We start from the raw sequence: 55774 nt of genomic DNA, 5'->3' as shown, positions 1-55774 counted from the left end.
TGGGGACCTCGAGCGATGGCGCGGCCAAAACACCGGCGCCACGCGCCGCTTCATCATCGAAGCTGTCCGCGGTCAGCGCCGCATTCGAGGCGAGAACGCAGAGTGCGAACACCAGGAACAGAAACCAAGTCAGCTTCGGCATCGTTGCCCACCCCGTCATCCAGCGCGCCCGTGCCGATATCACCGAGCTGCAGATGCTGAAAGAAAATACTGATCGCCTTTCAACCAAGTCAGAGTTCCATCGACTGCGAGCGTGCGTGTCATCGTCGTGTAAACAACCTGTCAGAGAGCAGGTGATACAAAACTACTCGCGTCGATACGACGCAGCGATCGTCATTCCCTTGTCATTCCTCGGTGAAGCGGGATCCGGGTCTGTCTATGATTGATTCCGAAGCGCGCTCACTTGGTTGGCTTGGTCGGATCAGCCGAAGTCGATCGACACGACGATGGTCGGTTGACGTGTTCGTCGTCGTGGCCTGGTTCGCAATGTTGGGGCTGGGAGCGATCAGCTTCGTGGCCTTGCTCGGAACCAGCGGATTTACTCAGCCCTCGCAACCGCAGCGCGAAGCCTGTCAGCGGCCGACATCGGGAAGCACCATACAGGAACCGCAGGACCTTCGCAGCCACGACGGGGTCCTGCAGGTCGATCTGGCGATTCACAACAGCAAGCAGCCGGACGGCTCGACCCGTTACTGTTACCTGACGCCCGATGGGGAGATGTCACCGACATTGCGGGTCAAGCCGGGCGATCTGCTGATCGTGCGCTTCAAGAATGATCTGACCGAGCTTGCACCGGCACGCCCCGCTGCGGATCAGCCGCAAGCGTTGCCGTTCCCGGCGCCGTTGTGTGTGTCGAAAAAGATCTCGGATCCGTGCGGCAGCGACGCCATGCGACCGACCTCAGCCAATCTGCACTTTCACGGGCTGACGGCACCGCCGGTATGCCATCAGGACGACGTGCTGAAGACCTCGATCCAGCCGGACGATCCGCCGTTCGAATATCGGTTGCGCATTCCCGCCGACGAGCCGCCCGGAGTCTATTGGTATCACCCGCACATTCACGGCTACAGCAAGGCGCAGGTGCTCGGCGGGGCGTCAGGCGCGCTGATCATCGAGGGCGTCGAGCGGGCTGCTCCGGAACTGGCTGACCTCCCCGAGCGGGTGTTGGTGATCCGCGACCTAGACCTCTTGAACCCCGACGCACCGCCCGCAAAATCCGAGCCGATCGTCCCGAAAAATCAGCTCGACAGTGACGGTGACACCACCAACAACGGCACCGGCTTCGGCAGGCCGGCGAAAGACCTCTCAGTCAACTTCGTGCCGGTGCCTTATCCCGATTATCCGCCGGCATCGCTAGAGATGAAGCCGGGCGAGCGACAGCTGTGGCGCGTACTCAACGCCTCGGCGATCACCTATCTGAATCTCGCGGTCGTGTTCCGGCGCGCGCCGCAACCGCTCGGCATCGTCGCCATCGATGGCGTGCCGATCCATTTCAACGGCAGCCCGGCGCCAGCGGTCGAGTGGGTCAATCGCATCGGCGTGCCGCCCGGTTCCCGCGTCGAATTCATCGTCGAAGGTCCGCCGCTCGGCGTACCGGCGCTGCTCGTGACGCGAACGGTCGATACCGGGCCGGCCGGTGAAAACGATCCCAACCGCGCGCTCCTGTCGATCACGGCCGCGGCCGATGCGCCCGAACCGCAATCGAGGCTGCCGGCAAATCCGCAGCCGCTGCCATCAGCCGTTCGCCCCTGGATCGGAGACGTTGCGCCCGCGCGCGTCAGGAAACTGTACTTCTCCGAGCAACCGACCAATCCGGACGATCCCAACAGCCCGGTGACGTTCTACATCACCGTGGATGGCGAAAAGCCAAAACCGTTCGATGCGGGTTCCGACATTGCGGACATCGTCGTCAAGCAAGGCGACGTCGAGGACTGGATCATCGAGAACCGCTCGACGGAATTGCACGACTTCCACACCCACCAGCTTCACTTCGAGCTGCGCGAATGGTCGGGCATGCAGGTCAACGAGCCGTTCGTACGCGATACAGTCAACGTCCCCTATTACAACGGCCACATGCTGCAATATCCGAGCGTGCGGCTGCGCATGGATTTTCGCGACCCGAACATCGTCGGCACCTTCGTCTACCACTGCCACCTCCTCGAGCATGAGGACAACGGCATGATGGGACGAATCCGCGTCGAGCCGGCCGGCACCACCGTTTCCACCAAGTCGTCAGGTCAACAACTTTACCAAGGGAGCGCAGAATGAGCCGAAACAAGCGTAAGTCACGTCTACTGAATAGTTGCCGCATCGGGCTGAGTGCACTGGCGATGGGGCAATTCTGCATGAGCCCGGTGCTTGCCGGCGGCGCGCCGACCTCCGCCGATCACTACACGCGGTCGCCGATCAAGCACGTCATCGTCATCATCGGCGAGAACCGCAGCTTCGACCACGTGTTCGCTACCTACGTGCCGAAGGAGCGCCGGAACAGCGTCGACAACCTGCTCTCCAGGGGCATCATCAAGCTCGACGCCAACAAGAATGCGGTTCCAGGCCCCAACTTCGAACAGGCGCATCAGCTGGCTGCAAAGGACATCGGTTCAAAGGACGCGTTTCTGCTGAGCCCGCCAAAGCAGACTTTCCCCAACGACCAGCTGCCGGCTCCGCTGGTCGGCGGGCCCCAGGTCTCCTACATCCCCAACAAGTGCGGCAGCACGCCGATCGCGCAGTGCCAGGCGAGCCTGACGCTCGCGCAGCAATCGGAATCCGGCTTGGATTCGAGCTACTATCCTTCACTGTTGACCGGCGGCACCGGCCAGACCTCGAAGACACCGGACCAGCGCATCACCGCAGTCAACAGCCTGCCGGCCGGGCCGTTTCAGCTGACCAACGGCAACACGTTCCTCTACGAGAGCTACGCCGCGAGCCCGGTGCATCGCTTCTACCAGATGTGGCAGCAATTGAATTGCGCCAAGGGCGCCGGCAGTCGGGACAATCCCTCGGGCTGCACCGGCAACCTGTTCGCCTGGGTCGAAGTGACCGTCGGTGCCGGTGCCAATGGCGCTGCGCAGCCCGAGACCTTCAGCACCCAATATGCGCCGGGCGCAGTGACCACGGGAGAAGGTTCGACCGCGCTCGGCTTCTACAATGTGCAGAAGGGTGACGCGCCCTATTTCACGAGCTTGGCGGACAGGTACGCGATGAGCGACAACTTCCACCAATCCGTCAATGGCGGCACCGGCGCCAACCACGTCATGTTCGGTCATGCCGACATGATCTGGTTCAGCAACTCCGACGGCAAGCCGGCGGCGCCGCCGAACGGGGTGCAGGTCTTCGGCGGCACCCCCGATGCCGGTATCGTCCATATGATCGAAAACCCCAATCCGGCGTCCGACACCAACAACTGGTACACCGAGGATGGTTACGGCAGCAGCTTCAACTCCGGCTATCCGCCCCCGTTCTCTGTCTCGCCCGCCTCCGGCGGCGGATCGTACAGCGACTGCTCCGATCTCAACCAGCCCGGCGTCAAGCCGATCCGGGACTATCTCCAGTCACTGCCTCGCCCGATTGATCCCCACTGCGAGCCCGGCCACTATTATCTGCTGAACAACTATAATCCGGGCTGGTTCGGCAACGGCAAGAACGCCTACATCGACCACAATCCGTCCAATACGCCCTTCACCATTCCGCCGTCGTCGACCCGCAGCATCGGCGACCTCCTCAACGACAAGAATGTTTCGTGGAAGTACTACGGCGACCAGTGGGACAATTACGTCGACGATCCGTACCAGCTCAATTGGGGTGCGGCGGGCCCGACCGCGGATGAATACTGCAACATCTGCAATCCGTTCCAGTACGACACGTCCATCATGTCGCATCCGGACCAGGTTGCCGAGCACCTGCACGACTCGACGAAACTGTACGCGGATATTTCCGCTCGCACCCTGCCTGCAGTCTCGATCGTCAAGCCGAGCGGCTTCGTCGATGGCCACCCGGCGTCCTCCAAGCTCGATCTGTTCGAAGGCTTCACCAAGAAGATCGTCGATCAGGTCCAGGCTTCGCCCTACGCGCGGGACACCGCCATCTTCATCACCTTCGACGAAGGCGGCGGCTACTACGACTCGGGCTACGTGCAGCCGCTCGACTTCTTCGGCGACGGCACCCGCATCCCGCTGATCGTGGTTTCGCCGTTAGTAAAGCCGGGCCATATCTCGCACGACTACGCGGATCACGTCTCGATCATCAAATTCATCGAGCGTAATTGGCAGCTGCCGACCATAACGCATCGCAGTCGCGACAACTTCCCGAACCCGGTCGCCGAGTTCCGCAATCCCTATGTTCCCCTGAACAGCCCGGCGATCAGCGATCTCTTCGACTTCTTCGAGTTCGCGGACCACGGAGAGCCGGGATTCCCGGGCTTCCCGGGGCATTAGTCAGCCGGCGATCCCACCGGTTATCGAATAATGATAGCGGCCGCCCTCCACGGGCGGCCGTTGTTTCTTGGGATCAACTAACCGATCGACGGCAACGGGGAGAGGGAGAGAGATCACGCCCCCGCCGCGTTCTTCGCGATCACGTTGCGATAGAAACTCGCGCTCAGCTTCGCCGTGCGCACCTGCGTGTCGAAATTGACGTGATAGAGCCCGAAGCGCTTGTTGAGGCCGAACACCCATTCAAAATTGTCCATCAGGCTCCAGAGGAAATAGCCGCGCACCGGCACGCCCTCGGCGGTGGCGCGCTGGAGCTGCGCGAGATAGTTGCGCAGATACATGATGCGGTCGGTATCATAGATCTTGCCATCGGGCGTGACCTGGTCCTCGCCCGAGGTGCCGTTCTCGCTGATGTAGATCGCATCCGTCTTCCAGATTTTTGCGGCCAGCTTCGGCACCCAATAGATCGTCTCGGGGCCGACGCGCAGCCACTCCGAATTCATGTGCGGAAAGGCTTTTGGCACCGGCAGCGGCATGAAGCCCGCGCCCTGGTCGGACGCGACGATGTAGTGCTGCGGGGCGTAGATGTTGAGGCCGAGGAAATCGACCGGCGAGGAGATGATCTTCAGCTCCGCATCGGTGTATTTCGGCGCATCGGCGCCGGCGTATTTCAGAAACGCGTCAGTGTAACGGCCCGTCATGATGACGTTGAGATAGCCGGCATTCAGCTCACGCAGCGCGATCTCGGCGGCGCGGACGTTCTCGGGCGTATCGATCGCCGGAACGCAAGCATCTATGTTCTCGGCCGGACCTACGCGTGTGCCGCGGCGGCCATGGGCACGCACCGCCTGCACGGCGAGCCCGTGCGCGAGCGCGCTGTTGTGCCTGATCTGGTTGATTTCGGCCTGCGGCAGCGTCAGGCCGGGCGCATCGATGCCGATGCCATAGCCGAAATAGACGAAGCGGCCGCTCTCGTTCAGCGTGAATACATTCTTGACGCGGTCGGTCAGATGCTCGGCGACATAGGCCGCGTAGTCGCCAAATATCTTGCAGGTCTCCGTCGAACGCCAGCCGCCAAAGCGGTCCTGGAGCGATTGCGGCAAGTCCCAATGATAGAGCGTCAGCCACGGCTCGATGCCGTTCTTGAGGAGTTCGTCGACCAGGCGATTGTAGAAGTCGAGCCCTTTCGGGTTCGGCTTGCCGTCACCATCCGGAAACACTCGCGGCCATGCGACCGAGAAGCGATAGGCCTTGCATCCGAGTTCCTTGATGAGCGCGATGTCGTCCTTGTAGCGATGATAATGCTCGTTGGCGCGGTCGCCGGTCGAGCCGTCCTCGATCTTGCCGGGGATGCGGACGAACTTGTCCCAGATCGAGGCCCCTCGCCCGTCCTCGTTGACGGCGCCTTCGACCTGATAGGACGAGGTCGCCGTGCCCCAGAGGAAGTTTTGCGGAAAGCTGCTCGCGCGGCGCGGCGCCGATGCCGGCCTTGCTTCAGCCACCGCGAGAGGCGCCGGAAGCCCGGCCGCGGACAGGGCCGCCAGCTTCGCGAACTGGCGACGCGAGACGTCGTCCGACATTATTGCTTCTCCGCTGATCTTGTTGCGCCGGCACAATGGCGGGTCGGAAACCGTTTGAGAAGCGGCGGCGTTGGAAATTGAGGATGCAGAATTGCCAGTCGCCGCAAACTGTCCATCGCCTCGGGGCAGCAAAAAAACCGCCATGCTGGCGGGCCTCAACACTTATTGGTTTTGCAGGGACGACAGATCAGAGAGCTTCTGTGCTCAAAGTGCGCGCCTTCTGAAGCCGAGGCGGCTTGCAACCTGCGGTCGAGGACGAGGTCCACGAGGTATCAAATAGCTTAGCTCAGCAGGTTCACGGCTACCGTCGCCGTGAGGCTGGCAATGCTTGGCGCAGAGCTGATCGAGGCGCCGTTGGTCCTCGGGGCTTCGAAAGTCGTCGTGTTGGTAGAAGAGGTGTTCGAATTCCAGGGTCTCGTCGGGCGTGAGACCGTGCAGCACGATCCTGTTTTGTGCGTCGGTCGAATAACGAAAGAAGTGGCGCGGCTTGTTCAAAAGATCCATTTAATCCCGCCCCAGATGACCCAAACAATCGCAGCCATCCATGCCGCCATCGCGACGCCGGCGACGCCAAAAAAGGCGATCGCGACGACAGTGTCGCCAAATTGACGCGGGGCGTCCTTAACAGATGTTGGGCGGATGGTTCTGTCGAGCATTTCAGCCTGCTTGTTGGCAGGACATACCGAGGCTCGCGAGGATCGACAAACAGCCGGTGGAATTAATCTCACTATTTAACGTTAAAGCCCGTCCCGTCAGGGCCGCCAGCAGCGCGTCCACCGGCTCGCCGAGGAAACGCTTTAGAGCAAGGTGGCCGCGCTCGAGGACTGGTTCGTCTTCGCTCCGTGCCACTGCGATCCTGAGACCGGCAAGACCGGCGCGTGGTGCATAGCCTGCCGCTGCAGGTCGGCGCGCAGCTTCTCGAAGACGCTGTTCCAGTCGCTCCGTCGCGCCTGACGGTACAGTCGCAAGGTCGGATACCATGGGCTGTCCTCACGCTCGAGGAGCCAGCGCCAATCGGGCGTGAACGGCAGCATGGTCCATACCGGGCGTCCAAGCGCGCCGGCAAGATGCACGACGGACGTGTCGACCGAAATCAGCAGATCAAGGGCGGACAGGGCCGCCGCGGTGTCTGCGAGATCGTTGAGCTGCGGCGATAGATCGGTAACGGCCTGCGACAGTTGGAGCAACGCGTCATGATCCGCTGGCCGAACATCTTTCTGGAGGCTGTAGAGCCGCACGCCGGGGACGATCAGCTCGGGCAGCAGCACGGCCGCCGCGATCGAGCGCTGGCGGTCACCCCTGTGGTCGGGATTGCCGGACCAGACCACCCCAACACGGAGGTTACCGTCAGCGTCGAGGCGCTGCCGCCACGCGGCGACCGCCGCCGGATCGGCAGCCAGATAGGGGACCGTGGCAGGGATGTTGCCGAGATCGGTCCCGAACAGCCGCGGCAGACTCATGAGCGGGATATGAAAGTCGAAGTGCGGCTGCGGCGCGTCGGGCCCGATCACTGTTACGCCAGCGAGCGATGAACGCAGCAGCCGCGCGAGCGCGGCGGGTGCACGCAGGATCACGTGGGCACCGGCACGCGCCAGCAGCGGCAGATAGCGGACGAATTGCAGCACGTCGCCGAGCCCCTGCTCGGAACGCACCAGCAGGGTGCGGCCGGCGAGATCCTCGCCCTGCCAGAGCGGTTGCGGCAGGTCCGGCGCCTTGAGATTGCGAACGCCGCCTCGCCAGCGCCACTCGTATTCCTCCCAGCCTTGGGCAAGCTCTCCGCGCCGCAGCAGGCTGACCGCCAAGTTGAAGCGGATCTTGCCGGAGTTCGGCGCGAGCGCCGCGGCCTGCCGCTGGATGCCGAGCGCAACGTCGCCAAGACCTTGTTGCTCGATGGCGACACCGAGATTGGACAATGCCTTGGCACTCTTCGGATCCAGCACCAGTGCCTGGCGGTAGCACGCGATCGCAGCATCAAGCTGATCCTGCCCCTGGAGGGCAACGCCGAGATTGATATGGGCATCGACATGCGTGGGATCGAGCGCCAGCGCTTGGCGACACGCCATGACCGCGTCATCAGGGCGCCCGACCTCCTCAAGCACAGCACCGAGATTGATGTGGGCTTCGACATTCGCGGGATCGAATGTCTGGGCCTGACGGTAGCATGCGATCGCTTCGTCACGGCGGTCGAGTTCCTCGAGCGCGATGCCGAGATTGGCGTAGGCGCCGGAACTGTCGGGACGCAGTTCGATGGCTCGCCGATAGGCATGGACAGCAGCATCCGACCGGCCGGCATCCCTCAGCGCGACGCCTAGGTTGAAGTGAAGCGCGGCCGAGTTCGGATCACGAGCGATCGCCTGCTGCAAGGCCTCGATCGCCTCGGCGTGCCGGCCACTGTCATTGAAGGCGATGCCAAGCTTCGAATGGAGCCTGGCAAGCGTCGGCGCCAATCCGATGGCACGCTGATAACAAGCAATGGCATCGTCGCAGCGGCCGTCGACCGAAAACGCGTCGCCCAGGATCTCAAGAGCTTGGGCGTCGTCCCCGTGGATCGCCAGGGCACGCTCCAGCAAGTCGATCGCCTCGGCGCGTGCTTCCGGCGCGCCGTCGAGGCACAGCACCACGGCCAGCAGCACCATGGCATCGCGAAAACGATGGTCTTTCGTCAGGATAACACGGCACAGCGCGCCCGCCTCGGCAAGACGGCCGCACGCATGATCGCGGACGGCGGTCTCGAAGGCTGCCTTGACATCACCACCATCAGCCTCACCAACGTCAGCCTTGCCGGTGCTCGTCATTGGCTCCGCGTCCTGCCCTCCATTTTCAACGGGCGGCACACGGATTTCGGGCGCGATAATTTTCGCCGCGCGCTCGGCGAGCTCAACTCAGAACGTCACCCGCGCGCCCGCGTAGAACGCGCGCGGCCTTGCCGGGCTGAGCGAGCGCGCATCGGTGAAGTTGTTTCCGCCGTTGGCGAAGTTCGGCAGCGCAGTGGTGTCGAAGAAGGTGCCGTAGGTCGAGTAGCGGTTGTCGAAGACGTTGTCGACCTTGCCATAGAACTGGAGGTTCTTGGTGACCTGGTAGGACGTGTGCAGGTTGAACACCGCGTAGCCCGGCAGCTTGGGCGCCTGATTGGACTCGTCGCCGACATAATACTGGCTCGAGACCCAGAGCGCATCGCCGCCGACCTTCCAGGCGTCGGTGACGGCATATTCGATGCCGGCCTTGATGCGGTGGCGCGGGACGTTCGGAATCTGGTTGCCCGGTGAGATCTGGATGTTGCCGTCGCCGTCGGCGAACGGGCTATTCGAGCCGACCTGAAGCGCATCGAGGAAGCGGGCATCCACAAAGGCGTAGCTGGCGTGGAATTGCACCACATTCGACTTGAGACTCACCTCGGCTTCAATGCCCTGCCGGCGCGTCGAGCCGACGTTCTGGAAATAGCCAAAGCCCTGGAGACCCGGAATCGGGATCGCCAGGATGTCGTCATAATTGGTGGCACGGAAGCCACCAATCTTCCAGCCGAGCTGGCCGATGTTCAAGTCCTTGGTGCCGCGCAAACCGGCCTCGACGGTCTTCGATACGACCTGCTTCAACGACGGGTCGGAGACGAGGAAGGCAGCGATCAGGCAGGGGTTGTTCGGATCGGCGCAACCGAGCTCGAGCGGCGTCGGAACCCGGTTGGCTTCCGAATAACCGGCATAGGCGGTCAGTTCGGGCGTGATCTTGTAGGTGCCGCCGATCACCGGATTAAAGCGATCGAAGGTGTGATCGCCATTCAGCGCGGTGCCGAGCTGATCCTCCAGGGTGACGCGGGCCGTATTGTACCGGCCACCACCCGTGATGGCGAAGGCTTCCGTCACATTGAAAGTATCGAGCGCGTAGAGCCCGCGATATTGGTTGACGGTTCGAAGCGATACCGGGCCAATCGAGGTGGGATCGCCCGATTGGCCGAGGAAAATCCCATTGCCCGTCACGACGTAATTTTCGCCCAAAGTCCCGAGCTCGGAGCTCGCGTCGAAATGGGTGACGCTGGCATCGTAGGTTGCGCCGAGCACGAGTCGGTTCTCATGCCCGAACAACTGGTCGCTGTTGGTCGCCTGGCCGGAGATGCCGAACGTGGTCGAGCGCGTCGTGGTGCGATCGATCTCGCCGAGCACCGCGCCTGGAGCGAAGGGGTTGGCAAGCTGGGCGCCGTTCAGGCCGAAAGCCGGCGTGCTGTCGTCCCCGAAGCACAACAGTGTCGGATCGGCGCAAGGCTGGGCGTCGGTCGGATTGCCATCCTGGGTCTTCTGGCTGAAACCACGCACATGCGCCGTGCCTTCGAACGTCCAGGTCGGCGTGGCCTCGACCTTGCCGGTCAGATTGATATAGCCAATCTGGTTGGCATTGGTCTGCGGCGTGGTGTAGGAGGCGCCCCAATATTGCTGGAGCAGCTCGACCGGAACAGTGCTCGGTCCGGCCAGATGATTGTCGGCAACGCCCATGTTGATATGGAATTCATTACCCTCGAAGCGATAGCCGACGTCGCCGTAGAAGCGGCGGATGTCCGAGGAGGAAAAATTGCGGAAGCCGTTGTCATGCGCGCCCTCAAGCGCGCCATAGACTGCCCAGTTGTTGTCGACCTTCTTGCCCCATTGCGCCGAACCCTGGATGCGGCCAAACGAGCCGCCCATGACGTCGATCTCGGCACCCTGATAGGTGAAGCCGTCCTTCATCAGGAGATTGACGGCGCCGCCGAGCGCGTTGAGGCCGAAGGCGGGATTGTTGGTCACGATCGTGGCGGAACGGATTGCCGCGGTCGGGATCGCGTCCCAATTGACGGCGTCGGAAAAGGCTTCGTTGATGCGCACACCGTTCTGGTAGACGGCAAGCCCCTGCGGCGTGCCGACCAAAGGCGAAGCGACGTAGCCGCGAAACTCGATGTTCGGCTGGAACGGATTGCCGGTGACTTCGGTGAGATTGACGCCGGGGACATATTGCTGAAGCGCGTCGCCGATGTTCAACGAACCGGTACGCTTGATCTGGTTCGGATCGACCGCATTGACGCTCGCCGGAATCTTGTCGACATCGATGCTGCCGGAGGCGCCGGGCGAGGTCGGGTAGACGTAGAGCCTGGCCGTGGGCTTCGCGGAACTTGTCGTTCTGGCCGGCGCCGCCCGCGTTGGCGCGCGCCGCGTGGTCGGCTGCGGGGCCACCACCTCGATCGCCGGGAGGTTTTGAACGTTGGTCTCCTCGTCCTGCGCGGCGCGCGCGTCAGTTCCGAGAAAGAGTCCCGACAGCAGCCCCGTCGATACCGAGGCAATCAGTAGATTTCGCTTGTTTCTCGGCTTAGTTCTCGGCTTGCCCATTCCTGTCGCCCCATCCGTAACCTCCGGCTGTTTTGTTTTCGCCGTTTGGTTGGAGAGGAGTGTAGTCGGCGGCGGTGAGCGCGCCAGCTACAAAAGGTCGGGCAGCATCCGCGCCCGTTTTCCCGACGAAATCGGGAATTTTTCCCGAATGCCTTCTGCGCGATCAGGCCGCGACCGTCGGAACCAGCGCTTCCACGGTCACGCCACCCTCGCCTGATGCGACATTGAGCGTGCCGCCCAGCGCCAGAATGCGCTCGCGCATGCCGACGAGGCCGAAGCCGAGCTTCTGGCCCGGCTCCATGCCATGGCCGTTGTCGCTGACCCGCACCCTGGCGCAGCCGCGACCGTCGCTGCCCGACGGCTCCGCAGGCTCGATCACGACATCGATCGAAGTTGCGCCGGCGTGGCGGAACGCGTTGGTGAGCGCCTCCTGCACGACGCGGTAGATGGTGAGATCGGCGGTTTCACCGACCGGCCCGAGCGCGGGCGAGATCGTGGTCTTTATCGCGACGTCGGGACGCGATTCCCGCCACAATCGCGACAGTGATTCGAGCGCCTGGCCCAGGCCAAGCTCGGCGAGGCCCACAGGCCGGAGCCGCTCCAGCACGCGACGGGTGAATTGCTGGAGCGCGTTGATCTGCTCCAGCAAGGCGCTGCCGTGTTTTCGCACGGCGTCCGCGCTCAGGGCGCGCCCTTCCGCCAGCTTTGCGAGCGCGCTCGCATGCGCGCGCAGCGAGAATAGATATGGTCCGAACTCGTCGTGCAGCTCGCGCGCAATCTCCTTGCGCTCGACGTCCTGGAGCGACACCGCGCGCTCGGCAAGACGCCGCTTGTCCTCGACCGCCTCTCCCAATGTCGCGGCGAGATGATTGAGCTTGGTGCAGATCGCGGCGAGCTCGGGCGCGCCGCCCGGCGTCGCGCGCGAATCGTAGCGGCCGTCTTCCAGCTCGCCCATCGTTTGCGCCAAGGATTGGAGCGGCGCGAGCGCGCGGCCGACCACATTCATCATCACCAGGAACAGCGCGAGCGCGATGGCCGAGCCGACCTCGAGCTGCGTGACGATCGCGTCCCAGATCTCGGCGATCTCGTCATTTGGATGCGAGGTGATCACCAGCGAGCCGGGCTTGCCGTGGACCGAGACCGGCACGCTGACCGCGGTCTGCTCGGGATGAACCAGGCTGACAAACCAGGCCGGCGGTCCGGGCGTGTCGTCATCAGCATCGGGCCGCGGCGGGGTCAGCGGGTTCCCGCTTGAATCCTTGAGCGCGATGCTGACATGGCGCAGACGGTTCAGATCGCGCGCGATCTGGTTCAGCCTGGCATCGGGATCGGGCGCCTCGTTGAGATCGGCAACGATCATCTCGATAAACTCGCGCGCCAGCCGGATCACGCTCTGGTCCTCTGCCTGCACGCGCGGCCCCGCCTCCGCGGCCTGGCGGGCGATATTGACCGCAAGCCCCAGCGCCAGCAGCAACGCCAGCAGCAGGTTGATGCGCGCGCGCAAGGATAGATTTTGCCACATTGGTTACGCTCGTGCCCCCGAAGGATCGCTCGTGCCCGTCCGATGACGTTGACAGACCCGAAGCACCCGATATCTAATCGGAAGCGTACAGCAATCCCGGCCGGGTTGCATGACCCGACATGAGACGCGCGCGGCTCCCTTGTTCGGCATCATGCAGCGAAACAGGCAAGTTCTATCACGGGGAACGTGCTGTCGCGAGGAACGCCTATGCGCATTCTGATCGTCGACGATCATCCCATCGTCGCCTCCGGCTGCCGTGCCGTGCTGGCTGATGACGGCGAGATCGACATTCTGGAGGCCGCCGACGCCGAAAGCGGCGAGTGCGTCTTCATCGTCGAGCGCCCCGACCTCTGCATCATCGACATCAACCTGCCGACCGTCTCCGGCTTCGAGCTCGCGCGCCGCATCCTGGAGCGCGCGGCAGATGCGCGCATCATCATGTTCAGCATGAACGACGATCCCGCCTTCGCCGCGCGCGCGATCGAGTGCGGCGCCAAAGGCTACGTCTCCAAGACCGGCGACCCCGATGATCTCGTCGAGGCGATCCGCACCGTCGGTGCGGGCGGCACCTATCTGCCAAGCGCGATCGCGCGCAGCATCGCTTTCGCCGGGCCTACGCTGGCGCAAAACCCGCTATCGAAGCTGAACGCGCGCGAGATGGAGATCCTGCGGCTGCTCAGCGCCGGAAAAAGCCTGTCCGAGATCGCCTGGCTGGTGCAATCGTCCTACAAGACGGTCGCCAACACTTCCTCGATCATGCGCCAGAAGCTGGGCGTCAAGACCTCGGTCGAGCTGGTGCGGCTGGCGATCGACAGCGGCGTGGCCTGACTGGCGCCAGACTTGTCTTACGTAAGGCTTGGCGCGCCGCACAAATTCGGTCACACAAGCGTTGCAACGTAGATGTGGTGAGATGCCGCGGAGCACACAGGCATGACGATCCAGACTGTCTCGACCAATACATCCTATGGCGGCGTGCAGGGCGTGTACCGCCATGCGAGCGCTTCGACCGGAACCGACATGGTGTTCTCGGTCTATGTTCCGCCTCATCCGGCCGGGGCGAAGCTTCCCGTGGTCTGGTATCTCTCGGGGCTCACCTGCACGCATGCCAACGTCACCGAGAAGGGCGAATTCCGCCGCGCCTGCGCCGAGCTCGGCCTGATCTTCGTTGCGCCCGACACCAGCCCGCGCGGGCCCGACGTGCCCGGCGATGCCAACAATTCCTATGATTTCGGCCTGGGGGCCGGCTTCTACGTCGATGCCACGCAAGAACCGTTTTCGCGCAACTATCGCATGTGGAGCTATGTCACCGACGAGCTGCCAAAACTGGTCGCCGAGAATTTTCCGGTCGATGCCAAGCGGCAATCGGTGATGGGCCATTCGATGGGCGGCCACGGCGCGCTGACGGTCGCGCTGCGCAACCCGCATCGCTATCGTGCGGCCAGCGCGTTTGCCCCGATCGTGGCGCCGTCGCAGGTGCCCTGGGGCATCAAGGCGCTGACCGGCTATCTCGGGCCGAACAAGGACGCCTGGCGCAGCCATGACACGGTGGCGCTGATCGAGGACGGCGCGAAATTTTCGGGCTTCCTCGTCGATGTCGGTGAGGCCGACAACTTTCTGAAGGAGCAGCTGAAGCCGGAGCTGCTGCAAGCGGCCTGCACCAAGGCCAACATCCCGCTGACGCTACGGCGCCAGGCGGGGTATGACCACAGCTACTACTTCATCTCGACGTTCATGGGCGATCATTTGCATTGGCATGCGGAGAGATTGAAGGGGTGAGTTCCTTTCTTCCTTCTCCCCTTGTGGGAGAAGGTGGCGCGAAGCGCCGGATGAGGGGTATCTCACCGCGACTTCAGATGAGAGTTAGACTCGCGGAGAGAGACCGCTCACCCGTCTCGCCGCTGCGCGGCGAGCCACCCTCTCCCACAGGGGAAGAGGGAAAAACCTACTCCGGCTTCCCGTAGTTCGGCGCCAGCAACCGATTGCGGATCAGGTAGCTCATCGTGCGCGACCAGGATTCATCCGTATTGCCGCGCATGTCGGCACTCGCGGCCGTGATCATGTTGCCGGTCTTCACGTCGCGTAAGTAAATGTTCAAGTTGATGATCAGGTTTGAGACCTTCTGCACCATGCCGGTGATCTCGAGGTCGGCGCCCAACTGGCCCGCGAGCTTGAGGTCACAGCCGCCGCAGACCTGCAAATTGCTGTGACGGGCGGCATCCCTCACGGGCGCGACGTCGAGCATCTGGAACCTGCCTGAATCCGCCAGCGCCTTACGCAACTGCTCGCCGATGAGCTCGAGCCGCGCCTCCTCCGGCTTCGAGCCATAGAACTCGCCGGGCAGGCTGGTGTCGATCAGCTCGAAATCAAACACCACAAGCTTTGGTGAATCGGCGAGCGCAACTGATGCCGTCAACAGCAAAGCGGCGAAACATATCAGCGCTCGCATGATCGTGATTCCCGGCGTGCCCACGTGAGGACGAAATGCGGGGTTGCATGCCCTGCCAAATCGGTCATGCTTTAGCAGAGACAATTCTCCACCGGCGGTCAAGCCGGGGAGACGTACGGAGGAAGCATGATCCGATGGTTGCCCGGCCTGATCGGCCTGTGTCTGGTCGGTTTGAGTCTTGCCGCGACGCAAGCGCTCGCGGCCGACCCGGTCACGATCGGCGTCGGCTATCTCGGCATCGCCGGCACCAGATCGACACTGTCGCTGGTCGAGCAGCCCGCGGAGAATGACGGCGTCGCCGGCGCGCGCCTTGCGATCGAGGACAACAACACCACCGGAAAATTCCTCAACCAGCGCTTTGCGCTGGAAGAGCGCCGCATCAAGGAGGGCGAGGACGTGGTGCAAGCCGCGACCGACCTCGCCGCGCGCAACGGCTTTATCATCGCCGACCTGCCGGCCGACGCGCTCCTGAAAGTTGCCGACGCCTTGCGCGATCGCGGTACGCTGCTGTTCAATACCGGCGCGATCGACGAGCGGCTGCGCGAGGCCGATTGCCGCGCCAATGTCATCCACACCGCGCCGACGCGGTCGATGCTGGCGGATGCGCTCGGCCAGTATCTGGTGTGGAAGCAGTGGAAGCGGTGGCTGCTCGTGGTCGGCTCGCACGACGAGGACAAGCTGTTCGCCGATGCGCTCCGGCGCACCGCGACGCGCTTCGGCGCCAAGATCGTGCAGGAGCGCAGCTTCGAGGACACCGGCGGCGCGCGCAGGACCGACTCGGGCGTGACGCTGATCCAACGCCAGATGCCGGTGTTCACGCAGCAGGCGCCCGCCTATGACGTGCTCGTCGCCGCCGACGAGAGCGAAGTGTTCGGCGCCTATCTGCCCTATCGCACCTGGGATCCGCGGCCCGTCGCCGGCTCGGCCGGCCTGGTGCCGCGCAGCTGGGACGCGGCGCAGGACCAGTGGGGTGCAACCCAGATGCAAAACCGCTTCATGAAGCTGAACTCGCGCCGCATGACCGCGCTCGACATGCAGACCTGGACGGCAGTGCGCATGATCGGCGAAGCCACCTCGCGCACCAATTCAGGCGACGTCAAGAAGGTCACCGATTTCATCAAGGGGCCGGACTTTTCCGTGGCCGCCTTCAAGGGCACGAAGCTGACCTTGCGCGACTGGAACCTCCAGCTGCGCCAGCCGATCCTGCTGGTCGACGGCCGCATGGTGGTGTCGGTGTCGCCACAGGAGGGATTTCTGCACCAAGTCTCGGAGCTCGATACGCTCGGCTATGATCGCCCGGAGAGCAAATGCAAGCTGAAGTGAGAACGCGGATGTTGCGCTGTTGGCGTGTGGGGTTGCTGTCCGGACTGGCGCTCGCCGCGGCGCCGGCGCATGCGTTCGTTGCCTATGTCTCGAACGAGAAAAGCAACACGGTGTCGGTGATCGACACCGAGAGCTGGACGGTGACCAAGACCATCAAGGTCGGCCAGCGCCCGCGCGGCATCGAGTTCACACGTGACGGCAAGTTCGTGATGGTCGCGGTCGGTGACGACGACACCATCCAGGTGATCGACGCCAAGACGCAAGGTATCGTCGACACCCTGCCCTCCGGACCCGACCCCGAGCTGTTCACCCAGGATGCCGCCGGTAAGACCCTTTATGTCGCCAACGAGAACGACAACACGGTGACCGTGATCGACCTCGAAAAGCGCGCCCGTCTCGGCGACATCCAGGTCGGCGTCGAGCCCGAGGGCATGACCATCAGCCCCGACGGCAGGATTCTGATCAACACGTCGGAAACGACCAACATGGCGCATTTCATCGATACGACCTCGCGCCAGATCGTCGCCAACGTGCTGGTTGACGCGCGGCCGCGCTTTGCTGAATTCAAGCACGACGCTTCCGAATTATGGGTGTCGTCCGAGATCGGCGGCACGGTGTCGATCATCGATCCCGGCAAGCACGAGGTGATCGGCAAGATCAATTTCGATATCCCGGGCCTGCGCCGCGAGGCGATCCAGCCGGTCGGCATCGGCATGACCAAAGACGACAAGACCGCCTTCGTCGCGCTCGGCCCCGCCAACCGCGTCGCCGTGGTCGACACCGCCACGCGCAAGGTGACGAAATATCTGCTGGTCGGACAGCGGGTCTGGCACATGGCGTTCACGCCGGACGAAAAGTACCTGCTGGTGACCAATGGCGTGTCCAACGACGTCTCGGTGATTGACGTCGCGGCGCAAAAGGTGATCAAGACGATTCAAGTGGGCGAGCTACCCTGGGGCATCACGATCGCGCCATGACCAGCCCTGCTCCCATCACCGAAACACGCGAGGCCGCGCCAAAGGCAGATACGGCGGCTGTGCCGGCGTTGTCGATTGATGGCATCAGCCATGCCTATGGACCGCGGCGGGCGCTGATCGATGTCTCCTTCAACGTGCAGCCTGCGAGCTTTACCGCGCTGCTCGGCCTCAACGGCGCGGGCAAGAGCACGCTGTTCTCACTCATCACGCGCCTGTTCGGCATCCAGACCGGCCGCGTCGGCATCTTCGGCCATGACATCAGCAAGAACCCCGGCGAGGCGCTGCGGCTACTCGGCGTCGTGTTCCAGCCGCGCACGCTCGATCTCGATTTGTCGCTGACGCAGAATCTGCTCTATCACGCCGCGCTTCATGGCATCAGCCGCCGCGAGGCCGCCACGCGCAGCGCCGAACTGCTCGGCCGCATCGGGCTTTCCGACCGCACCGGCAGCAAGGTGCGCGATCTCTCCGGCGGGCAGATGCGGCGGCTGGAGATTGCGCGCGCGCTGCTGCACCGGCCGCGGTTGCTGCTGCTGGACGAGCCGACCGTCGGCCTCGACGTCAAGGCGCGCGCCGACATCATCAGCCATGTGCGCCAGTTGGTGACGGAACAGGGCATCGGCGTGCTCTGGGCCACGCATCTGTTCGACGAGATCAACGCAAGCGACGACCTCGTGGTGCTGCATCAGGGCAAGGTGCTGGCCAAGGGCCCTGTCGGCCGCGTGGTTGCGGAGGCCGGCGCGCAGGACGTCAACACCGCCTTCATGCGTCTGACCGGCGCGCAAACCATGCCGGGAAGCGGCGCATGAGCAGCATCACCGCCCACGATGCGCCTCGCGGGTTCTCGTTCTCGGAGTACATGACCTGCCTCACCGGCATCGTCTGGCGTGAGGGCCTGCGCTTCCTGCATCAGCGCGAGCGCTTCGTCTCGGCGCTGGTGCGGCCGCTGGTGTGGCTGTTCATCTTCGCCGCCGGCTTCCGCCAGGTGCTCGGCATCTCCATCATCCCGCCCTACGAGACCTACATTCTCTACGAGGTCTTCATCGCGCCCGGACTGATGGCGATGATCCAGCTCTTCAACGGCATGCAGTCCTCGCTCTCGATGGTCTACGACCGCGAGATGGGCAACATGCGCACGCTGCTGGTGAGCCCGTTGCCGCGCGGGTTCCTGCTGTTCTGCAAGCTGCTCGCGGGAACCGCAGTGTCGCTGCTCCAGGTTTATGCGTTCCTTCTGATCGCCTGGTTCTGGGACATCACGCCTCCCCCGATCGGCTATCTTACCGTGCTGCCGGCGCTGATCCTGTCCGGCTTGATGCTGGGCTCGCTCGGCATGCTGATCTCCTCGGGCATCAAGCAGCTTGAAAGCTTCGCCGGCGTGATGAACTTCGTGATCTTCCCGATGTTCTTTGCTTCCTCGGCGCTCTACCCGCTGTGGCGGGTGCAGGAGGGCAGCCCTTATCTCTATTATGTTTGCCAGGCCAATCCGTTCACCCATGCGGTGGAGCTGATCCGTTTCGCGCTGTACGGACAGGTCAACTGGATCTCGCTCGCGGTGGTCGCGAGCTGCACAACCGTCTTCATGACCGGGGCGATTTTCGCCTATGATCCCTCGCGCGGGCTGGCCCGGCGCGGGCCTGCGGGAGGCGAAGGATGATGGTTCGGATCGTGACGATGGCCGCTCTGGCGCTCGCATTGACGGGCACAGCCACGCGCGCGGCCGATCCGCGCTACCCCGACTGGCCGTGCACGCAGGCCAAGGTCCCGGACATCTCGCTCGCCGCCGTCTGGGCCGGCCCGGCGCTCGACGACGCCGAGACCAAGTGGAAGGACGACGCAAAAGTCAGCGCGCTGGTCTCGAAGCTCGCGGCACGCAAGACGCCGCTGGACGACGCTGAAAAGTCGGTGAAGGAATTTCTGGTGGGCTCCGCCGCCGACAAGACCGCGAATGCAAAGCTGCTGTTCGCCGGCCTGTTCGACACGCTCAACGCCCAGCGCTCCCAGGTCATGGGCGGGCTCGAACGGGTCAGCCGCAAGCAGCGCGAGGCCGCCGACAAGATCCGCGACGAGACGATTCAGCTCCAGACGCTCCAGGGGGCGACGCCGCGCGACGACACCAAGGTCGAGGCACTGAGCAACCAGCTGATCTGGGAGACCCGCATCTTCGAAGACCGCCGCAAGGTGGTGCGATTCGTCTGCGAGGTTCCGACCGCGATCGACCAGCGCCTGTTTGCGCTGGGACGCGTAATCCAGCAGGAAATGGAATAGCGTCAGCCTCACTGACAGCTCCGCAAAAGTTCCCGCGATCTCAACGCGATCGTTAACCATCGCCGCGCTATCTGCCGGAACCAAATCGATCTAGGATGTCTTGTCGATGTGGATCTCGAACGCCGGGAGGCCTCGATGGGAACCAGACAATTCATCTTCGCGGGCGCTGCAGCCATCAGTATGCTCGCATCCAGCGCTTTTGCCGCTGACGATATGACCGGAATGGTCACCAGGATCGATCGGCTCAACAACACGATCTCGATCCAGCAGACGCAGAAGGGCACGGTCGGCGGCAGCGCCGGCGGCGCTGGCGCGCTCCAGGAGTACAAGGCCAAGGACGCCGCGATGCTGGACGCCGTCCATGCCGGTGACCGGGTAAGCTACACCGCGACCGAGGCGGATGGCACAGGCACGCTGACGAAGTTGCAGAAGCAGTAGCTCCTACTGATCAGGGCGCGGCTCCGGCTGCGCCTCGTCGGTCGGGAGTTTCGCGCGTTCCCAGCCATCGGTCCCATCGGGATACCAGGCGATGTTGGCGTAACCGTCAGCCAACGCGCGCTTGGCGGCGTTCCACGACATCCAGCAATCGGCCAGGCAATAGATCACCAGCAGCGCGGCCTTGTCGCCGCGCGATGCACGCGCGAGGCCGCGCCGGAAATAGTCATCCATGGCGGGCGGCAGCGTGCCGTAGCCGGTATCCGGCAGCCAGATGCTGCCCGGAATGTTTTTCCGCGGCGCATCGCGCCACACCGTGCCTTCGGGAAGGTTCTTCGGCTTCGGCGGTCGCGGCAATACATCGATGAACGCGCCGCTCTTTGCCCGCCAGATCGCCTCGGCCTCCGCGGTCGTGAGCACGCGTGCGCCTTCCAGCGTCGCCGGCACCGGCCCGCGGTAATTGTCGGTGCGATAACCCTCGGGCTCGAACGGCTCCTGCTGCTGCGCGAATGCCGGCGCCGCCAGCATGGCGGCGACGATCGCAGCGGCAAGACGCCGTCTCATGGCGCCTTCTTGGCCGTCTCCGCGACGAGCGGCCGGTCGCTCTCGTCCAGCAGCGGCACACCGAAGTCGGTCAAGATCTTGTTGATCTCGCCCTGGTTCTCCTGGATCAGCTTGTTGAGCTGCCGCTTCCAGTTCTGGTCGGCCGGACGCACGCCCATGCCGATGCGATAGACCAGCTTTGGCCCAGTGGTCTCCTTCACCAGCGGCGTGACATGAAGCGAACCGGCCTTCTTGGCGTAGAAGCCCGCCATCGGGCCCCACAGCACGCCGGCGTCGATCTTGCCGTTGGTGAGATCGTCGATCATGGCCTGCGCCGAATTGTCATAGCGGGTGTCGATCATCAGCGGATACGGCTTGGCGTCGCCCATCAGGCCGGCGATCGCCATATTGGTGGCCGGCGGCGTGCCTGCGACGATGCCGACATGCTTGCCCTTGAGCCGCGCGTCTTCGAGCGTATCGACGTCCTCGAGCCCGCTGCCCGCTTTCGCGACCAGCGCGTAGGACGTGCGGTAATAAGGGTTGGTGCCCTGCACGAGGTCGTCGCCTTGCGGAAAGCCCATGATGACGTCGCAGCGATGCGCACCCAGCGTCATCCGCACGAAGCCGGTCGCCTGCGGAAAGAAAACATAGTCGAGCTTCTTCTGGAGCTTGTCCGCGAGCAGCTCCGCGAGCTTGTTCTCAAGCCCCTCGCCCTTCTCGTTGGAGAACGGCAGGTTGCGCGGATCGGCACAGACACGCAGCACCTTTGGATCGACCAGCTCGAATGAGAGGTCGCCAGTCTCGCTCGTCTGCGCCATGGCGACATCGCCGACTGCGCAGGATGCGACCATGGCACACAGCAAAATCAACCAGCGACGATGTCGCCCGGCCTCCGTCATCGCGCTTCCTCCATCTTTTGTCTGGATGCTATCCATGCAACGCAGGACGCACCATGTTTTGCCAAACTTTGTGTTGGCTTGTTGTGCTGCAGTGCAATGCCGCAAACCCCTGAACTGAGGCGGAAAAGTGTCTCATCTCGCTTCAACGATCGCAGCCTTGACCCTGCTGGGCTTCGCGACGCTAGCACGCGCGGGGACAGCCGAATTGCCTGTGAGCGAAGTCGCGCCGGGAATCTTCGTACACTCCGGGACCATCGCCCTGATGACCCGCGAGAATGAGGGCGACATTGCCAATGTCGGCTTCATCGTCGGCGAGGATGCGGTGGCCGTGATCGATACCGGCGGCAGCGTCCGCGAGGGCGAGGCGCTGCTCGCGGCCGTGCGGGCCCACACCAGCAAGCCGATCCGCTACGTCATCAACACCCACGGCCATCCCGACCATGTCTTCGGCAATGCCGCTTTTGTGGCGGAAGGAACCAGCTTTGTCGGCCACAGCAAGCTGCCGCAGGCGCTGGCGACGCGCGGGCCGTATTATCTCGACAATTTTAGACGCATCATGGGAGACGAATTGATCTCGCCGGTGAAGATCGTGCCGCCCACCCTGCTCGTGCAGGACACGCTGATGCTCGATCTCGGATCGCGCCGCTTGTCCTTGCGGGCATGGCCGGCCGCGCACAGCGACAATGACCTGACCGTGTTCGATGAGTCGACGAAGACGCTGTTCGCTGGCGATCTCGTCTTTCTCCGCCACATTCCGGTGATGGACGGCAGCATTCGCGGCTGGCTCGCCCTGCTTGGGGAACTTGAGACGATTCCAGCGACCCGCGTCGTTCCCGGTCACGGCGCCGTGAGCGACTGGCCGGCCGCACTTTCCGATGAACGGCGTTATCTGTCGACGCTGCTGTCCGACGTGCGTGCGCTCAACAAGAAGGGCGAATCGATCCGGGCCGCGGCGGACAAGGCGGCCTCGTCCGAGCGTTCCCATTGGGACCTCTTCGACGACTACAACGCCCGCAACGCAACCGCAGCATTTTCGGAAATTGAATGGGAGTAGCGGACGCGCTACGGTTACCTCCACAACTGCTTCGTCCGCGCGGGACCATGACCATGCTGGGACTTAAGCTTCGCCTAACCTTGATCACTGCGCTCGCCGGCATCGTCCTCGCAATGCCTGCGCGCGCCGAGGAGGCCTATGATCCCTGGCCCGGCCTGGTGCAGGACATTTTCAGCAACCGCCCGATGAACGACGGCGCCGACGTGATCGGCATCGAGATGCCTTATCGCGCCGAGGATGCGGCGATCGTGCCGGTGACCCTGCGCAGCAAGCTGTCGCCGGGCGATGCCCGCCGCATCCGGTCGATCACGCTGGTGATCGACCGCAACCCGGCGCCGATGGCGGCGAAGTTCGAGCTCGGGCCGGATGCCAATGTCAGCGAAATCTCCACGCGCGTGCGCGTCAACAACTACACCGACGTGCATGCGGTGGCCGAGCTCAACGACGGTACGCTCTACGTCTCCAAGACCTATGTGAAGGCCTCCGGCGGCTGCTCGGCGCCGGCGGGGAAGAACGCGGAGGAAGCCCAGAATCGTCTCGGCCAGATGCGCTACCGCCAATTCGCGCGCGAGGAGGCGCCGGCCAGCCGCATCCGCGAGGCGCAGATCATGATCGGCCATCCCAACAATTCCGGCCTCCAGATGGATCAGGTCACGCAGCTCTATATTCCGGCCTTCTTCGTGAACCAGTTGAAGTTGACGCAGGACGACAGCCCCGTACTGTCGATGGAGGGCGGCATCTCGATCTCGGAAGATCCCAATCTGCGCTTCACCTACGTCTCCAACGGCGCCAAGCGTTTTCGCGCGGAGGCGAAGGACACGGATGGGCATGTGTTCCGCAATGAATGGGATGTCGACAAGCCGGGGACGTGAGGCTCCGCTTACCCTCTCTCCTTCGGGAGAAGGGAATGCAGCGGCGCAAGCGTCAGAAACACCTCACTTCGGCTTCCGCCTGCGCACGCCGTAAATCATTCACCGCCGAGTTCGCCTGCTCTGACGTGCGAAACTGGACGCCCAGATTGCCCTGGACCTGGGACATGCTGAGCGCGGTCTCTGCGGTGACGTAGCGCTCGTAGGTGACGATCGAAGCCACCACGTCGATCGAACACGAGCACTGCTCGATCGCCTGACGCGTTTCGCCATTGGCCTTCATGCAGCCATAGACATATTCGGCCCGCGCGGAGGTCGGATAATCATTGGCCTCCTCGGCCCGCGCTACGTACACACCCGCGGCCAGCACGGCCAATGCGGCGACAATCGGTCGTACCCGTCCCGCCAAACTCATGAGTGTCCTCCCGCTGGTTGCGATGGAAGCTATGCTATGCGTATTGTCCTGAAAAGCACTCCCTTCGAGGAAACGGCTCACAAGGTGATGAAAGCTCTCGGTCGAACATTGGCGCTCGCGATGACACTGGCGCTGACGCAAGTCGCGACGGGCCACGCCGCGGATGCCATCCGCCTTGCGGTCCAGAAGACCGGAACATTCTCCTGGGAACTGGCAACGATCCGCGCAAGCGGTCTCGACAAGGAAGCCGACCTGTCGCTCGAGGTGACCGAGCTCGCAAGCCCCGAGGCCGGCAAGATCGCGCTCCGCGCCGGCAATGCCGACATCATGCTGTCGGATTGGCTGTGGGTGTCGCGTGAGCGCGCGCTCGGCACCAAGCTTGCCTTCTATCCCTATTCCAGCGCGCTCGGCGCGGTGATGGTGCCGGCGTCCTCGCCGATCAAGACGCTCGCCGACCTCAAGGGGCGCAAGCTCGGTGTCGGCGGCGGCCCGATCGACAAGAGCTGGCTGCTGCTGCAGGCGCGGATGAAGCAGGACGGCATCGACCTGAAGTCCGAGGCAACCATCGCCTATGGCGCGCCGCCTCTGATTGCCGCGAAGACACTCGACGGCGAGATGGATGCGAGCCTCAATTTCTGGAATTTCTGCGCCCAGCTCGAAGCCAAGGGCTTTCGCCGCCTCGCCGGCATCGAGGACATCTTGCCGAAACTCGGCGCGAAGGGAGCAGTCTCGGCCGTCGGCTATGTCTTCGACGAGGACTGGGCGGCGAGCCATCGTGATGCGGTGGCGCGCTTCATCGCGATGACCCGCAAGGCCAAGCAGTTGCTGGTGACCTCAGACGCGGCCTGGGACAAGATCGCGCCGCTCACCGGCGCCACCGATCCAGCCATGCTCAAGGTCTACCGCGACCGCTATCGCGACGGCATTCCACGCCGGAGCATCGCCGACGAGGAGGCGGATGCGCGCGTGCTCTACCGCGTGTTGGCCGAGATCGGCGGCCGCGATCTGGTCGGACCGGCGGCCGAGCTCGATCCCGGCACCTTTTATCACGCCGTGCCCGGAGACTGAGGTGCTGCGCCTTCTGTCGATGGCCCTGCTGCTTGCGATCTGGTGGACAGCCGCGCTGTTCGTCGGCGGCGCAAAACTGCCCTCCCCGCCTGCGGTGCTCAACGTCATCATCGCGGAAGCCTCGAGCGGCGCGCTGTTCCTGCATCTCGGTGCCACGCTAGCCCGCGTCGCGCTGTCCTTCGTGCTGGCGATGTCGCTCGGCAGCGCCATCGGCTATCTGATGGGGCGGGTGAAGCTTGCCGACCGGCTCGGCGATCCCTGGCTGATCCTGCTCCTGAACCTGCCGGCACTGGTGGTGATCGTGCTGGCCTATATCTGGGCCGGGCTTACCGAGGCCGCCGCAATCGCGGCGATCGCCATCAACAAGCTGCCGACCGCGGTCGTCACCCTGCGCGAGGGCACCCGCGCGCTCGACCGCTCACTCGACGAGATGGCGACCGTGTTCGCGATGCCGCGCTGGCGCGCATTCCGCCATGTGGTGCTGCCGCAGCTTGCGCCCTATATCGCGGCCTCCGCGCGCTCGGGCTTGTCGCTGGTGTGGAAGATCGTGCTGGTCGCCGAATTGCTGGGGCGGCCGAACGGCGTCGGCTTCGAGATCGGCGTCGCCTTCCAGCTGTTCGACACGCCGCGGCTGCTCGCCTATTCGCTGACATTCGCCGCGGTCGTGCTCGTGATCGAGACCGCGCTGGTGCAGCCGTTCGAGGCCCGCGCAACACGGTGGCGACCCCGTGCGGCTTGAAGTCGATATCACAGGCAAGACATTCGAGAGTGCCGCGGGCGGAACGCACGAGGTGCTGGCGCCGATCAAATTCGCGCTGCAATCCGGTGAGGTCGGCGTGCTGATCGGCCCGTCCGGCTGCGGCAAGAGTACGATGCTGCGCATCATCCTCGGGCTCGACCGCGATTTTGAGGGACACATCGCGCGTCCGCCGGAGGCGCGGATCGGCATGGTGTTCCAGGAGCCGCGGCTGCTGCCGTGGCGCTCGGTCGAACAGAACGTGCGGCTTGCGGCGCCCGGCATCGGCGACGCAAAGCTGTCCGAATTGTTCAGGACCCTCGAGCTGGAGCAGCATCGCAGCCACTTCCCCGGCGAATTGTCGCTGGGGCTGGCCCGGCGCGTCGCCCTCGCCCGCGCATTCGCGGTCGAGCCCGACCTGCTCGTGCTCGACGAGCCGCTTGCCTCGCTCGACGATGCGCTGGCCGGACGGCTGCGTGACGAGATCGCATCGCTGGTCGGGAGCCGCCCGGTGATGACGCTTCTCGTCACCCACAGCATCGACGACGCCATCCGCCTCGGCGATCGCCTGTTCTTCCTGTCGCCGCGCCCGGCGCACATCGTCCGGGAGGTACCGATCTCGATCCCGCGCGCGGAGCGCAGCGAGGCCGAACTCGGCAGGATCAGAGCGGAGCTCGCGGCACTGCCGCTTGAATCGAAATGACAACTCGTGATCAACTGAACCCAACGAGATGACATGGAAATTTTCTTGGGAGGTCACCATGCGGCGTACGCTGATTGCGATCGGCATCCTGTTGGTTGCGATGCCGGGCGCGGCGCTCGCGCAGGCCAAGGGCAAAGGCATCCGGCTGTGGAATCTGACGGCGGAGACGATCTCCGGCTTCCAGCTCTCACCGGCCGGCAAGACCGACTGGGGTCCGAACCAGACCTTGAACGACAAGGACAAGGAGGTCGACCATGACGAGCGGCTGCGCATCACCGGCGTCGAGCCCGGCCGCTACGATGCCAAGGTCAGCTATGCCAATGCACGGCAGTGCATTGTGCGCGACATCGAGATCAAGGCAGACGCCGTGTTCTCGATCGCCGACAAGGACCTGAAGGACTGCACGAAGTAGCGGATCACGCCTTGTCGTTCGGGTGCGGATATTCGCAGCGCCACCGCACCGCCTGCCACTTCGGGTGGTCGCCGACCCATTGCGCGATATAGGGCGGCGCGGCCATGGCGCATTGCGTCGGCGACCCCGCAAAGTTGAACACAATGTGCTGCTCTTCGCAGGTGGCAGGCGAGAGCACCGCACACACAGTCACCACCAGGTCGATCGGGTTCATGCCGGGATCCTCGCGCAAGGGCGCTCTACATTAGCATAAATGGATACGTCCCGAGGAGCCGGAAGTTTCAATCCAGCGTGAGGGAACCGCTCCGCTAGAAGTTAACACCGAACACCAACCGCGCCTGATGCCGCTCGAAATTGACGAGGTCGAGATTGGCGGCTGATCCGGCCGAACGTCCCCAGGCCTGCATGCTCCAGCTCAGGGTGAGCCGCGAGCGCTCCGATATCTGAAAATAGGCGGTGGGCCCGACGAACAGGGCCTGGCCTGCGAACTCGCCAAGGCCGATGCCCTCATACTGCCGGAAGTAGCGCATCTCACCGCCGAGCAGGAAATTAGGCCGCACGCGCACCATGCCGGCGAAGGCGGCGCCGATGGTCGAGCTTTTCTCGGACAGTCCTGTCACCTCGAAGCGCGCCCATTCCGGCTGGTAGATCAGGTTGAGCGCACCTATCACGAAGTTCGGGATCAGCTCGCGGTCGAAGGCGAGCGTGAAGTCGGTACCGTACATCCGCCCCTTCGCGCCGCTGATCTCGTCGATACGATCGCCATGGGTCTCAGTGGCAACCGTCAAACCGAACGGGGCGTTCTCCCGTTCGAGCAGGCGATAACGCAGATCGAGCGAGGCGCCCTGGAAATTGAGCTGGCGGCGATCATTGATGTCGGGGACGCCGGTGATGTCGTGCATCGTCGTCGTGCCGCCGACCTCGATGCGAAAATTCGGCAGCGGTACGATTTCGATCTCGACCTCCTGGCTGATGGCACGATAGGTCCCGGCGCCCTTGCCGAACCGACCCGTCGTCTGGCTCTGGAGTTCCCGCTCGCCGGGATTGCCGACATCACTGCCGATCATGAAGCCGAAGATGTGCTCGGTATCAAAGCCCTCTTCGGCGCTGACGCATGCCGGTGCCAGCGCGAGCGTGCACGCAATCGCCGTCCAGATTGTGTGGGCTCCAGTTCGCATCGCGGACACTACCACGGCTTCGACGGCATGCGCCATCGAAGCCGCGGCAGGTCGTCAGGTGGTCTTACTTGCGCGAAGCGCAGGCGTACATGTTGATTTCCATGCCGACCGGCACTTCCACGATCTTCGGAGCTTTCCAAGCCATTCGGGTCTCCCAAGGGTATTGGGCGCGACATCGCGCCGGGCAAAACCTAGGGCTGCGTCAGGCACTAAGCAAGTCTGGAATCGAAGCGCTGATACAGCGATGCTGCACTTTGTGCGAGGCAAGTTCGCTCTTGGACAAACCGCCTTCGCTCTCGGTCAAAGCGCGCCGCGCAAAAGCCGCTTTCAGCGCAGCAGCCGCAGCAGTGACTGCCCTTTGCGCGACTTCAGCTCCTTGGCATCCAGCGTCCCATCATTGTCAGGGTCGGCCGCTTTGAAACGCTGCTCGACTACGGACAGATATTCATCGAGCGTCAGTGTTCCATCGTGATCGGGATCAGCGGCAGCAAGTTCTTTCGCCGTTAGCCGTCCGCGCAATTCGCGCACGTCGAGCGTGCCATCGTGGTCGGGGTCGAGCTTTGCGAACAGCGCAGCTGCCGCCTTCTTCACCTCGGCGAGATCGAGCGTGCCGTCGTTGTCGGTATCGAACATCTTGACGGCGCTGCCGGATGCCGACCAAGCCGGAACAGACAGCAGCGCAATCGTCAACCCAAGAGCAACAGAGCGACGCGATATCATCAAAACCTCCCTGACCAAGAGCCCCGATTCGCGCGGGATCGCGACAACATAAGTCCGCAAGCGGTCCCCGGTTCAAGCGGAATTGCAACGTCCCTTCGACAAGCGGACCCCGGTCGCGCCCAAATCTCGCGCCGCGCCAATCTTCGTGCCACGGAAATTGATGCAGCGCATTCGCGCAAGACGTGCAAAATCTTTCGGGAATGACCGAGCGAGGCCCGGCATCTGGCGTCCAACATATCGGCAGCACGCGTTCGACTTTCGTATTGACGGGTTTTGCATTCGGGCGGAATGTTACTCTCGCAGCGTCAAAAGGCGCGCGTATTGGGAGGAACGGATGAAACGCTTAGCGATGGCCGCGAGCCTCGTCATATCCGCATGCTCGGTTGCGAGCGCACAAACGACCGACCAACTGGTCAAGGGCGCAACCGACACGTCGAACGTTCTCAATTACGGGATGGGCTACAATCTCCAGCGCTTCTCGACCCTGAACCAGATCAACAAGGACAGCATCAAGAACCTCGTCCCGGTCTGGAACTACAGTTTCAACGACGATCGCAGCGAGGAATCGCAGCCGCTGGTCTACCAGGGCGTGATCTACGTGACCTCGCACAACGCGACCATGGCGGTCGACGCCAAGACCGGCAAGCAGATCTGGAAGTCCAAGATCGAATATCCGGCCGAGACGCCGCGCATCGTCTGCTGCGGCATCATCAATCGCGGCGCCGCACTTTTTGACGGCAAGCTGTTCCGCACCACGCTCGATGCCAACGTGATCGCGATCGACGCCAAGGACGGCAAGGAGCTGTGGCGGCAGAAGGCGGCCGACATCAAGGAGGGCTATTCGATGACGGTGGCCCCGCTGGTCGCCGACGGCGTCATCATCACCGGCATCTCCGGCGCCGAGTTCGGCACCCGCGGCTTCATCGACGGCTGGGATCCGGCAACGGGCAAGCATCTCTGGCGCACCCATTCGATCCCTTCACCGGACGAGCCCGGTGGCGATACCTGGAAGGGCGACACCTGGAAGCTTGGCGGCGGCTCGACCTGGATCACGGGGTCCTACGATCCCGAGCTGAACACAGTCTATTGGGGCATCGGCAATCCCGGACCGTTCAATTCGGCGGTACGCCCCGGCGACAACCTCTACACTTGCTCCGTGCTGGCGATGGATCCCAAGACCGGCAAGATCAAGTGGCACTACCAGTTCTCGCCGAACAATCCGTTCGACTATGATTCCGTGGCCGAGATGGTGCTCGCCGACATGAACGTCGAAGGCAAGCCGACCAAGGTGCTGATGGATGCCAACCGCAACGGCTTCTTCTACGTCCTCGACCGCACCAACGGAAAGCTGCTTGCGGCCAACCCCTACGTGAAGGTGAACTGGGCGACCGGTATCGACATGAAGAGCGGACGGCCGATCGAGACCGATGTCAGCAAGGACGCGCGCGAGGGCAAGAAGGTCGTCGTCTATCCGTCGCTTCTTGGCGGCAAGAACTGGGAGCCGATGTCGTTCAACCCGCAGACGGGGCTCGCTTACGCGAACACGCTCGCCTTCGGCGGTCACTACAAGACCGAGCCGGCGACCTATAAGGCAGGCGAGTGGTATCTCGGCATGGATCTGACTGACCTGTGGGACTGGCCCGATGGACCACGCGGCCATCTCAAGGCCATCGATCCCATGACAGGCAAGGCGAAGTGGGAAGCACCAAGCGACATTCCACGCTTCTCCGGCGTGCTGTCGACCGCCGGTGGCGTCGTATTCACGGGCGCGCTGACCGGCGAGTTCGAGGCCTTCGACGCCGACAACGGCAAGAAGCTCTGGAGTTTCCAGACGGGCTCCGGAATCGAGGGGCAGCCGGTGACATGGCAGCAGGATGGCGTGCAATATGTCGCGATTGCCAGCGGCTATGGCGGCGTCTACTCGATCTTCTCGGGTGACGAGAGGCTCGCCAGCGTGCCCGCCGGCGGATCGTTGTGGGTTTTTGCGGTCAAGCAATAGCGACAGGCGAAACGTGCTGAGAGACGTATCTTCCAGGACGGCGGCGATCCTCGCCGCCGTCGCGGCGCTGACGGTCGCGCTTGCGGCGACCGTTCGTGCCGCGGATGACGCAAATGGCAATCCCGTGCAAATGCAGATCGACCAGGGCAAATCAACCTACGCCGCGAAATGCTCGCACTGCCATGGCCCCAACATGATGAACGCCGGCACGATCACGCCGGACCTGCGCGCCTTTCCCGACGACAGGACGCGCTTCGTCACCACCGTGAAAAACGGCAAGAACAACAAGATGCCGCCCTGGGGCGATATCCTCAGCGACGACGAGATCGGCAATCTCTGGGCCTTCATCTCAAGCCGGAGGAAGCCATGAGGGGTCGGCTGGCAGCGCTCGGTCTTGCTGCGATGCTCGCGATGCCGGCGACGACAGGCTGGGCGGCTGATCCGTTGAGCGTCTGTCTCGACGAGGACCGGCCCCCGCTCTCGGTGCATCACCGCGGCAAGCCGGATTCCGGCTTCGACGTGGTGCTGGCGCAGGCGATCGCGGACCGGCTGGGACGGCCGCTCAGGATCCAGTGGTTCGAGAGCAAGCTGGATGAGGATTCGAGCCCGCAGCTCGAGGCCAATGCGCTGCTGTCCGACGGGCGCTGCTCGCTCGTCGGCGGCTACGCGCTGACGACGGATTCGCTGGTGATCCCCGGCATGAAGACGGCGCGCTTGCCGGATTTCACTGGCGCGACGCGCGACGACCGACGGCGCCGGGTCGCGCTCGGCGTGCTCGCGCCGAGCCGGCCTTACGTCTACGCCCCGATGACGGTGGTGCTCGGCCCGAAGGCGCGCGACCGCAAGATCGGCGGTATCGGCGATCTTGCCGGCCTTCGCCTCGCGATCGAGAGTGGGTCGCTGGGCGATGCCATCTTGATGAGCTTCGACAAGGGGCGCCTGATCGACAACATCACGCATCTCGTGCCCGGCCGTGACGATTTGCTGGGCGCGCTTGCCCGTGGCGACTATGATGCGACGCTGATCGACCTCGGCCGCCTCGATGCCCATCGCACCGCCCATCCCGACACCGCGATATCAGCCTCCGGCTACTATTATCCGATCGGCGCCAATCGCGGATATGTCGGGCTTGCAAGCGACCCCACCCTGATCGACGCCGTCAACAGGGCCCTGACAGAGCTCGCCGCTGAGGGCAAGATCGCCGCGTTCGGCAAAGAGGCCGGGCTCACCTACCTGCCGCCGCGCGAGCCCGCGATCCTTGGTGATGTCTGGAGGCAGATCATTCAGCGGTGATCGCTCGGCAGTGAGAACGGTACGGCCTCGTTCTCCGCTATCATGCCCCGCGAAGGCGGGGCATCCAGTACGCCGCGGCCTCTCGATTCAATCACGGACGTCACAGAGTACTGGATCGCCCGGTCAAGTGTTTAGTCCGGACAGATCACTGAAAGCCGGGCGATGACAGCGAGAGTGTGGCGAGATCATCGTCCCACGCGCGAAAATACAGATTTCGTTTTCGTGCTATGTTTCGTGCTTCATTTCGACGCTTGGTGCCATTGTGAACTCCCCGACCATCCCGTCCGCCACAAGCTTGCGCGATGCCCTGTCCCGGGAGATCAAGGCCAGCGAGCTCGCGCGCGCGCTGATCGTCGTTGGCCCGTTTGTCGCCGCCTATTTCGTCTCGCGCGAAACCGCGCTGCTGAACCTGGGGCTCGTCGCAGTGTCGCTGCTCATTCCCGCGCTGCGGCTGCAGCTGGCGCCGAAGGTGGTCGCCTGGCACTACCTCGCGATCCTCGTAACCTTTGCCGCGCTCTTCCTTGCCGCCCCGATCAAGCCGCTGTTCGTGGTGCTGACGGCGCTTGCCGGCTTCCTGGCCGTCGCGGTGACGCGTTACGGCGAACACTTCCGCACCCTCGGCAACTGGGTGTTCATCCCCGCGGTCTATCTCGCCTGCGAGGTGCGGGAAGGCGTAAGTGCCGCGGAAGCTTTACGCCATGCCGGCATGATCGTCGTGTCCTCGCCGATTGCGCTGGCGCTGGTCTGCGGCATCCAGATCTACGACCGGCGGCGACGCGGTGACGCCGCGACCTCGTTCGGACCGCCCATAGCCGAATGGTTCTTGCCCTCGCTCGCAACCGCCATGGCGGTCTTCGCCGCAGCCGCACTGGTCGAGGTTCTGGATCTCAAGCAGGGGCAATGGGTGATGTGGTCGGCTGCAAGCGTCGTCGTCGGTGACCTCTCCGCCTCGACCGGCAAGCTGAAACAGAGAGCCATCGGCGCGTTCGTCGGCGTGCCACTCGGCTTCCTCGCCGGCATCGCGCTGCCGCAGAGCCGCATCGGCTACGCGCTCGCGGTTCTCGCAGCGACCCTCACGCTGATTTCGTTCTCCCGCTATATCGTCGGCTTCGGCCTGCGCTGCTTCTTCATCGCGCTCGCCGCATCCTTTGCCGGCGGCGCCAGCGGGATCGCGGAAGAGCGCGTCGCCAACGTGATTACCGGCGGTGCGTTTGGGCTCATTGCGGTCGCCCTGACAGAGATTGTCTGGCAACGGGTCACGCGGAAAGCTGGTGGGCCGACGCAGGCTTCTCCGTGAGTACGGATTCGGCGGGTGACGCCTCGCCTAGTTCTCGTCCGCGGCGACAGCGCCCTGCTGGGCCTTGTGGATCGAGGACGGCACCACGCCGAAATATTTCCGGAATACGCGGCTGAAGTGCGATGAGCTGGAGAAGCCCCAGGAGAACGCGACGTCGGTGATGGTCTTGCCGGCGTGCGCCTCGAGCTCCTGGCGGCAGTTCTGCAAGCGCGCCTGCCAGATGTAGTCGCTCACCGTGGTGCCACGCTCGGAGAACAGCATGTGCAGATAGCGCTTCGAGCAGCCAAGCTCGGCGGAGATCTGGTCGATGCACAGATCGGGATCGCGCAGGTGTTCGCGGATAAAGAACTGCGCGCGCACATACATCGCCTCGGGCCCGACCCGATCGAGCATCGTGTCGGCTTCGCGCAGCGGCAGCAGCAACAGATCGATCAGCGAATCGGCGACGCCGACCGCGCTGTTCGCCGACAGCTTTGCCGCTTCGTCGAACGTGGCATGGACGAAATCATGGGCGATCCGCCCCGTTCCGGTGCGCGACGACAGCTTGCAGGCCGGCATCCGCTGCGACGGGAATCCGCGGTCGCGGAGCAGCGACTTCGGCACGATCACCACATCGTGGCGCGTGAAGGCGGGACTGATGATCGAATGCGGGCAGGAGACGTCATAGGCGATGATGTCGCCGGGGTTCAGCTCGATGTGGCGGCCTTCCTGCTCGAAATACGACACGCCGTAGGTCTGGAAGTGGATCTTGATGTACGGGTGTTCATTGGCCTTGGCGCGCGCCAGCGTGTGCGCGATGCGATGCTGGCTCACCTCGATCTGGCAGAGCTTCAGGCGCGAGACGGATGTGTAATCGATGCGGCCTTCGAGCGAGGACGCCTCCAGCGGATCGACGTCGAAATGGCCGCACAGACTCGTCAGCCCGTCAATCCAGCTCTGGATCTGCCTCTTCGGCGTCATTCCGGTCGTCGAGAGCGTGTGAATTGAGTCGGACATTAATCCAGCCACTGCTTTCATCCGGGAGATTCGATGCGAATCACGACCGGTGCAGCCGGAGCCCTCAGTCGTGATTGCGTGACGTTTACCTCAAATTGGGGCGGTCTTTTGGAACGAGCGCCATCGCTCCTCTGCTGCCCTTGGAGGTTAATCCTCCGCCTTAGTTGCAACGCCGTCAAGGGGAACCAGCGATGCGGCCCGCGCTTGCGCGGTGCGAAAAAGCTGAATTCGCTCCTGCAAAATCAAAAACTTCGCACCCGTGCGCTGTCGAGCAAAGCGGCTTCTCTCTTGGGCAAGTTTCCCGATCGCGAACCCGTTAGGAATTACGACAGGAACAACAAAAACGGGCCGCCCTGCACGCGGACCTGTGGCTCTCATCAGGAGGAGGAAACCCCCAGCATCGTTTCTGGTCCCAATCGTGACCGCCCTGCACGAGCAGACGCTGGACGTGAAGCCCGGCGATTAAGCAATGCTTCGGAAACAATAAACGAGATCAACGGAGGAATGACTATGCGCAAGGTGCTACTGGCGACCTTTCTTGGCTCCGCGGCGGCTCTCGCTGTCGGCAGCGCTTCAGCCAATGACGAGCTGAACAAGATGTCGCAGAACCCGAAAGACTGGGTGATGCAGGCGGGCGACTACGCCAATTCCCGCTATTCCAAGCTGAACCAGATCAACGCACAAAATGTCGGCAAGCTTCAGGTCGCCTGGACCTTCTCGACCGGCGTGCTGCGCGGCCACGAAGGTGGACCGCTGATCGTCGGCAACATGATGTACGTCCACACGCCGTTCCCGAACAAGGTCTACGCTATTGACCTTTCGAATGAGAACAAGATCGTCTGGAGATACGAGCCCAAGCAGGACCCGAACGTCATTCCGGTGATGTGCTGCGACACGGTTAACCGCGGCGTCGCCTATGGTGACGGCAAGATCTTCCTGCATCAGGCCGACACGACCCTGGTCGCGCTCGACGCCAAGACCGGTCAGGTTGCGTGGACCGCGAAGAACGGCGATCCGAGCAAGGGCGAGACTGGCACCTCGGCACCGCTGGTCGTCAAGGACAAGGTGCTGGTCGGCATCTCCGGCGGCGAGTTTGGTGTCCAGGCTCATATGACCGCCTACGACATCAAGACCGGCAAGCTGGCCTGGCGCGGGTTCTCGGAAGGACCGGATGACCAGATCCTGGTCGACGACAAGACCACCGCGCTCGGCAAGCCGGTCGGCAAGGATTCCAGCCTGAAGACGTGGCAAGGCGATCAGTGGAAGATCGGCGGCGGCGCGACATGGGGCTGGATCTCCTACGATCCCGAGCTGAACCTCGTCTATTACGGATCGGGCAATCCCTCGACCTGGAATCCGAAGCAGCGTCCCGGCGACAACAAATGGTCGATGACGATCTGGGCACGCAACCCGGACACCGGCGTTGCCAAGTGGGTCTACCAGATGACGCCCCATGACGAATGGGATTACGACGGCGTCAACGAGATGATTCTCAGCGATCAGACCATTGGCGGTGCCCCGCGCAAGCTGCTGACGCATTTCGATCGTAACGGCCTCGGCTATACGCTCGATCGCGTCACCGGCGAATTGCTGGTCGCCGAGAAGTACGATCCGAAGGTGAACTGGACCTCCGGCGTCGACATGGACAAGAACTCGGCGACCTATGGCCGTCCGAAGGTGCTCGATGCAGCTTCGACCGACAAGGCCGGCGAGGACCACAACGTGAAGGGCATCTGCCCGGCCGCGCTCGGCACCAAGGACGAGCAGCCGGCAGCCTACTCGCCGGACACGCAGCTGTTCTACGTCCCGACCAACCACGTCTGCATGGACTACGAACCGTTCAAGGTGAGCTACACCGCGGGCCAGCCCTATGTGGGCGCAACGCTCTCGATGTATCCGCCGCAAGGCGATACCAACATGGGTAACTTCATCGCCTGGGACGGCAAGACCGGCAAGATCGTCTGGTCGAACAAGGAGCAGTTCTCGGTCTGGTCAGGTGCACTCGCAACCGCCGGCGGCGTGGTGTTCTACGGCACGCTCGAAGGCTACCTGAAGGCAGTGGACGCCAAGACCGGCAAGGAGCTCTACAAGTTCAAGACTCCCTCCGGCATCATCGGCAACGTCACCACCTATGAAAACGGCGGCAAGCAGTATGTCGCAGTTCTCTCCGGCGTGGGTGGCTGGGCCGGCATCGGTCTCGCCGCTGGCCTGACCGATCCGACCGCCGGTCTCGGCGCAGTCGGTGGCTACGCGGCGCTCAGCAACTACACGGCCCTCGGCGGTACGCTGACCGTGTTCTCGCTGCCGACGAACTAGCCTCACCTCTGTATCGCTCCGGCGCGTGGATCAACTCCACGCGCCGGCTCGTCTCCACCGAACGCCTTCGAGGAACACCTCTTGCGTAAAATCTGCTCTGTCATTGCTGCGATGATCTTCGTTGCGTCTGGTGGAATTGCTATCGCGGACGGCTCGGGTGACCCCACTGCCGTCAAGCAGAACGAAACTGGCGAATGGCTCGATAAGGAGGGTAACCCGACCTACAAGATCAACGGCGAATCCGTCGACTGGTACACCTATTCGGGATACCGCCGCTATCACTCGGACTGCCATGTGTGCCACGGCCCGGATGGAATGGGCTCGACCTACGCCCCGGCACTGAAGGATTCACTCAAGACCATGAGCTATGCCGATTTTCTAGGCGTCGTCGCCTCCGGCCGCAAGAACATCTCGACTGCGTCGGAGAACGTGATGCCGGCCTTCGGCGATAACCCGAACGTCGCCTGCTACATGGACGATCTCTACGTCTATCTGCGTGCCCGCTCCAACGAAGCCTGGGGCCGTGCCCGGCCCGGCAAGCACGAGGACAAGAACGACGCCTATACCAAGAACGAAGACTCGTGCATGGGCAAGAAGTGAACGTTTGGGGGCCGACCGAGACTTAAGTCTTGGCGCCCTGCGAGAATTTGAGGAGTTACCGATGAAGACACGTGCCGCCGTCGCTTTCGAAGCCAAGAAGCCGCTCGAGATCGTTGAAGTCGATCTGGAAGGACCGAAGGCCGGCGAAGTCCTGGTCGAGATCAAGGCGACGGGCATCTGCCATACCGACGCCTACACGCTCGACGGTTTCGACAGCGAGGGAATCTTCCCGTCGATCCTGGGCCATGAGGGCGCCGGTATCATCCGCGAGATCGGCGCGGGCGTGACCTCGGTGAAGCCGGGTGATCACGTCATCCCGCTCTACACGCCGGAATGCCGGCAGTGCAAAAGCTGCCTGAGCCGGAAGACCAATCTCTGCACCGCGATCCGCGCGACGCAAGGCAAGGGCGTGATGCCCGACGGCACCAGCCGCTTCTCCTACAAGGGCAAGCCGGTTTACCACTATATGGGCTGCTCGACCTTCTCCAACTTCACGGTACTGCCGGAGATCGCGGTGGCGAAGATCCGCGAGGACGCGCCGTTCGACAAGAGCTGCTACATCGGCTGCGGCGTCACCACCGGCGTCGGCGCCGTCGTCAACACCGCCAAGGTCGAGCCGGGCTCCAACGTCGTCGTGTTCGGCCTCGGCGGCATCGGGCTCAACGTGATCCAGGGCGCCAAGATGGCCGGCGCCGACAAGATCATCGGCGTTGACATCAACGACTCCAAGGAGGAATGGGGCCGCCGGTTCGGCATGACCGAGTTCGTCAATCCCAAGAAGATCACCGGCGACATCGTCCCGCATCTCGTGAGCCTCACCGACGGTGGCGCCGACTACACTTTCGACTGCACCGGCAACACCACGGTGATGCGCCAGGCGCTGGAAGCCTGTCATCGCGGCTGGGGCACATCGATCATCATCGGCGTCGCAGAATCCGGCAAGGAGATCGCAACACGTCCGTTCCAGCTCGTCACCGGCCGCAACTGGCGCGGCACCGCATTCGGCGGCGCGCGCGGCCGCACCGACGTGCCGAAGATCGTCGACTGGTACATGAACGGAAAGATCCAGATCGATCCGATGATCACCCACACGCTCAAGCTCGAAGACATCAACAAGGGCTTCGAGCTGATGCATGAGGGCAAATCCATCCGTTCAGTCGTCGTGTTCTAACTCGAAAGCGTCACACCCAAGGAGGATCGACCCATGACTGCACTCCACCCCTCGATCGACAACGGCCTCAAGCAAGGCACCGGCCACTTTGCCGGCGGCACGCTGGCCTGCAAATGCAAGGACCACCAGGTCAAGGTCGGCATCAAGGGCGACGTGGCGCACAACCACGCCTGCGGCTGCACCAAGTGCTGGAAGCCGCAGGGCGCGAACTTCTCCGTCGTCGCGGTGGTACCGCGCCAGAACGTCACCGTGCTCGAGAACGGCGACAAGCTCCAGATCGTCGACGCTTCCGCGGTGATCCAGCGTCATGCCTGCAAGGCCTGCGGCACGCATATGTATGGCCGCATCGAGAACAAGAACCATCCGTTCTACGGTCTCGACTTCGTCCATCCGGAGCTGTTCCAGGAGCAGGGCTCGCAGGCGCCGCAATTCGCCGCCTTCGTCTCTTCGGTAATCGAATCGGGCGTGAAGCCGGAGCAGATGGCCGGCATCCGCTCGCGGCTGAAGGAAATCGGGCTCGAGCCCTATGATTGCCTGTCTCCGGCGCTGATGGACGCGATCGCGACCCACGTCGCCAAAGCCAAAGCCGCCTGAACAAGGCCGCCAGACGTTGCCAAGCCCCGTCCGCTCGCTGGTCGCAACCATCGCCAGCGAGCCGGACGGTTGCGGTTCGCTGATGATCGCGCCCAGTTGATCGCGACGATGTCGCCGCCCGTGCACTTTGCATATGCGAGAGCCATTGGCTCCCTCAGTCCTGGTCTCTGAATGACTGCGCAGAGCCCAAAGCTTCCTTCCTGAAGTCCGCAGGCCTTGCGTTTCTCCCTCTCTCGACTGAGGCATCCTGCTTCGTCCGCACAGTCTCGCTGGCGGACGAAGCCTTTTTCACCTCGAATCTGATTTTGCAGTCGCGCAAAACGCGCAACGTCTTGCCGCGCCCTGCTTTTGACAAACCACGGATGCAATCTGCTCACGTCGAGAACACCCGGCTGTGAACGCCGGGCCGACCCGATCTCTGCTACGATCGCGGCGTCACGATGCCGCGCGCAGTTCAATCAATTAAGAACAAAACGGGAGGTATCGAGCACATCCGGACATCGCGATTCGCATTTTGCCCCCTGCCGGGATTTGCCCGTGCGGGACAACGGGCCGGAGTGTGGTTGCGACGACGCACGGACCATGATGCCGACCGAAATCGGCACTTCCATAATCGGCAATGCTTATGAAGAGCGAGGGACGATCATGATCAAGGTGAAGATCAACGGCCAGGAACAGAGCTGGGGCGGCGACCCGGATCTCCCGCTACTCTGGTTCCTGCGCGACGAGGCCGGGCTGACCGGCACCAAATTTGGCTGTGGCCAGGCGCTGTGCGGCGCCTGCACGGTCATCGTCGACAAGGAGGCGGTGCGCTCCTGCATCACGTCGATCAACGACGTCGCCGGACGCGAGATCACCACGATCGAGGGACTGCATCCGACCGGCGACCACGCCGTTCAGAAGGCCTGGCGCCAGGTCAACGTCCCCCAATGCGGCTTCTGCCAGGCCGGCCAGATCATGCAGGCCGCGGCCCTGTTGATGGACAATCCAAAGCCGTCGCACGACCAGATCCGCGAGGCGATGTCCGGCAACATCTGCCGTTGCGGCTGCTATCAGCGCATCGAGAACGCCGTCCATCTCGCATCGACGGGAGTGTGACATGAATTTCATCGACAATCCCCGAAAGCTTCGTGGCTTCGAAAAGCACACCAGGGTCGAGAAGATCTCACGCCGCAGCATCCTCAGGGGGATCGGCATCACCGGTGGCTTCGTACTCGCCGCCCCCGTGATGTCCCGCCAGGCTTTTGCCTATGAGACCGGCGCCGGAAAAATGCCGCATGGCGTCGTGGTGGATCCACGCATCTTCGTCGCGGTCGCGCCCGACGGCACCGTCACCATCCTCGCCCATCGCTCCGAGATGGGCACCGGCGTACGCACCAGTCTGCCGCTGATCGTAGCAGAGGAAATGGAAGCCGATTGGTCCAAGGTAAAAGTGCAGCAGGCCCATGGCGACGAGGTCAAGTTCGGCAACCAGGACACCGACGGCTCGCGCAGCACGCGGCACTATCTGATCCCGATGCGCCAGATCGGCGCTTCCGCCCGCACCATGCTGGAGCAGGCGGCCGCCAAGCGCTGGGGCGTGCCTGCGACCGAGGTCAAGGCCGTCAATCACGAGGTCGTCCACGGCGCCAGCGGGCGCAAGCTCGGCTTCGGCGAGCTCGCCGCCGATGCCGCCAAGGAATCGGTGCCGAGCATCGAAGGCCTCAAGCTGAAGGACCCAAAAGACTTCCGCTATCTGACCAAGGGCCAGATCGGCATCGTCGATCTCCACGACATCACCACCGGCAAGGCGGGTTACGGCGCCGACGTGCGCCTGCCAGGCATGAAGTATGCCGTGATCGCGCGGCCGCCGGTCACCGGAGGCAAACTGGTCTCGTTCGACCCGGCCGAGGCGATGAAAGTCTCCGGCGTCGAGAAGGTGATGCAGGTCCGCGGCTGGCCGTGGCCCTCGAAGTTCCAGCCGCTCGGCGGCGTCGCGGTGATCGCCCGCAACACCGGTGCGGCGATCAAGGGCCGCGACGCGCTGAAGCTGGTCTGGGACGACGGCGCCAACGGCAAGTACGACTCGGTTGCCTATCGCAAGGAGCTCGAGGAGGCCTCGCGCAAGCCCGGCCTCGTCGTGCGCGCCGAGGGCGACGCGGACGCCGCGCTGAAGAGCGCCGACAAGGTCGTGATCGGCGAATATTACCTGCCCCATCTCGCTCATGCCAGCATGGAGCCGCCGGTCGCGATTGCCGACGTCAAGGGCGACAAGGCGGAGATCTGGGCGCCGGTGCAGAGCCCGGGCGGCACGCGCGAGGACGTCGCCAAGACGCTCGGCATTCCCGAAGGCAACGTCACCGTCAACGTCACGCTGCTCGGCGGCGGTTTCGGGCGCAAGTCGAAATGCGACTTCGCGCTCGAGGCCGCACTGCTGTCGAAAGAACTCGGCGCGCCGGTGAAGGTGCAGTGGACGCGGGAGGACGACCTCCACCACGACTTCCTGCACACCGTCTCGGTCGAGCGGATCGAGGCAGGCCTCGACAAGAGCGGCAAGGTGGTCGCGTGGCGCCACCGCAGCGTGGCCCCCACCATCGCCTCGACCTTTGCCGCAGGCGCAAACCACGCGGCGGCGTTCGAGCTCGGCATGGGACTCGTCGACATGCCGTTCGAGATCGCCAACATCAGTTGCGAGAACCCGGAGGCCGCGGCGTTCACCCGCATCGGTTGGTTCCGCTCGGTCTCGAACATCCCGCGCGCCTTTGCGGTGCAGTCGATGGTCGGCGAGATCGCGAACGCGACCGGCCGCGACCAGAAGGAGACGCTGCTCGCGCTGATCGGCAGCCCGCGTATCGTCAAGCCTGCCGTGAAAGACATGTGGAACTACGGCGAGCCCTTTGACAGCTACCCGATCGACACCGCGCGCCTGCGCAAGGTCGTCGAGCTGGTCGCTGAGAAGGGCGAATGGGGACGCAGCGTGCCGAAGGGCCACGGTCTCGGTATCGCCGTGCACCGCAGCTTCGTCAGCTATATCGCGACCATCGTCGAGGTCGCGATCGACGACAAGGGCAAGCTGACGGTGCCACGGGTCGACACTGCGATCGACTGTGGCACCTATGTCAACCCCGAGCGCATCCAGTCGCAGATCGAGGGCGCGGCGATCATGGGGCTGAGCCTCGCCAAATATGGCGAGATCAGCTTCAAGGAAGGCAAGGTGGTGCAGAAGAACTTTGACGACTTCCAAGTCATCAGGATCGACGAATCTCCGCTGATCACCAACGTCTATATCGTCCCGCCCGGACCCGACACGCCGCCGAGCGGCGTCGGCGAGCCCGGAGTGCCGCCGTTTGCACCGGCGCTAATGAACGCGATTTTCGCCGCGACCGGAAAGCGCATCCGCGCACTTCCGATCGGCAAGCAATTGGAGGCGTGAGAGGAACGGAAAGCGGCCTCACGCCGTTGCCATCGATCTGACAGGAGCAGATCGATGACCAATATCTCAAAGGCGCTCGCAGTCTCGCTGCTGTCGGGCGCCTTTTGCTTGATTGCCGCCGGCGCATACGCCCAAAGCAACACCACGCCACCGACTACGGCGACGCGTCCCACCGCGCCGGACCAGAACTCGCTTCCGAACGCCAACGCGCCGCCCACCACGACCACCCAGACCACTGGGCAGAGCAGCACCGATCCGAAGGTTCAGGAGATGAACCAGAAGGAAAAGGACAAGGTCGACCGCCAGGGGAAGTAGTAGTTTAGCGCCTTCGCATTGATGTGCCCTCTCCCTTGCGGGAGAGGGCAGCGACGCTGGTGGCTACAACCTCGCTTGGGTGAGGGGTTTGTCCATACGAATCTCGCGCATTGTTGTTCGCGGATACAACCCCTTATCCGGCGCTTCGCGCCACCTTCTCCCACAAGGGGAGAAGGGAAGAAGGTACACAAAAAATGCGGCGGACGTTACCGTCCGCCGCATTCGCTCGCCCCCGCTCCGCCTTCTTCGATCCGCCGCGGAGCTTATTTCTTCAGCGCGAACACCCAGATCACGCCGCCTTGCGGCACGTTGGACTCGATGCCGATATTGTTGGTCGCGAGCGCGTCCTGGATGCGCTGGGCATCCACGCCCCAACCGGACTGGATCGCGACGTATTGGGTGCCGTCGATCTCATAGGACACCGGCATGCCCATGATGCCGGAGTTGGTCTTCTGCTCCCATAACACTTCGCCGGTCTTGGCATTGAAGGCGCGGAAGTTGCGGTCGTTGGTGCCGCCGGCGAAGACGAGGTCGCCCGCGGTTGCCGTCACCGAGCCGAATAGCTGCGATTTCGGGAAGTTGTGCTGCCACACCTTCTTGCCGGTGGTGGGATCCCAGGCCTGGAGTTCGCCGAAATGATCGGCGCCGGGCTTCGCCTTCAGGCCGATGTCCTCCGGCTTGGTGCCGAGCCAGAGCTCGCCCGGCTTGAGCGCGACCTTCTCGCCGGTGAAGCCGCCGCAGAAATTCTCGTTGGCGGGCACGTAGACGAGCCCGGTCTTCTGGCTGTAGGACGCCGACGGCCAGTCCTTGCCGCCCCACAACGACGGACAGAACTCGACGCGCTTGCCGATTGCCGGCTTGTGATCGGGATCGACGATCGGCCGCCCACTCTCGGCATCAATGCCTTTCCAGACGTCGGTTGCGACGAACGGCCAGCCGGCGACATAGTTGATCTTGGTCGGGGTGCGCTCGAGTATCCAGAAGATCGCATCGCGGCCGGGATGGATCAGGCTCTTGATGTTGCGGCCGTCGCGTTGCAAATCGACCAGCATCGGCGCGTCGACCTCGTCCCAGTCCCAGGAGTCGTTCTGGTGGTACTGGTGATAGGTCTTGATCTTGCCGTTGTTGGGATCGAGCGCGAGCACCGACGAGGTGTAGAGATTGTCGCCGGGATGGGTCTCGCCGGGCCATGGCGCGGCGTTGCCGACGCCCCAATAGATGGTCTTGGTGTCCTTGTCGTAATTGCCGGTCATCCAGGCGGAACCACCGCCTGTCTTCCAATCGTCTCCCTGCCAGGTGTCGTGACCGGGCTCGCCTTCGCCAGGAATGGTGAAGGTGCGCCACAACTCCTTGCCGTCCTTGGCATCATATGCGGCGACGTAGCCGCGCACGCCAAGTTCGCCGCCGGAGCCGCCGACGATGACCTTGCCGTCGACGACGAGCGGCATCAGGGTCATGTACTGACCCTTCTTGTAATCCTGCACCTTGGTATCCCACACCACCTTGCCGGTCTTGGCATCGAGCGCGACGACATGATCGTCAGTGGTGGCGAGGTAGAGCTTGTCCTCCCACAGGCCGACACCGCGGCTGGTCGGGTGCAGCTGGAACAGATCGTCCGGGAGCTGCCGCTTGTAGCGCCAGTATTCGTCACCAGTTTTCGCGTTGAGCGCGATCACCTGTCCCATCGGGGTCGCCACGAACATCACACCGTTGTTGATGATCGGCGGCGCCTCATGGCCTTCGACCACGCCTGTCGCAAACGTCCAGACGGGCGTGAGATCCTTGACGTTGGTGGTGTTGATCTGATCGAGCGGGCTATAGCCCTGCCCGTCATAGGTCCGGCGATAGAGCATCCAGTTGCCCGGTTCCGGATTTTCCAGGCGCTGCGCGGTGACCGGAGAGTAGCTCTCGATCGGGCCGGCGACGGCCGCAGTCGAGACAAGGCACGTGAAGGCGACGAAGCCGGACAGTAAGCATTGCTTCCTGGTCATGGACGTATCCCCTTTTCATCCGTTTTGAATTCGTTTGGTGAATTCTTGTCGTTGTTCTCGTCGTGCGCGTCGTTCTCGTCACCCGCGCGTTGGCGGATGCGGCCTGTCGTGACGCGGGCGCGACCCGCGCGTCGGTCATCCCTGCTGTACGCCACCTACCTTTCCGACGAAGTTGCCGGCAACGCTGAGCGAGCCGTCAGCGAGCGCCAGCGGCAGCGCGGCGAGCCGCCGCGGCGCTGGCCCGAACACGACCTGCGCGCCCGCGCGGGGATCGTATTCGGAGTTGTGGCACATGCATTTGAACACCTCCTTGTCGCCGACATCGCTCTTGACCCAGGCGGTGACGGGACAGCCGGCATGGGAACAGATTGCCGAATAGGCGATGATCCCATCGATGGCACGCGCGCGCGTCTGCTCGTCGAGTTCGGCGGGATCGAGCCGAATGATCAGGATCTCGTTCAGCCGCGAGGCACTACGCACCACCGATGTCTTGGGATCCTTCGGCCAGGCATGCACCGGCGGCCCGCCGCGCGGCAGATCGGCCGAGGTGACGGGTTTTCCTTCCTGGTCACCTTCGGAGAAGACGAGCAGATCGCCCTTCTGTGGCCGCTCATCGGAGCCGGGCGGATCCTCGCCGGCGTGGACCTGCGTGGAACAGCCAAGGCACGCGGTGGTGGCGAGCGCACCGAGCAGGAGCGTTCGCCTCGTTTGCTCCGCGCACACGTCGACTTCAGTTTCCGCGAAGTTGTCGGAGGATGAGGATGTGGTGTTGAACGATGCGCTCGACATGCATGCTAGCAGGCGCTGGAACTCTGCCGAAAAAAAGGCGAAGAATTGGCGCCGCAGTGCATCAATATGGCTATGCTCGTTTTGATTGAACGCAAATGAGCGCAATCAAACGCGTTTTTGTAATTTCAACGCCACGCTACGCGAGCGACATGATGATTTTGCAGATCAGACCGATGATGTTGGAATTGGTGCGACGCGCTAACGTGCGCCGCCATGTCAACGAACATCAATTCGTTTGCACGTTTCTCAGGCAGGCATTTTGTATTCTAGGATCGAAGCACATGGCGCGGCGACGCGATGCGTCCCGCCACGGTCGCCGACGCCATTTCAAAACTATCGGCGATGCGCCGCGCCTTGTCGATGAACAGCGCGGCGGCTGGCGGCGGACAAACCTCGCGCGCGGTCTGCTCGAATAGATCGAGCCAACGGTCGAAATGGTTCCCGGCGAGCGTGAGTGGAAAATGCGCCCGCATCGGCACGCCGTGATAGCGGCCGGTCATCAGCACGACAGAGGACCAGAAGTTCTTGAGCTTGGCGAGATGCTCGTCCCAATTCTGCACGATCGCAAACACCGGCCCCAGCAGCGGATCCTCACGCACGCGCCCGTAGAAGCGGGTGACGAGTTCCCCGATCATCTCTTCCGTGATCCCGGTGCGCTCGATCGCGTCCTGGACCAAGAGGTTCCGCCGCTCAGCCGCAGCTTCCCGCTCGGCCTTCAGTCGATCCGACATATTCTTTGTTGTCCGTTCAATTGTTCCCGCACGCCACCCGTTCGACATTGTTGGGTCAATCGCGCGCGTCGTCTTTGACGCAGCGCACATTGCGGGACAAGCGACGGGCGCTCAGCACCCGCCGCCCGCGCCAATATCAGGCGCTATAGGTGTAAAAGCCCTGCCCGGTCTTGCGGCCAAGATGGCCGGCATCGACCATTTCTTTCAGCAGCGGTGCCGGACGGTATTTGGGGTCGTTGAAGCCTTTGTAAAAGACCTCCATTACCGACAGCATGGTGTCGAGCCCGACGAGATCGGCGAGCGCCAGCGGCCCGATCGGATGGTTGCAGCCGAGCTTCATGCCGGCATCGATCTCCTCGGCGGTCGCGATCCCTTCCTGGAGCGCGAAGATCGCCTCATTGATCATCGGGCAGAGGATGCGGTTGACGGCGAAGCCCGGGCTGTTCTTGGCCGTGATCGCCACCTTGCCGACGCGCTTGGCGAAATCCAGCGCCTTGGCATGGGTGTCGTCCGAGGTCTGCAAGCCGCGGATGAGTTCCAGCAGCGCCATCACCGGCACCGGATTGAAGAAGTGCATGCCGATGAAGCGATCCGGGCGATCGGTCGCCGCCGCAAGCTTGGTGATCGAGATCGACGAGGTGTTGGTCGCAAGCAGCGTGCGCGGCGACAGCGTCGCGCAGAGGTCCTTCAGGATCTTGACCTTGAGCTCCTCGTTCTCGGTCGCGGCCTCGATGACGAGATCGCAGTCGACGAGCTTGGCACGATCGGTCGTGCCGGTGATGCGCTTAAGCGTCGCCTCGCGATCGGCCGCCGACATCTTCTCCTTCTTGACCAGGCGCTCGAGGCTGCCGCCGACGGTGGCGACACCGCGGCTCACCGCCGCATCGGAGATGTCGACCATCACGACCGAAAGCCCGGCCGCGGCACAGATCTGGGCGATGCCATTGCCCATGGTCCCTGCCCCGATGATACCAACGGTTTGGATCATTGCTTCATATCCTTCTCATCCTGCGGGCGTGCCGGCACAGGCCCGCGCCCTGTTTCCTGCATCAGGGTCTAGCATCGCCATTGGGCGCGCGCGACCCGATCCTCCCCTTTCCTTAAAGCATCCATGGCGGGAATAAAGCCGCCTGAAAGCCGCGAAAGGCATGATTTGGCGGTCTCGCGGCCTGTTCGGCCCGAGCGATCTGCCTCCTCTGCCGCCTTTTGAGTGCCGAGATGCGGGTGCGCTGGCGTGTAATTCAGGACTGATAAAGCGGCCAAAAGCCGCCCGCCGACAGAGCCATCGCGGCGAGTGCAAGAAGGATCGCAATACCAAAAGCCGGCACAAGATGCGAGACCGGCTCCCGATGGCGCAGGAGCGAGACAATGGCGCCCACCATGATCGCGCCAAGCAACGCCAGACCCAGGAGCCTGGTCGAAGGCACCAGCAACAGCACAGCGCCGACAAGCTCCAGTCCGCCACAGACAAGATGAAAACCCGCTGGAAAGCCCCAACGCACGAAGTCGGCCTTCACCGTGCCCCGTCCGCTCAGATTGATCATACCGGCGAGGAGGAATACGACGGCCAAAACCCCGACGAGGATGGCCGGAGTAAATGAGACGATTTCCGCGAACATCTATGCATCCGTTCCTGCATTGGGCCTGTTGTTCCGGGAAGGAGTTTCACGATCCACTCCTCCCGCGCCTAACCGGCCAAGCCGATGAGAACGAGACTGAGTAGTCTCGTTGCGGACGCTTAGTAACGAGACTGACCAGTCTCGTCAACAGCAATTTTTTCGGCTATCACCGGTCTATGAATTCAGCATCGATTCCCGAATTGACCCCGCTGCAAACCCGTAAGCGGACCGCAATCCTAGAAGGCGCCAAGACCGTATTCCTGCACGATGGTTTTGAGACCGCGACAATGGACGACGTCGCTGCCGCCGCCGGTGTCGGCAAGCAAACCGTTTATCGCCACTTCGGCTCGAAGGAGGCGTTGTTTCTCGGTTTGGTGCAGTCGATGTGCGCCAGCGCGATCGAACCCGCATATCCGACCAACCGCCCAATCAAAGACGAATTGCGAGCGCTTGGACAATTGCTCGCACGCAGCCTGATTGCATCCGACAGCCTGGCGCTTTATCGCGCCATTGTCGCGGAGGCCGGCCGTCTCCCGATGCTTGGTGCCATATTCTATCAGCACGGTCCGCAATTGGCCCGGAGCATGGCCGCCAGAATCCTGGCGAAGCGCTTTGACGAAAAGACAGCCGCGGTCAGGGCGTCAACTTTTGTCTCGCTGGTCCTCGGTGACACGCATCTGGAAATGACGCTGGGCTACGAGGTGCCCGATTTCAAAGCTCGATTCAAAAAGCAGATCGAAGAGGCCATCGAATCTTCCCTCCGCTAGCGGCATCGCGACGTCGACGGGGCGAGATCGCCGATGAGCAGGCCAAGAACGCGATTGACAGGCCGCCTTCATTTCAATATTCGTTGAAATATGGAAAAGACAGATGCCGTCACTGCGCTCGCCGCGCTTGCCCAGGACAATCGCCTCGACGTCTTCCGCCTGCTGGTGCAGGCCGGTCCCGACGGCATGGCCGCCGGCGCGATCGCGGAAGCACTGGATCTCGCCCCCAATACGCTGACGTTTCACTTCGACCGGCTGCGGATGGCTGGTCTTGCCACCGTCCGGCGCGAGGGGCGTTCGATGATCTATACGGCGCGGTTCGAGATCATGAATACGCTCGTCGGCTTCCTGACCGAAAACTGCTGTGGCGGCGTTTCATGCGCTCCTGTCACACCCTCGAAACCCGCGCGAAAACGCAGCAAGGTTCCAGCCTGAAAGGACAGACCATGAAGCGCCTGCACGTCCACGTGTCCGTTGACGACCTTCCCCGCTCCATCGGGTTCTATTCGGCCTTGTTCGCAAGCGAGCCCTCGGTGGTGAAATCCGACTACGCCAAATGGATGCTCGAAGATCCCCGCGTGAACTTCGCGATCTCGACGCGCGGACGCGCGCCCGGCCTCGACCATCTCGGCATCCAGGTCGAGACCGGCGACGAGCTGCAAGACGTCTATGCGCGGCTGCGCCAGGCCGGCGGCAACGTGATCGAACAGGGGCAGACGGCTTGCTGCTATGCCAAGTCGGAGAAATCCTGGATCGACGATCCCGCGGGCATCGCCTGGGAAACCTTTCACACCACGGGCGAGAGCACCGATTACGGCGACGGCAGCGGCGAGAACCGCGCGCGGGTCGCGCATGAGCAGCAATCGGCTTGCTGCGCGCCGCAGGCGGCACCGAAGCCGTCACAGGCCTGCTGCTGAAGGTGTTGGCCATGGACGCGATCATCTACCACAATCCTGCCTGCGGCACCTCGCGCAACACGCTCGCCATGATCCAGAACGGCGGCATCGAGCCGCATGTGATCGAATATCTGAAGACGCCACCGTCGCGCACGCTGTTGCAGCAGCTTGCCGCGCGCATGGGGCTCTCGTTGCGCGACCTGCTGCGCGAGAAGGGCACGCCCTATGCCGAGCTCGGGCTCGGCAGCGCGGCCCTGACCGACGAGCAGCTTCTCGACGCCATGATGACGCATCCGATCCTGATCAACAGGCCGATCGTGGTCACGCCAAAGGGCGTCAAGCTCTGCCGTCCCTCCGAGCTGGTGCTGGATCTCCTGCCCGGGCAGCAGGGCGAGTTCGTCAAGGAAGACGGCGAGCGCGTCCGGCTGGACCGTGGCGCCTGATGCCGGCCCTTGCACAGCGTGCCTTTGCCGAATGGCTCGGGACCACGTTCCTGCTTGCCGCGGTGGTCGGCTCGGGAATCATGGCCCAAAAGCTCTCGGGCGGAAACATTGCGCTAGCGCTGTTGTGCAATACGATCGCCACAGGCGCCATCCTCGTCGTGCTGATCCTGATGTTTGGCCCGATATCGGGCGCCCACTTCAATCCGGCGGTAACGCTGGCATTCGCGCTACGCGGCGAGACGCCATGGACCGATGCTGCGATCTACATCGTCGCACAGATCGCCGGCGCGATCATAGGCGTGTGGATCGCGCATCTGATGTTCGAGCTTTCCGTGCTCCAGCTTTCTCTGACAGTCCGCACCGGAGCGGGACAATGGCTCGCCGAGGCCGTGGCGACTTTCGGTCTGCTGTTGACAATCCTCGGTGTCGCATCGCGAACCCCCGCCGCCGTTCCTTACGCCGTCGGCCTGTACGTCATTTCGGCCTACTGGTTCACGGCCTCGACGTCGTTTGCCAATCCCGCGGTCACCATCGCCCGATCGCTGTCCGACACGTTCGCAGGCATCGCCCCGCACGGCGTGCCAGCTTTCATTGCCGCGCAGCTTGTTGGGGCGATCCTTGCCATTCCGCTCGCGAACTGGCTTTGGAGCGGATGCTCCGTGAAGCGGGGCGCCTCACCACAGGTCTCCTGAAAGCCGGCATGGCTGTCACGACGATCGCAGTCTCTCGATGATGGCCGACACCTCGTCCAGCTGGACTTTGGCCGTGGCGAGGAGATCGAGAAGATCCCGCGCCGACTGCGCCGATCCGCTTGCGGCCGCCTGATCGATCACGGCCAATCCTTCGCCAAGACGCGCGATGACTTGCACGAGTTCGTCGCGCCGGCCCTGAAGATCGGCAAGCGTTGCGTCGAAGCGCTCGTCGAGCCTCGCGCCTTGCAACGAACGGATCGGAACGATCCTGTCTTCGGGAGGATCGGACATGCGAGCGTTTCGCCTTGCTGCCCACCCATCCTAGGCGCGGCGCCCCGGAACTCTGCGGTGGTGCTTTGTCGCATCCTGGTTCCCGGAACAGTTCATCGCCTGCGAACGAGGGCGCCCCTCACGCCTGCCTCACGGCTTTTGAACCTCGCGTGAGCGGCCGCGAGATCATGCAGCGGCGCGGAATATTGCGCCTCCGGCCCGATCCTTTCGATAGACCTGCTTGGAGCCTCCCATGACAAAGACAGCCATCGTCACAGCCTTTCGGCTCATCCTCTCGCTCGCGATAGCTGGTCCGGCGCAGGCCTGGCCCGGTGACCCCGGCGCAGGCATCGCCGCGCCCTCAAGCGCCGACTGCGCGTGGGGCGCTGAACGAGCGGAATGTGATGGGCTCGTCTCGATCCGTGCCGCCTCTGTCGCGCTCGCTCGCAAGCCGGTTCTTCCGCACATCCGCAAAGCGGAGCACGCCTCGCTTCCTCCGACGACGCGCCTGCCCGATCGCGAAGATGATCCTCTTGCATCCATGCATTTCGAATGAACGCTGCGTCGCGGCCACAGGCGAGATGTCACCTGCATTGCTCTCTCGCACGCGGCGGATGCGTGGATGTTCTGCAATTGGTCCCACCTACATTGACAGCGGTGTGACGGCCGGGGCAGTTTTTTGCAATGCTGGCGAATCAGCGACTGCCTCAAGCTGAGTACCTCTTGGACAACTCCCAGTGCTTTCGAGACTGATATCGTTGCTGCGCCGCATTCCTGCGGTGAAATGGGCGTTCACCCGGCTTCGGCCCTTGCCGCACGGCGGCAGCATTGACGTGGCACCGATCGTCGCGGACGAGCCGCCTGCCGTCATCGTCGACGTCGCTCCGGCTCTAGACATCGGTATCAGCACCGAGGCGTTGCACAACGACGCAGACATCGCGGCCGCAGACGATGATACGACTGTCTCTGTCATCGCGGAGAGCCCATCGGCCGCGCCGGCCGATATCCAGGTCAGCGACGAGTCATCTCGAGCCGTGCTCCCGGAAATTGGGCCGATCGTCGAAGAAGAGGCGTCGGTCTCGTTTGACGTCGACAACGAGCCGGCTGATATCCCTGAACTCATCATCGGCAGCGAGCCGCCTGCCGAACTCCCGACGGACGTTGAACCTGTCGTTGCGGAGGAGGCCTTCGTCTCATCTGTCGAGGTCGAGACCGCTTCGGCCGCTGTTCCCGCGGTCAGCGTCGACAGCGAGGCATCTCCCAGCGTCACGGTGGAGATCGAGCCGGTCCTCGCGAACGATCTTCTGCCCATCACCATCGTTGCCGCGGACAGCTCGTCCGCCGACTCCCCCATTGTCCCGACGAGCAACGAGCCTGAGCCTGTCCTTGCGTCTCCCGCTCCGGAGATCCGCAGCGCACCGAAGGCTCGTGCGAAAGCTGCCGAACCCGTCGATCGCGCCACGCTGATCCGGCAACGCTGGACTGAGACCGGCATCAGGATGTGGAATCCGCGGCTTCACGGCACCGGCGATGCCACGCTGAACATCCAGGGGCGCGTCGAACTGCTGCCGCCTGCGCCTGGCGAGAACTTGCCGCGCTACGACAAGCTGGAATTCAAGATGCTCGGCGGCCAGATTGTCTGCGAAGGCGTGATCGTCGATGCGCCCGCGCAGGCGGACAAGCGCAGCTTCACCCGGCTCGCCGAGCCAGGGAAATCCGACCGGGTTCGCGAGCCGGTGCGGGAACGCCAGGCCGCTCTCGCCTGATCCTTTCGCTCTGCGACGATGCTCACCATATGCTAGGCTGACACCCTGGATATGGGAGATCGCATGCCCGCGAAATTGTTGCGACTGATCGTGATCGCCGCCCTCTGTGTCTCGCAAGGCGCGTTTGCCGCTTCCAGCAAACGGCAGCGCCACGCGCCTGCGACGACACCCGCTATCGATCCGGCTGCACCTTACAAGGCCGACCGGCTCTCCTCCTCGCGCGGCGAGACGATCCTCAACACGCCCGGCCAGACCACTGTGCTGACGCGGCAAGTGCTCGACGACATGAACGCAACGAGCCTGAAGGACGCGATGCGCTCGACCGCCGGCGTGACGATCGGGCACTAGGCGCCTCTCGCGGCTTGCGCGCTCAGGGAATCGGATAACCCTTCCAGACCCACTCCAGCGCCGACGGCAGCGTTTGCGCGATCGTCGGCCGGTCGACGTGCTTGGCGTTGCGCACGAACAGGAACTGGTAGTGGTAACCCTTCTCCGCCAGTACCTTTGCTGTCAGCGCGTTCGACAAGGTCCAGTCGTGCATGCCATCGGGAATGGTGGGGTTGGGATAGAACAGGTCCTGGTCGCCACCGAAGAACCAGAAGCGGATCGGCTTGGTCGGCGCGCTCAGGATCAGCGGTACGCCAGGCGGATCGGCGGGCGTGAGCACGCCGGCTTTCGAAATGAGATTGGGCGTGGCCGGCCCGGTCCATCCGCTGTGATATTCCCAGGCACCGCCGCGTAGCGAGGGATCGTGCGGCCATTGCTGGTTGACCATCGTCGGCGAGAACGCCAGCACGCGGTGATAGAGATCGGGATAGAACCACGCCATGGTGAAGGCCGCCACGCCGCTCGAGCTCAGCCCCATGGTCGCGCGCCCATCCGGATTCCTGGTGAGCTTGACGCCGGTCTGCTGCTCGACCAGCGGCAGCACCTCGCGCTCGACGAACTGCGTGTAGGCGCCGGACACCGCGTCATATTCCCGCCCGCGCTGACTGCCCTGCGCATCCTGGCCGCCATTGCCGATCTGGATCGCGATCATCGGCGGCACACGGCGCTGCGCGATGAGATTATCGAGCGTGGTGGGGAGATCCTTGTACGCGGCGGAGCCACCGTCGCCGATCACGATGAACGGCACCTCCGTGCCGGCGACATATTGCGCCGGCACATAGACGTCGATCGTGCGCGACCACACGCCGGGATGGCTGGCGGTGACGATCATGTTCGACTTGTCGTCCGGCGCGGTGACGGTCGTCATGATCGAGGAGTTGCTGCATCCGGCAACGTCGTCGCGGATCAGGCCGGGATTGTAGATCGTGCTGTCCTTCGACGTGAGCGTGAAGGATTTTGTCGTGCCACGTGGGACACCTTCTTTCGCTATGGTCTCCGGCGCGGGATTGTGGGTGGGGCCGATGATGAAATTGCCCTCGGCGCCTGGCGGCGGCAGCATGCCATCGGGCAGCTCGGTCGCGCGCGGATAGTTCGGGTTCGAGGGATCGCGCGTCGGCGGCGTCGTCTTGAAATCGAGGCCCGTCGTGTCGATGAAGAATGGCGCCGCCTTGTCGGTGGTGTTGGCGCCCGGCGGCACGGCCATGTTCTGGGTGACGCAGGCCGGCTGCGCCAAGGCAATCGAACTGGCAATTGACGTGAAGGAGACGAGGGAAATCAGCGTCCCCGCAAGGACGGACAATGAATTGGTCATTTCAGCTCCCGGTGCCGACGAGTCTTGCAGGCTCGTCTTGAGAGGAAGTATGGCGGGTGGCCCGCGCGCGGTCAAACGCCGGGCGACCGCGTTGCAGCAATAGCCGCCATGCTCAAACCGGACAGGGATCGTTATTCCGCGCATGGCGCGAAATTTTTCGAACATGAGGCCGTTGCTGCCTTATCGCGCAACACGTAGCTTGCGGTAGGTCGAGGCGCGCGAACGTCACGTGCAATCATAACGACAAGAACACTTTGGGAGGAAAACGATGAGAAAGCTCACGGCCGCGCTGTGCGCGCTGGCACTGTTCGCACCGGTTGCGCAGGCGCAAACCGTCAAGGATTTCATTGCGGCGGTCACCAAGAAGTGGACCACGCCGTTCGAGCCGTTCCAGCTCATCGGCAACATCTATTATGTCGGCACCGACGGCATCGCCGTCTACATCATCAAGACCTCGCAAGGACTGATCCTGATGGATACGGCCCTTCCCCAGTCAACCGGCATGATCAAGGACAACATCGCAAAGCTCGGATTCAAGGTCGCCGACATCAAGTACATCCTCAACACGCACGCGCATTTCGACCACACCGGCGGCTTCGCCGAGATCAAGAAGGAGACCGGCGCGCAGCTCGTGGCCGGTGAGCGCGACAAGGCGCTGCTCGAAGGCGGCTATTATCCCGGCGACGAGAAGAACGAGGATCTCGCCTTCCCCGCAGTGAAGGTCGACCGCGCCGTGAAGGAGGGCGACAAGGTCACCCTCGGCGACACCACGCTGACGGCACACGAAACACCGGGCCATTCGCCGGGCTGCACAAGCTGGGAAATGACCGTCAAGGACGGCAGCCAGGACCGCGAGGTGCTGTTCTTCTGTAGCGGCACCGTGGCGCTGAACCGGCTGGTCGGTCAGCCGACCTATGCCGGCATCGTCGACGACTATCGCTCAACCTTCGCCAAGGCCAAGGCAATGAAGATTGATGTGCTGCTCGGGCCGCATCCCGAGGTCTATGGCATGCAGGACAAGCGCGCGCAGCAGATAAAGGACAGCTCGCCGAATCCGTTCGTCAAGCCGGGCGAGCTTACGACTTACGCGACCGGCCTGTCGGAGGATTTCGACAAGCAGCTCGCCAAGCAGATGGCGGCGCTTCAGCCCGCGAAATAATGTGGTTCGCGCGCGCCGCCTCTCCCAGCGGAGAGAGGC

General features: G+C 63.3%; 58 protein-coding genes (1 of these 58 only partly in view). 37 read left to right on the top strand and 21 right to left on the bottom strand.

All coding sequences use genetic code 11. The features are described 5' to 3' along the window. Window positions 1-142, bottom strand: the 5' end (the start) of a protein-coding gene (locus tag UB31_RS38340; RefSeq protein ID WP_050044946.1) for a hypothetical protein. The gene continues 497 nt to the left of window position 1, outside the view; 142 of the gene's 639 nt are visible here — the first part of the coding sequence; the start codon lies at window positions 140-142; the stop codon falls past the left edge of the window. Window positions 143-459: 317 nt separating this feature from the next. On the opposite strand from UB31_RS38340, the gene UB31_RS38335 reads away from it, so the two are divergent. Continuing rightward, complete coding sequence (locus tag UB31_RS38335) at window positions 460-2268, top strand: multicopper oxidase family protein (protein ID WP_197090916.1); 1809 nt, start codon at window positions 460-462, stop codon at window positions 2266-2268. Further along, complete coding sequence (locus tag UB31_RS38330; protein WP_045014538.1) at window positions 2265-4433, top strand: alkaline phosphatase family protein; 2169 nt, start codon at window positions 2265-2267, stop codon at window positions 4431-4433. The genes UB31_RS38335 and UB31_RS38330 overlap by 4 nt, the downstream gene beginning before the upstream one ends. A gap of 113 nt (window positions 4434-4546) precedes the next feature. On the opposite strand, the gene UB31_RS38325 is transcribed toward UB31_RS38330, so the two are convergent. Further along, on the bottom strand, window positions 4547-6010 hold the full coding sequence (locus tag UB31_RS38325; RefSeq protein WP_045006728.1) for a GH1 family beta-glucosidase: 1464 nt from the start codon (window positions 6008-6010) through the stop codon (window positions 4547-4549). Window positions 6011-6334: 324 nt separating this feature from the next. Between UB31_RS38325 and UB31_RS38320 the strand changes: the two genes are divergently transcribed. Next, window positions 6335-6619, top strand: a complete 285-nt coding sequence (locus UB31_RS38320) for a hypothetical protein (RefSeq protein WP_045006729.1) — start codon at window positions 6335-6337, stop codon at window positions 6617-6619. Between the two features lie 188 nt (window positions 6620-6807). Here UB31_RS38320 and UB31_RS38315 read toward each other — a convergent pair whose 3' ends face one another. The 3 genes from UB31_RS38315 to UB31_RS38305 all read right to left on the bottom strand — a co-directional run bounded on the left by UB31_RS38315 (window position 6808) and on the right by UB31_RS38305 (window position 12880). After that, a complete protein-coding gene (locus UB31_RS38315; protein ID WP_050044945.1) occupies window positions 6808-8805 on the bottom strand; it encodes a tetratricopeptide repeat protein in 1998 nt (665 codons plus the stop codon). A gap of 87 nt (window positions 8806-8892) precedes the next feature. Continuing rightward, window positions 8893-11358, bottom strand: coding sequence for a TonB-dependent receptor (locus UB31_RS38310; protein WP_045014536.1), 2466 nt, complete (start codon window positions 11356-11358; stop codon window positions 8893-8895). Between the two features lie 163 nt (window positions 11359-11521). After that, window positions 11522-12880 carry a histidine kinase gene (locus tag UB31_RS38305; RefSeq protein ID WP_045006731.1) on the bottom strand — a complete coding sequence of 453 codons (1359 nt, stop codon included), beginning with the start codon at window positions 12878-12880 and terminating at the stop codon, window positions 11522-11524. 207 nt (window positions 12881-13087) lie between these two features. Between UB31_RS38305 and UB31_RS38300 the strand changes: the two genes are divergently transcribed. Then, the gene (locus UB31_RS38300; protein ID WP_045006732.1) at window positions 13088-13708 is read left to right on the top strand and encodes a response regulator; all 621 of its coding nucleotides are present in this window, start codon (window positions 13088-13090) and stop codon (window positions 13706-13708) included. A 102-nt stretch (window positions 13709-13810) separates the two neighbouring features. Then, window positions 13811-14656 (top strand): S-formylglutathione hydrolase, encoded by an 846-nt coding sequence (gene fghA, locus UB31_RS38295; RefSeq protein ID WP_045006733.1) that lies wholly within the window; start codon window positions 13811-13813, stop codon window positions 14654-14656. A 166-nt stretch (window positions 14657-14822) separates the two neighbouring features. On the opposite strand, the gene UB31_RS38290 is transcribed toward fghA, so the two are convergent. Continuing rightward, entirely contained in the window at window positions 14823-15326 is a 504-nt protein-coding gene (locus tag UB31_RS38290; protein ID WP_045006734.1) for a DUF3280 domain-containing protein, read from the bottom strand. A 126-nt stretch (window positions 15327-15452) separates the two neighbouring features. On the opposite strand from UB31_RS38290, the gene UB31_RS38285 reads away from it, so the two are divergent. The 6 genes from UB31_RS38285 (at window position 15453) to UB31_RS38260 (ending at window position 20326) form a co-directional block, all read left to right on the top strand. Next, complete coding sequence (locus tag UB31_RS38285; protein WP_045014535.1) at window positions 15453-16649, top strand: lanthanide ABC transporter ABC transporter substrate-binding protein PedA1; 1197 nt, start codon at window positions 15453-15455, stop codon at window positions 16647-16649. 8 nt (window positions 16650-16657) lie between these two features. Continuing rightward, window positions 16658-17626 (top strand): YVTN family beta-propeller repeat protein, encoded by a 969-nt coding sequence (locus UB31_RS38280; protein WP_045014534.1) that lies wholly within the window; start codon window positions 16658-16660, stop codon window positions 17624-17626. Continuing rightward, complete coding sequence (locus UB31_RS38275; protein ID WP_045014533.1) at window positions 17623-18432, top strand: lanthanide ABC transporter ATP-binding protein PedB/LutE; 810 nt, start codon at window positions 17623-17625, stop codon at window positions 18430-18432. Before UB31_RS38280 ends, UB31_RS38275 begins: the two co-directional genes overlap by 4 nt. Further along, window positions 18429-19277: a lanthanide ABC transporter permease protein PedC gene (locus UB31_RS38270; protein ID WP_045014532.1), complete on the top strand. Its 849-nt coding sequence runs from the start codon at window positions 18429-18431 to the stop codon at window positions 19275-19277. The genes UB31_RS38275 and UB31_RS38270 overlap by 4 nt, the downstream gene beginning before the upstream one ends. Continuing rightward, window positions 19274-19888, top strand: a complete 615-nt coding sequence (locus UB31_RS38265) for a hypothetical protein (protein WP_045014531.1) — start codon at window positions 19274-19276, stop codon at window positions 19886-19888. Before UB31_RS38270 ends, UB31_RS38265 begins: the two co-directional genes overlap by 4 nt. Before the next feature lie 135 nt (window positions 19889-20023). Continuing rightward, window positions 20024-20326, top strand: coding sequence for a copper-binding protein (locus UB31_RS38260; RefSeq protein WP_045006895.1), 303 nt, complete (start codon window positions 20024-20026; stop codon window positions 20324-20326). Window positions 20327-20329: 3 nt separating this feature from the next. Here UB31_RS38260 and UB31_RS38255 read toward each other — a convergent pair whose 3' ends face one another. Beyond that, the gene (locus UB31_RS38255; RefSeq protein ID WP_045014530.1) at window positions 20330-20887 is read right to left on the bottom strand and encodes a PQQ-dependent catabolism-associated CXXCW motif protein; all 558 of its coding nucleotides are present in this window, start codon (window positions 20885-20887) and stop codon (window positions 20330-20332) included. Further along, window positions 20884-21765 (bottom strand): substrate-binding domain-containing protein, encoded by an 882-nt coding sequence (locus UB31_RS38250; RefSeq protein WP_045014529.1) that lies wholly within the window; start codon window positions 21763-21765, stop codon window positions 20884-20886. Before UB31_RS38250 ends, UB31_RS38255 begins: the two co-directional genes overlap by 4 nt. A 262-nt stretch (window positions 21766-22027) precedes the next feature. Here UB31_RS38250 and UB31_RS38245 point away from each other — a divergent pair, with 262 nt between their 5' ends. Further along, complete coding sequence (locus UB31_RS38245) at window positions 22028-22819, top strand: quinoprotein relay system zinc metallohydrolase 2 (RefSeq protein ID WP_502691322.1); 792 nt, start codon at window positions 22028-22030, stop codon at window positions 22817-22819. 53 nt (window positions 22820-22872) lie between these two features. Beyond that, complete coding sequence (locus tag UB31_RS38240) at window positions 22873-23691, top strand: quinoprotein dehydrogenase-associated SoxYZ-like carrier (protein WP_045014739.1); 819 nt, start codon at window positions 22873-22875, stop codon at window positions 23689-23691. 52 nt (window positions 23692-23743) lie between these two features. On the opposite strand, the gene UB31_RS38235 is transcribed toward UB31_RS38240, so the two are convergent. Continuing rightward, window positions 23744-24103, bottom strand: a complete 360-nt coding sequence (locus UB31_RS38235) for a hypothetical protein (RefSeq protein WP_045014527.1) — start codon at window positions 24101-24103, stop codon at window positions 23744-23746. A gap of 120 nt (window positions 24104-24223) precedes the next feature. Here UB31_RS38235 and UB31_RS38230 point away from each other — a divergent pair, with 120 nt between their 5' ends. Genes UB31_RS38230 through UB31_RS38215 form a run of 4 tightly spaced genes read left to right on the top strand, consistent with a single transcriptional unit; the run spans window position 24224 to window position 27022 of the window. Then, window positions 24224-25171, top strand: coding sequence for an ABC transporter substrate-binding protein (locus UB31_RS38230; protein WP_197090921.1), 948 nt, complete (start codon window positions 24224-24226; stop codon window positions 25169-25171). A 1-nt stretch (window position 25172) separates the two neighbouring features. Continuing rightward, window positions 25173-25910 (top strand): ABC transporter permease, encoded by a 738-nt coding sequence (locus tag UB31_RS38225; RefSeq protein WP_045014526.1) that lies wholly within the window; start codon window positions 25173-25175, stop codon window positions 25908-25910. Next, entirely contained in the window at window positions 25900-26610 is a 711-nt protein-coding gene (locus tag UB31_RS38220; protein ID WP_045014525.1) for an ABC transporter ATP-binding protein, read from the top strand. The genes UB31_RS38225 and UB31_RS38220 overlap by 11 nt, the downstream gene beginning before the upstream one ends. 58 nt (window positions 26611-26668) lie before the next feature. After that, window positions 26669-27022, top strand: coding sequence for a hypothetical protein (locus UB31_RS38215; protein ID WP_045014524.1), 354 nt, complete (start codon window positions 26669-26671; stop codon window positions 27020-27022). A gap of 4 nt (window positions 27023-27026) precedes the next feature. On the opposite strand, the gene UB31_RS38210 is transcribed toward UB31_RS38215, so the two are convergent. The 4 genes from UB31_RS38210 to lanM all read right to left on the bottom strand — a co-directional run bounded on the left by UB31_RS38210 (window position 27027) and on the right by lanM (window position 28920). Further along, window positions 27027-27236: a hypothetical protein gene (locus UB31_RS38210; protein ID WP_045014737.1), complete on the bottom strand. Its 210-nt coding sequence runs from the start codon at window positions 27234-27236 to the stop codon at window positions 27027-27029. A 94-nt stretch (window positions 27237-27330) separates the two neighbouring features. Further along, window positions 27331-28236, bottom strand: a complete 906-nt coding sequence (locus UB31_RS38205; protein ID WP_045014523.1) for a DUF6662 family protein — start codon at window positions 28234-28236, stop codon at window positions 27331-27333. A 28-nt stretch (window positions 28237-28264) separates the two neighbouring features. Continuing rightward, window positions 28265-28345, bottom strand: a complete 81-nt coding sequence (gene pqqA / locus UB31_RS38200; RefSeq protein WP_008562446.1) for a pyrroloquinoline quinone precursor peptide PqqA — start codon at window positions 28343-28345, stop codon at window positions 28265-28267. Window positions 28346-28527: 182 nt separating this feature from the next. Beyond that, window positions 28528-28920, bottom strand: a complete 393-nt coding sequence (gene lanM, locus UB31_RS38195) for a lanmodulin LanM (protein ID WP_045014522.1) — start codon at window positions 28918-28920, stop codon at window positions 28528-28530. 334 nt (window positions 28921-29254) lie between these two features. Between lanM and UB31_RS38190 the strand changes: the two genes are divergently transcribed. The 4 genes from UB31_RS38190 (at window position 29255) to UB31_RS38175 (ending at window position 33509) form a co-directional block, all read left to right on the top strand. Beyond that, on the top strand, window positions 29255-30919 hold the full coding sequence (locus UB31_RS38190) for a methanol/ethanol family PQQ-dependent dehydrogenase (RefSeq protein WP_045014521.1): 1665 nt from the start codon (window positions 29255-29257) through the stop codon (window positions 30917-30919). A gap of 13 nt (window positions 30920-30932) precedes the next feature. Beyond that, window positions 30933-31289: a c-type cytochrome gene (locus UB31_RS38185; protein ID WP_045006750.1), complete on the top strand. Its 357-nt coding sequence runs from the start codon at window positions 30933-30935 to the stop codon at window positions 31287-31289. Next, complete coding sequence (locus UB31_RS38180) at window positions 31286-32212, top strand: substrate-binding periplasmic protein (protein WP_045014520.1); 927 nt, start codon at window positions 31286-31288, stop codon at window positions 32210-32212. Before UB31_RS38185 ends, UB31_RS38180 begins: the two co-directional genes overlap by 4 nt. A gap of 262 nt (window positions 32213-32474) precedes the next feature. Continuing rightward, complete coding sequence (locus UB31_RS38175) at window positions 32475-33509, top strand: FUSC family protein (RefSeq protein ID WP_045014519.1); 1035 nt, start codon at window positions 32475-32477, stop codon at window positions 33507-33509. 27 nt (window positions 33510-33536) lie between these two features. On the opposite strand, the gene UB31_RS38170 is transcribed toward UB31_RS38175, so the two are convergent. Then, entirely contained in the window at window positions 33537-34505 is a 969-nt protein-coding gene (locus UB31_RS38170) for a helix-turn-helix domain-containing protein (protein ID WP_045006753.1), read from the bottom strand. Between the two features lie 510 nt (window positions 34506-35015). On the opposite strand from UB31_RS38170, the gene xoxF5 reads away from it, so the two are divergent. The 7 genes from xoxF5 to UB31_RS38135 all read left to right on the top strand — a co-directional run bounded on the left by xoxF5 (window position 35016) and on the right by UB31_RS38135 (window position 42913). Then, window positions 35016-36821: a lanthanide-dependent methanol dehydrogenase XoxF5 gene (gene xoxF5 / locus UB31_RS38165; RefSeq protein ID WP_045014518.1), complete on the top strand. Its 1806-nt coding sequence runs from the start codon at window positions 35016-35018 to the stop codon at window positions 36819-36821. A gap of 111 nt (window positions 36822-36932) precedes the next feature. Next, the gene (locus tag UB31_RS38160; RefSeq protein WP_045006755.1) at window positions 36933-37421 is read left to right on the top strand and encodes a c-type cytochrome, methanol metabolism-related; all 489 of its coding nucleotides are present in this window, start codon (window positions 36933-36935) and stop codon (window positions 37419-37421) included. A gap of 61 nt (window positions 37422-37482) precedes the next feature. After that, window positions 37483-38592 carry an S-(hydroxymethyl)glutathione dehydrogenase/class III alcohol dehydrogenase gene (locus UB31_RS38155; protein ID WP_045014517.1) on the top strand — a complete coding sequence of 370 codons (1110 nt, stop codon included), beginning with the start codon at window positions 37483-37485 and terminating at the stop codon, window positions 38590-38592. Window positions 38593-38625: 33 nt separating this feature from the next. Further along, a complete protein-coding gene (gfa, locus tag UB31_RS38150; RefSeq protein ID WP_045006757.1) occupies window positions 38626-39186 on the top strand; it encodes an S-(hydroxymethyl)glutathione synthase in 561 nt (186 codons plus the stop codon). A 645-nt stretch (window positions 39187-39831) separates the two neighbouring features. Continuing rightward, complete coding sequence (locus UB31_RS38145; RefSeq protein WP_045014736.1) at window positions 39832-40284, top strand: (2Fe-2S)-binding protein; 453 nt, start codon at window positions 39832-39834, stop codon at window positions 40282-40284. A gap of 1 nt (window position 40285) precedes the next feature. Next, window positions 40286-42598: a xanthine dehydrogenase family protein molybdopterin-binding subunit gene (locus UB31_RS38140; RefSeq protein ID WP_045014516.1), complete on the top strand. Its 2313-nt coding sequence runs from the start codon at window positions 40286-40288 to the stop codon at window positions 42596-42598. Between the two features lie 54 nt (window positions 42599-42652). Beyond that, window positions 42653-42913 (top strand): hypothetical protein, encoded by a 261-nt coding sequence (locus UB31_RS38135; RefSeq protein ID WP_045014515.1) that lies wholly within the window; start codon window positions 42653-42655, stop codon window positions 42911-42913. A gap of 263 nt (window positions 42914-43176) precedes the next feature. On the opposite strand, the gene UB31_RS38130 is transcribed toward UB31_RS38135, so the two are convergent. The 5 genes from UB31_RS38130 to UB31_RS38110 all read right to left on the bottom strand — a co-directional run bounded on the left by UB31_RS38130 (window position 43177) and on the right by UB31_RS38110 (window position 48043). Next, window positions 43177-44904 (bottom strand): methanol/ethanol family PQQ-dependent dehydrogenase, encoded by a 1728-nt coding sequence (locus tag UB31_RS38130; RefSeq protein WP_045014514.1) that lies wholly within the window; start codon window positions 44902-44904, stop codon window positions 43177-43179. Window positions 44905-45039: 135 nt separating this feature from the next. Further along, window positions 45040-45693 (bottom strand): QcrA and Rieske domain-containing protein, encoded by a 654-nt coding sequence (locus UB31_RS38125; RefSeq protein WP_045014735.1) that lies wholly within the window; start codon window positions 45691-45693, stop codon window positions 45040-45042. Between the two features lie 266 nt (window positions 45694-45959). Continuing rightward, on the bottom strand, window positions 45960-46424 hold the full coding sequence (locus UB31_RS38120; protein WP_045014513.1) for a group III truncated hemoglobin: 465 nt from the start codon (window positions 46422-46424) through the stop codon (window positions 45960-45962). 136 nt (window positions 46425-46560) lie between these two features. Then, window positions 46561-47412 carry a 3-hydroxybutyryl-CoA dehydrogenase gene (locus UB31_RS38115; RefSeq protein ID WP_045006762.1) on the bottom strand — a complete coding sequence of 284 codons (852 nt, stop codon included), beginning with the start codon at window positions 47410-47412 and terminating at the stop codon, window positions 46561-46563. Window positions 47413-47665: 253 nt separating this feature from the next. Continuing rightward, on the bottom strand, window positions 47666-48043 hold the full coding sequence (locus tag UB31_RS38110) for a DoxX family protein (RefSeq protein ID WP_045014512.1): 378 nt from the start codon (window positions 48041-48043) through the stop codon (window positions 47666-47668). 176 nt (window positions 48044-48219) lie between these two features. Between UB31_RS38110 and UB31_RS38105 the strand changes: the two genes are divergently transcribed. The 5 genes from UB31_RS38105 to UB31_RS38085 all read left to right on the top strand — a co-directional run bounded on the left by UB31_RS38105 (window position 48220) and on the right by UB31_RS38085 (window position 50841). Beyond that, window positions 48220-48810, top strand: coding sequence for a TetR/AcrR family transcriptional regulator (locus UB31_RS38105; RefSeq protein ID WP_045014511.1), 591 nt, complete (start codon window positions 48220-48222; stop codon window positions 48808-48810). Between the two features lie 90 nt (window positions 48811-48900). Then, window positions 48901-49245, top strand: a complete 345-nt coding sequence (locus UB31_RS38100; protein ID WP_045014510.1) for an ArsR/SmtB family transcription factor — start codon at window positions 48901-48903, stop codon at window positions 49243-49245. An 11-nt stretch (window positions 49246-49256) separates the two neighbouring features. After that, the gene (locus UB31_RS38095) at window positions 49257-49727 is read left to right on the top strand and encodes an ArsI/CadI family heavy metal resistance metalloenzyme (RefSeq protein WP_045014509.1); all 471 of its coding nucleotides are present in this window, start codon (window positions 49257-49259) and stop codon (window positions 49725-49727) included. 11 nt (window positions 49728-49738) lie between these two features. Next, the gene (gene arsC, locus UB31_RS38090) at window positions 49739-50149 is read left to right on the top strand and encodes an arsenate reductase (glutaredoxin) (protein WP_045014734.1); all 411 of its coding nucleotides are present in this window, start codon (window positions 49739-49741) and stop codon (window positions 50147-50149) included. Further along, window positions 50149-50841, top strand: a complete 693-nt coding sequence (locus UB31_RS38085; RefSeq protein ID WP_045014508.1) for an MIP/aquaporin family protein — start codon at window positions 50149-50151, stop codon at window positions 50839-50841. Before arsC ends, UB31_RS38085 begins: the two co-directional genes overlap by 1 nt. A gap of 15 nt (window positions 50842-50856) precedes the next feature. Here the strand turns inward: UB31_RS38085 and UB31_RS38080 are convergent, their stop codons facing one another. Further along, complete coding sequence (locus UB31_RS38080; RefSeq protein WP_045014507.1) at window positions 50857-51132, bottom strand: hypothetical protein; 276 nt, start codon at window positions 51130-51132, stop codon at window positions 50857-50859. A gap of 232 nt (window positions 51133-51364) precedes the next feature. Between UB31_RS38080 and UB31_RS38075 the strand changes: the two genes are divergently transcribed. From UB31_RS38075 to UB31_RS38065, 3 genes are all read left to right on the top strand, one after another. Continuing rightward, a complete protein-coding gene (locus tag UB31_RS38075) occupies window positions 51365-51667 on the top strand; it encodes a hypothetical protein (RefSeq protein ID WP_045014506.1) in 303 nt (100 codons plus the stop codon). Window positions 51668-51869: 202 nt separating this feature from the next. Next, window positions 51870-52877, top strand: a complete 1008-nt coding sequence (locus UB31_RS38070; protein WP_045014505.1) for a hypothetical protein — start codon at window positions 51870-51872, stop codon at window positions 52875-52877. Between the two features lie 63 nt (window positions 52878-52940). Beyond that, window positions 52941-53225 (top strand): TonB-dependent receptor plug domain-containing protein, encoded by a 285-nt coding sequence (locus tag UB31_RS38065; RefSeq protein WP_197090915.1) that lies wholly within the window; start codon window positions 52941-52943, stop codon window positions 53223-53225. 22 nt (window positions 53226-53247) lie between these two features. Here UB31_RS38065 and UB31_RS38060 read toward each other — a convergent pair whose 3' ends face one another. After that, the gene (locus tag UB31_RS38060) at window positions 53248-54576 is read right to left on the bottom strand and encodes an alpha/beta hydrolase (RefSeq protein WP_045014503.1); all 1329 of its coding nucleotides are present in this window, start codon (window positions 54574-54576) and stop codon (window positions 53248-53250) included. A gap of 268 nt (window positions 54577-54844) precedes the next feature. On the opposite strand from UB31_RS38060, the gene blaBJP reads away from it, so the two are divergent. Continuing rightward, window positions 54845-55735: a BJP family subclass B3 metallo-beta-lactamase gene (blaBJP, locus tag UB31_RS38055; protein ID WP_045014502.1), complete on the top strand. Its 891-nt coding sequence runs from the start codon at window positions 54845-54847 to the stop codon at window positions 55733-55735. Window positions 55736-55774: the final 39 nt, after the last annotated feature.

It is taken from the genome of Bradyrhizobium sp. LTSP849 (assembly GCF_000938255.1).
In the GTDB taxonomy this organism is placed as follows: Bacteria; Pseudomonadota; Alphaproteobacteria; order Rhizobiales; family Xanthobacteraceae; genus Bradyrhizobium.
Note: the sequence above shows the minus strand (reverse complement) of the source record. Positions and strands in the feature narration are given on the sequence as shown.

Coding starts and splice junctions, on each gene's coding strand:
- UB31_RS38075 (WP_045014506.1), top strand. CDS start 51,365: ATGACAAAGACAGCCATCGTCACAGCCTTTCGGCTCATCCTCTCGCTC.
- UB31_RS38280 (WP_045014534.1), top strand. CDS start 16,658: ATGTTGCGCTGTTGGCGTGTGGGGTTGCTGTCCGGACTGGCGCTCGCC.
- UB31_RS38085 (WP_045014508.1), top strand. CDS start 50,149: ATGCCGGCCCTTGCACAGCGTGCCTTTGCCGAATGGCTCGGGACCACG.
- UB31_RS38265 (WP_045014531.1), top strand. CDS start 19,274: ATGATGGTTCGGATCGTGACGATGGCCGCTCTGGCGCTCGCATTGACG.
- arsC (WP_045014734.1), top strand. CDS start 49,739: ATGGACGCGATCATCTACCACAATCCTGCCTGCGGCACCTCGCGCAAC.
- UB31_RS38250 (WP_045014529.1), bottom strand. CDS start 21,765: ATGACGGAGGCCGGGCGACATCGTCGCTGGTTGATTTTGCTGTGTGCC.
- UB31_RS38105 (WP_045014511.1), top strand. CDS start 48,220: ATGAATTCAGCATCGATTCCCGAATTGACCCCGCTGCAAACCCGTAAG.
- UB31_RS38215 (WP_045014524.1), top strand. CDS start 26,669: ATGCGGCGTACGCTGATTGCGATCGGCATCCTGTTGGTTGCGATGCCG.
- UB31_RS38310 (WP_045014536.1), bottom strand. CDS start 11,358: ATGGGCAAGCCGAGAACTAAGCCGAGAAACAAGCGAAATCTACTGATT.
- UB31_RS38235 (WP_045014527.1), bottom strand. CDS start 24,103: ATGAGTTTGGCGGGACGGGTACGACCGATTGTCGCCGCATTGGCCGTG.
- UB31_RS38180 (WP_045014520.1), top strand. CDS start 31,286: ATGAGGGGTCGGCTGGCAGCGCTCGGTCTTGCTGCGATGCTCGCGATG.
- UB31_RS38325 (WP_045006728.1), bottom strand. CDS start 6,010: ATGTCGGACGACGTCTCGCGTCGCCAGTTCGCGAAGCTGGCGGCCCTG.
- blaBJP (WP_045014502.1), top strand. CDS start 54,845: ATGAGAAAGCTCACGGCCGCGCTGTGCGCGCTGGCACTGTTCGCACCG.
- UB31_RS38080 (WP_045014507.1), bottom strand. CDS start 51,132: ATGTCCGATCCTCCCGAAGACAGGATCGTTCCGATCCGTTCGTTGCAA.
- UB31_RS38155 (WP_045014517.1), top strand. CDS start 37,483: ATGAAGACACGTGCCGCCGTCGCTTTCGAAGCCAAGAAGCCGCTCGAG.
- UB31_RS38270 (WP_045014532.1), top strand. CDS start 18,429: ATGAGCAGCATCACCGCCCACGATGCGCCTCGCGGGTTCTCGTTCTCG.
- UB31_RS38130 (WP_045014514.1), bottom strand. CDS start 44,904: ATGACCAGGAAGCAATGCTTACTGTCCGGCTTCGTCGCCTTCACGTGC.
- UB31_RS38145 (WP_045014736.1), top strand. CDS start 39,832: ATGATCAAGGTGAAGATCAACGGCCAGGAACAGAGCTGGGGCGGCGAC.
- UB31_RS38290 (WP_045006734.1), bottom strand. CDS start 15,326: ATGCGAGCGCTGATATGTTTCGCCGCTTTGCTGTTGACGGCATCAGTT.
- xoxF5 (WP_045014518.1), top strand. CDS start 35,016: ATGCGCAAGGTGCTACTGGCGACCTTTCTTGGCTCCGCGGCGGCTCTC.
- UB31_RS38095 (WP_045014509.1), top strand. CDS start 49,257: ATGAAGCGCCTGCACGTCCACGTGTCCGTTGACGACCTTCCCCGCTCC.
- UB31_RS38245 (WP_502691322.1), top strand. CDS start 22,028: ATGACCCGCGAGAATGAGGGCGACATTGCCAATGTCGGCTTCATCGTC.
- fghA (WP_045006733.1), top strand. CDS start 13,811: ATGACGATCCAGACTGTCTCGACCAATACATCCTATGGCGGCGTGCAG.
- UB31_RS38060 (WP_045014503.1), bottom strand. CDS start 54,576: ATGACCAATTCATTGTCCGTCCTTGCGGGGACGCTGATTTCCCTCGTC.
- UB31_RS38100 (WP_045014510.1), top strand. CDS start 48,901: ATGGAAAAGACAGATGCCGTCACTGCGCTCGCCGCGCTTGCCCAGGAC.
- UB31_RS38240 (WP_045014739.1), top strand. CDS start 22,873: ATGCTGGGACTTAAGCTTCGCCTAACCTTGATCACTGCGCTCGCCGGC.
- UB31_RS38140 (WP_045014516.1), top strand. CDS start 40,286: ATGAATTTCATCGACAATCCCCGAAAGCTTCGTGGCTTCGAAAAGCAC.
- UB31_RS38230 (WP_197090921.1), top strand. CDS start 24,224: ATGACACTGGCGCTGACGCAAGTCGCGACGGGCCACGCCGCGGATGCC.
- UB31_RS38160 (WP_045006755.1), top strand. CDS start 36,933: ATGATCTTCGTTGCGTCTGGTGGAATTGCTATCGCGGACGGCTCGGGT.
- UB31_RS38260 (WP_045006895.1), top strand. CDS start 20,024: ATGGGAACCAGACAATTCATCTTCGCGGGCGCTGCAGCCATCAGTATG.
- UB31_RS38255 (WP_045014530.1), bottom strand. CDS start 20,887: ATGAGACGGCGTCTTGCCGCTGCGATCGTCGCCGCCATGCTGGCGGCG.
- UB31_RS38320 (WP_045006729.1), top strand. CDS start 6,335: ATGCTTGGCGCAGAGCTGATCGAGGCGCCGTTGGTCCTCGGGGCTTCG.
- UB31_RS38115 (WP_045006762.1), bottom strand. CDS start 47,412: ATGATCCAAACCGTTGGTATCATCGGGGCAGGGACCATGGGCAATGGC.
- UB31_RS38210 (WP_045014737.1), bottom strand. CDS start 27,236: ATGAACCCGATCGACCTGGTGGTGACTGTGTGTGCGGTGCTCTCGCCT.
- UB31_RS38330 (WP_045014538.1), top strand. CDS start 2,265: ATGAGCCGAAACAAGCGTAAGTCACGTCTACTGAATAGTTGCCGCATC.
- UB31_RS38065 (WP_197090915.1), top strand. CDS start 52,941: ATGCCCGCGAAATTGTTGCGACTGATCGTGATCGCCGCCCTCTGTGTC.
- UB31_RS38315 (WP_050044945.1), bottom strand. CDS start 8,805: ATGACGAGCACCGGCAAGGCTGACGTTGGTGAGGCTGATGGTGGTGAT.
- UB31_RS38135 (WP_045014515.1), top strand. CDS start 42,653: ATGACCAATATCTCAAAGGCGCTCGCAGTCTCGCTGCTGTCGGGCGCC.
- UB31_RS38120 (WP_045014513.1), bottom strand. CDS start 46,424: ATGTCGGATCGACTGAAGGCCGAGCGGGAAGCTGCGGCTGAGCGGCGG.
- pqqA (WP_008562446.1), bottom strand. CDS start 28,345: ATGGCTTGGAAAGCTCCGAAGATCGTGGAAGTGCCGGTCGGCATGGAA.
- gfa (WP_045006757.1), top strand. CDS start 38,626: ATGACTGCACTCCACCCCTCGATCGACAACGGCCTCAAGCAAGGCACC.
- UB31_RS38190 (WP_045014521.1), top strand. CDS start 29,255: ATGAAACGCTTAGCGATGGCCGCGAGCCTCGTCATATCCGCATGCTCG.
- UB31_RS38170 (WP_045006753.1), bottom strand. CDS start 34,505: ATGTCCGACTCAATTCACACGCTCTCGACGACCGGAATGACGCCGAAG.
- UB31_RS38300 (WP_045006732.1), top strand. CDS start 13,088: ATGCGCATTCTGATCGTCGACGATCATCCCATCGTCGCCTCCGGCTGC.
- UB31_RS38125 (WP_045014735.1), bottom strand. CDS start 45,693: ATGTCGAGCGCATCGTTCAACACCACATCCTCATCCTCCGACAACTTC.
- UB31_RS38275 (WP_045014533.1), top strand. CDS start 17,623: ATGACCAGCCCTGCTCCCATCACCGAAACACGCGAGGCCGCGCCAAAG.
- UB31_RS38110 (WP_045014512.1), bottom strand. CDS start 48,043: ATGTTCGCGGAAATCGTCTCATTTACTCCGGCCATCCTCGTCGGGGTT.
- lanM (WP_045014522.1), bottom strand. CDS start 28,920: ATGATATCGCGTCGCTCTGTTGCTCTTGGGTTGACGATTGCGCTGCTG.
- UB31_RS38305 (WP_045006731.1), bottom strand. CDS start 12,880: ATGTGGCAAAATCTATCCTTGCGCGCGCGCATCAACCTGCTGCTGGCG.
- UB31_RS38285 (WP_045014535.1), top strand. CDS start 15,453: ATGATCCGATGGTTGCCCGGCCTGATCGGCCTGTGTCTGGTCGGTTTG.
- UB31_RS38205 (WP_045014523.1), bottom strand. CDS start 28,236: ATGGCGCATGCCGTCGAAGCCGTGGTAGTGTCCGCGATGCGAACTGGA.